Origin of the sequence: Pseudomonas sp. Gutcm_11s, from assembly GCF_028649395.1 — a bacterium.
Taxonomy (GTDB): Bacteria; Pseudomonadota; Gammaproteobacteria; order Pseudomonadales; family Pseudomonadaceae; genus Aquipseudomonas.
The window spans coordinates 114,061-168,847 of sequence record NZ_JAQSUW010000014.1 but is presented as its reverse complement, the minus strand read 5'-3'; the positions used below and the strand labels follow the sequence as shown (position 1 = coordinate 168,847).

General features: G+C 66.5%; 57 protein-coding genes and 2 pseudogenes (2 of these 59 running past the window's edge). 32 read left to right on the top strand and 27 right to left on the bottom strand.

What is annotated here, in order from left to right:
• On the top strand, positions 1-285 hold the final stretch of the coding sequence (locus tag PTT45_RS11810) for a hypothetical protein (RefSeq protein WP_273813488.1). The gene continues 330 nt to the left of window position 1, outside the view; 285 of the gene's 615 nt are visible here — the last part of the coding sequence; the start codon falls outside the window, past its left edge; its stop codon occupies positions 283-285.
• Here the strand turns inward: PTT45_RS11810 and PTT45_RS11805 are convergent.
• Positions 282-1,571 (bottom strand): sigma-54-dependent transcriptional regulator, encoded by a 1,290-nt coding sequence (locus PTT45_RS11805; protein WP_273813487.1) that lies wholly within the window; start codon positions 1,569-1,571, stop codon positions 282-284. The two genes, PTT45_RS11810 and PTT45_RS11805, sit on opposite strands and share 4 nt — an antisense overlap.
• Before the next feature lie 214 nt (positions 1,572-1,785).
• Here PTT45_RS11805 and PTT45_RS11800 point away from each other — a divergent pair, with 214 nt between their 5' ends.
• Complete coding sequence (locus PTT45_RS11800; RefSeq protein WP_273813486.1) at positions 1,786-3,666, top strand: di-heme-cytochrome C peroxidase; 1,881 nt, start codon at positions 1,786-1,788, stop codon at positions 3,664-3,666.
• 12 nt (positions 3,667-3,678) lie between these two features.
• Positions 3,679-4,824, top strand: a complete 1,146-nt coding sequence (locus PTT45_RS11795; protein ID WP_273813485.1) for a catalase family protein — start codon at positions 3,679-3,681, stop codon at positions 4,822-4,824.
• On the opposite strand, the gene PTT45_RS11790 is transcribed toward PTT45_RS11795, so the two are convergent.
• From PTT45_RS11790 to aroC, 6 genes are read right to left on the bottom strand one after another with little or no spacing between them, the layout of a single operon-like run.
• Complete coding sequence (locus PTT45_RS11790) at positions 4,821-5,039, bottom strand: PLDc N-terminal domain-containing protein (RefSeq protein WP_273813484.1); 219 nt, start codon at positions 5,037-5,039, stop codon at positions 4,821-4,823. The two genes, PTT45_RS11795 and PTT45_RS11790, sit on opposite strands and share 4 nt — an antisense overlap.
• 58 nt (positions 5,040-5,097) lie before the next feature.
• Entirely contained in the window at positions 5,098-5,781 is a 684-nt protein-coding gene (gene mtnC, locus PTT45_RS11785; RefSeq protein WP_273813483.1) for an acireductone synthase, read from the bottom strand.
• Positions 5,782-5,786: 5 nt separating this feature from the next.
• Positions 5,787-6,332, bottom strand: a complete 546-nt coding sequence (locus PTT45_RS11780) for a 1,2-dihydroxy-3-keto-5-methylthiopentene dioxygenase (RefSeq protein ID WP_273813482.1) — start codon at positions 6,330-6,332, stop codon at positions 5,787-5,789.
• 22 nt (positions 6,333-6,354) lie between these two features.
• Positions 6,355-6,966 carry a methylthioribulose 1-phosphate dehydratase gene (locus tag PTT45_RS11775; RefSeq protein WP_273813481.1) on the bottom strand — a complete coding sequence of 204 codons (612 nt, stop codon included), beginning with the start codon at positions 6,964-6,966 and terminating at the stop codon, positions 6,355-6,357.
• On the bottom strand, positions 6,963-8,117 hold the full coding sequence (locus PTT45_RS11770) for an MFS transporter (RefSeq protein WP_273813480.1): 1,155 nt from the start codon (positions 8,115-8,117) through the stop codon (positions 6,963-6,965). The genes PTT45_RS11775 and PTT45_RS11770 overlap by 4 nt, the downstream gene beginning before the upstream one ends.
• Positions 8,114-9,205 (bottom strand): chorismate synthase, encoded by a 1,092-nt coding sequence (gene aroC / locus PTT45_RS11765; protein ID WP_273813479.1) that lies wholly within the window; start codon positions 9,203-9,205, stop codon positions 8,114-8,116. Before aroC ends, PTT45_RS11770 begins: the two co-directional genes overlap by 4 nt.
• Before the next feature lie 131 nt (positions 9,206-9,336).
• Here aroC and PTT45_RS11760 point away from each other — a divergent pair, with 131 nt between their 5' ends.
• Both PTT45_RS11760 and PTT45_RS11755 read left to right on the top strand, forming a co-directional pair.
• Entirely contained in the window at positions 9,337-10,305 is a 969-nt protein-coding gene (locus PTT45_RS11760; RefSeq protein WP_273813478.1) for an alpha/beta hydrolase, read from the top strand.
• A 69-nt stretch (positions 10,306-10,374) separates the two neighbouring features.
• Positions 10,375-11,157: a hypothetical protein gene (locus PTT45_RS11755; protein ID WP_273813477.1), complete on the top strand. Its 783-nt coding sequence runs from the start codon at positions 10,375-10,377 to the stop codon at positions 11,155-11,157.
• Between the two features lie 42 nt (positions 11,158-11,199).
• On the opposite strand, the gene prmB is transcribed toward PTT45_RS11755, so the two are convergent.
• Complete coding sequence (prmB, locus tag PTT45_RS11750; protein WP_273813476.1) at positions 11,200-12,114, bottom strand: 50S ribosomal protein L3 N(5)-glutamine methyltransferase; 915 nt, start codon at positions 12,112-12,114, stop codon at positions 11,200-11,202.
• A gap of 236 nt (positions 12,115-12,350) precedes the next feature.
• Here prmB and PTT45_RS11745 point away from each other — a divergent pair, with 236 nt between their 5' ends.
• The 3 genes from PTT45_RS11745 (at position 12,351) to PTT45_RS11735 (ending at position 13,962) form a co-directional block, all read left to right on the top strand.
• Complete coding sequence (locus tag PTT45_RS11745; protein WP_273813475.1) at positions 12,351-12,944, top strand: cysteine hydrolase family protein; 594 nt, start codon at positions 12,351-12,353, stop codon at positions 12,942-12,944.
• Positions 12,945-13,037: 93 nt separating this feature from the next.
• A complete protein-coding gene (locus PTT45_RS11740) occupies positions 13,038-13,367 on the top strand; it encodes a hypothetical protein (RefSeq protein ID WP_273813474.1) in 330 nt (109 codons plus the stop codon).
• A 34-nt stretch (positions 13,368-13,401) separates the two neighbouring features.
• On the top strand, positions 13,402-13,962 hold the full coding sequence (locus PTT45_RS11735) for a Smr/MutS family protein (protein WP_273813473.1): 561 nt from the start codon (positions 13,402-13,404) through the stop codon (positions 13,960-13,962).
• Here PTT45_RS11735 and PTT45_RS11730 read toward each other — a convergent pair.
• Positions 13,959-14,510: a carboxymuconolactone decarboxylase family protein gene (locus PTT45_RS11730; protein ID WP_273813472.1), complete on the bottom strand. Its 552-nt coding sequence runs from the start codon at positions 14,508-14,510 to the stop codon at positions 13,959-13,961. The genes PTT45_RS11735 and PTT45_RS11730 overlap by 4 nt on opposite strands.
• A gap of 72 nt (positions 14,511-14,582) precedes the next feature.
• On the opposite strand from PTT45_RS11730, the gene PTT45_RS11725 reads away from it, so the two are divergent.
• Entirely contained in the window at positions 14,583-14,924 is a 342-nt protein-coding gene (locus PTT45_RS11725; protein ID WP_273813471.1) for a winged helix-turn-helix transcriptional regulator, read from the top strand.
• 83 nt (positions 14,925-15,007) lie between these two features.
• A complete protein-coding gene (gene folE / locus PTT45_RS11720; RefSeq protein ID WP_273813470.1) occupies positions 15,008-15,556 on the top strand; it encodes a GTP cyclohydrolase I FolE in 549 nt (182 codons plus the stop codon).
• Between the two features lie 65 nt (positions 15,557-15,621).
• On the opposite strand, the gene PTT45_RS11715 is transcribed toward folE, so the two are convergent.
• Positions 15,622-15,969: a GFA family protein gene (locus PTT45_RS11715; protein WP_273813469.1), complete on the bottom strand. Its 348-nt coding sequence runs from the start codon at positions 15,967-15,969 to the stop codon at positions 15,622-15,624.
• Between the two features lie 166 nt (positions 15,970-16,135).
• Between PTT45_RS11715 and PTT45_RS11710 the strand changes: the two genes are divergently transcribed.
• Positions 16,136-16,507: a glutaredoxin gene (locus PTT45_RS11710; RefSeq protein ID WP_273813468.1), complete on the top strand. Its 372-nt coding sequence runs from the start codon at positions 16,136-16,138 to the stop codon at positions 16,505-16,507.
• 37 nt (positions 16,508-16,544) lie between these two features.
• Here PTT45_RS11710 and PTT45_RS11705 read toward each other — a convergent pair whose 3' ends face one another.
• Together PTT45_RS11705 and PTT45_RS11700 are read right to left on the bottom strand one after the other, a co-directional pair.
• The gene (locus tag PTT45_RS11705; RefSeq protein WP_273813467.1) at positions 16,545-17,147 is read right to left on the bottom strand and encodes a glutathione S-transferase family protein; all 603 of its coding nucleotides are present in this window, start codon (positions 17,145-17,147) and stop codon (positions 16,545-16,547) included.
• 2 nt (positions 17,148-17,149) lie between these two features.
• Positions 17,150-18,328 (bottom strand): aminotransferase-like domain-containing protein, encoded by a 1,179-nt coding sequence (locus PTT45_RS11700; RefSeq protein WP_273813466.1) that lies wholly within the window; start codon positions 18,326-18,328, stop codon positions 17,150-17,152.
• An 82-nt stretch (positions 18,329-18,410) separates the two neighbouring features.
• On the opposite strand from PTT45_RS11700, the gene PTT45_RS11695 reads away from it, so the two are divergent.
• Positions 18,411-18,863 (top strand): MarR family winged helix-turn-helix transcriptional regulator, encoded by a 453-nt coding sequence (locus PTT45_RS11695; RefSeq protein ID WP_273813465.1) that lies wholly within the window; start codon positions 18,411-18,413, stop codon positions 18,861-18,863.
• Positions 18,864-18,867: 4 nt separating this feature from the next.
• Here PTT45_RS11695 and PTT45_RS11690 read toward each other — a convergent pair whose 3' ends face one another.
• On the bottom strand, positions 18,868-19,491 hold the full coding sequence (locus PTT45_RS11690; RefSeq protein ID WP_273813464.1) for a hypothetical protein: 624 nt from the start codon (positions 19,489-19,491) through the stop codon (positions 18,868-18,870).
• A 138-nt stretch (positions 19,492-19,629) separates the two neighbouring features.
• Between PTT45_RS11690 and PTT45_RS11685 the strand changes: the two genes are divergently transcribed.
• Positions 19,630-20,235, top strand: coding sequence for a LysE family translocator (locus PTT45_RS11685; RefSeq protein WP_273813463.1), 606 nt, complete (start codon positions 19,630-19,632; stop codon positions 20,233-20,235).
• Positions 20,236-20,249: 14 nt separating this feature from the next.
• The gene (locus tag PTT45_RS11680) at positions 20,250-21,434 is read left to right on the top strand and encodes a benzoate/H(+) symporter BenE family transporter (protein ID WP_443218190.1); all 1,185 of its coding nucleotides are present in this window, start codon (positions 20,250-20,252) and stop codon (positions 21,432-21,434) included.
• 60 nt (positions 21,435-21,494) lie between these two features.
• On the opposite strand, the gene PTT45_RS11675 is transcribed toward PTT45_RS11680, so the two are convergent.
• The 4 genes from PTT45_RS11675 to PTT45_RS11660 all read right to left on the bottom strand — a co-directional run bounded on the left by PTT45_RS11675 (position 21,495) and on the right by PTT45_RS11660 (position 24,916).
• Entirely contained in the window at positions 21,495-22,391 is an 897-nt protein-coding gene (locus PTT45_RS11675; protein ID WP_273813461.1) for a bile acid:sodium symporter family protein, read from the bottom strand.
• A gap of 142 nt (positions 22,392-22,533) precedes the next feature.
• Positions 22,534-23,295 (bottom strand): SDR family oxidoreductase, encoded by a 762-nt coding sequence (locus PTT45_RS11670; protein ID WP_273813460.1) that lies wholly within the window; start codon positions 23,293-23,295, stop codon positions 22,534-22,536.
• A 149-nt stretch (positions 23,296-23,444) separates the two neighbouring features.
• The gene (pyrF, locus tag PTT45_RS11665) at positions 23,445-24,140 is read right to left on the bottom strand and encodes an orotidine-5'-phosphate decarboxylase (protein ID WP_273813459.1); all 696 of its coding nucleotides are present in this window, start codon (positions 24,138-24,140) and stop codon (positions 23,445-23,447) included.
• A gap of 56 nt (positions 24,141-24,196) precedes the next feature.
• Positions 24,197-24,916, bottom strand: coding sequence for a ZIP family metal transporter (locus PTT45_RS11660; protein WP_273813458.1), 720 nt, complete (start codon positions 24,914-24,916; stop codon positions 24,197-24,199).
• Between the two features lie 86 nt (positions 24,917-25,002).
• Here PTT45_RS11660 and PTT45_RS11655 point away from each other — a divergent pair, with 86 nt between their 5' ends.
• The 10 genes and pseudogenes from PTT45_RS11655 (at position 25,003) to cobA (ending at position 37,505) form a co-directional block, all read left to right on the top strand.
• Positions 25,003-25,443, top strand: a complete 441-nt coding sequence (locus PTT45_RS11655; protein ID WP_273813457.1) for a thioesterase family protein — start codon at positions 25,003-25,005, stop codon at positions 25,441-25,443.
• A 433-nt stretch (positions 25,444-25,876) separates the two neighbouring features.
• Entirely contained in the window at positions 25,877-27,088 is a 1,212-nt protein-coding gene (locus PTT45_RS11650) for a nitrate/nitrite transporter (RefSeq protein WP_273813456.1), read from the top strand.
• A 199-nt stretch (positions 27,089-27,287) separates the two neighbouring features.
• Positions 27,288-28,955, top strand: a complete 1,668-nt coding sequence (locus PTT45_RS11645; protein ID WP_273813455.1) for a protein kinase domain-containing protein — start codon at positions 27,288-27,290, stop codon at positions 28,953-28,955.
• 108 nt (positions 28,956-29,063) lie between these two features.
• Positions 29,064-30,194: an MlaE family ABC transporter permease gene (locus PTT45_RS11640; RefSeq protein WP_443218189.1), complete on the top strand. Its 1,131-nt coding sequence runs from the start codon at positions 29,064-29,066 to the stop codon at positions 30,192-30,194.
• Entirely contained in the window at positions 30,191-30,970 is a 780-nt protein-coding gene (locus PTT45_RS11635; protein ID WP_443218178.1) for an ABC transporter ATP-binding protein, read from the top strand. Before PTT45_RS11640 ends, PTT45_RS11635 begins: the two co-directional genes overlap by 4 nt.
• Positions 30,970-31,905 (top strand): MlaD family protein, encoded by a 936-nt coding sequence (locus tag PTT45_RS11630; RefSeq protein ID WP_273813453.1) that lies wholly within the window; start codon positions 30,970-30,972, stop codon positions 31,903-31,905. Before PTT45_RS11635 ends, PTT45_RS11630 begins: the two co-directional genes overlap by 1 nt.
• On the top strand, positions 31,902-32,528 hold the full coding sequence (locus PTT45_RS11625; protein ID WP_273813452.1) for an ABC-type transport auxiliary lipoprotein family protein: 627 nt from the start codon (positions 31,902-31,904) through the stop codon (positions 32,526-32,528). The genes PTT45_RS11630 and PTT45_RS11625 overlap by 4 nt, the downstream gene beginning before the upstream one ends.
• A gap of 246 nt (positions 32,529-32,774) precedes the next feature.
• Positions 32,775-33,995 (top strand): annotated as a pseudogene (locus tag PTT45_RS22360) (NAD(P)/FAD-dependent oxidoreductase); the annotation flags it as partial.
• Between the two features lie 40 nt (positions 33,996-34,035).
• Positions 34,036-36,756, top strand: a complete 2,721-nt coding sequence (locus PTT45_RS11620) for a nitrate reductase (protein WP_443218188.1) — start codon at positions 34,036-34,038, stop codon at positions 36,754-36,756.
• Between the two features lie 11 nt (positions 36,757-36,767).
• Positions 36,768-37,505 carry a uroporphyrinogen-III C-methyltransferase gene (gene cobA / locus PTT45_RS11615; RefSeq protein ID WP_273813451.1) on the top strand — a complete coding sequence of 246 codons (738 nt, stop codon included), beginning with the start codon at positions 36,768-36,770 and terminating at the stop codon, positions 37,503-37,505.
• A 101-nt stretch (positions 37,506-37,606) separates the two neighbouring features.
• On the opposite strand, the gene PTT45_RS11610 is transcribed toward cobA, so the two are convergent.
• From PTT45_RS11610 to PTT45_RS11585, 6 genes are all read right to left on the bottom strand, one after another.
• Positions 37,607-37,879 (bottom strand): hypothetical protein, encoded by a 273-nt coding sequence (locus tag PTT45_RS11610; protein WP_273813450.1) that lies wholly within the window; start codon positions 37,877-37,879, stop codon positions 37,607-37,609.
• A gap of 167 nt (positions 37,880-38,046) precedes the next feature.
• Positions 38,047-38,205, bottom strand: a complete 159-nt coding sequence (locus PTT45_RS11605; RefSeq protein WP_273813449.1) for a DUF2986 domain-containing protein — start codon at positions 38,203-38,205, stop codon at positions 38,047-38,049.
• Between the two features lie 159 nt (positions 38,206-38,364).
• The gene (locus tag PTT45_RS11600) at positions 38,365-40,017 is read right to left on the bottom strand and encodes an AMP-binding protein (RefSeq protein WP_273813448.1); all 1,653 of its coding nucleotides are present in this window, start codon (positions 40,015-40,017) and stop codon (positions 38,365-38,367) included.
• Between the two features lie 118 nt (positions 40,018-40,135).
• Complete coding sequence (sixA, locus tag PTT45_RS11595) at positions 40,136-40,588, bottom strand: phosphohistidine phosphatase SixA (protein ID WP_273813447.1); 453 nt, start codon at positions 40,586-40,588, stop codon at positions 40,136-40,138.
• Positions 40,585-40,932: a DUF4389 domain-containing protein gene (locus tag PTT45_RS11590; protein ID WP_273813446.1), complete on the bottom strand. Its 348-nt coding sequence runs from the start codon at positions 40,930-40,932 to the stop codon at positions 40,585-40,587. Before PTT45_RS11590 ends, sixA begins: the two co-directional genes overlap by 4 nt.
• Positions 40,933-40,950: 18 nt before the next feature.
• Positions 40,951-41,973, bottom strand: coding sequence for an NAD(P)H-dependent glycerol-3-phosphate dehydrogenase (locus tag PTT45_RS11585; RefSeq protein ID WP_273813445.1), 1,023 nt, complete (start codon positions 41,971-41,973; stop codon positions 40,951-40,953).
• 225 nt (positions 41,974-42,198) lie between these two features.
• Between PTT45_RS11585 and PTT45_RS11580 the strand changes: the two genes are divergently transcribed.
• From PTT45_RS11580 to PTT45_RS11565, 4 genes are all read left to right on the top strand, one after another.
• Positions 42,199-44,076 carry an ATP-binding protein gene (locus tag PTT45_RS11580; RefSeq protein ID WP_273813444.1) on the top strand — a complete coding sequence of 626 codons (1,878 nt, stop codon included), beginning with the start codon at positions 42,199-42,201 and terminating at the stop codon, positions 44,074-44,076.
• 174 nt (positions 44,077-44,250) lie between these two features.
• The gene (fabA, locus tag PTT45_RS11575; RefSeq protein WP_043309820.1) at positions 44,251-44,766 is read left to right on the top strand and encodes a 3-hydroxyacyl-[acyl-carrier-protein] dehydratase FabA; all 516 of its coding nucleotides are present in this window, start codon (positions 44,251-44,253) and stop codon (positions 44,764-44,766) included.
• Positions 44,767-44,777: 11 nt separating this feature from the next.
• Positions 44,778-45,995 (top strand): beta-ketoacyl-ACP synthase I, encoded by a 1,218-nt coding sequence (fabB, locus tag PTT45_RS11570; RefSeq protein WP_273813443.1) that lies wholly within the window; start codon positions 44,778-44,780, stop codon positions 45,993-45,995.
• A 188-nt stretch (positions 45,996-46,183) separates the two neighbouring features.
• Positions 46,184-47,809: a methyl-accepting chemotaxis protein gene (locus PTT45_RS11565; RefSeq protein ID WP_273813442.1), complete on the top strand. Its 1,626-nt coding sequence runs from the start codon at positions 46,184-46,186 to the stop codon at positions 47,807-47,809.
• 83 nt (positions 47,810-47,892) lie between these two features.
• On the opposite strand, the gene PTT45_RS22355 is transcribed toward PTT45_RS11565, so the two are convergent.
• From PTT45_RS22355 to PTT45_RS11550, 4 genes and pseudogenes are all read right to left on the bottom strand, one after another.
• Complete coding sequence (locus PTT45_RS22355) at positions 47,893-48,756, bottom strand: methyl-accepting chemotaxis protein (RefSeq protein ID WP_443218187.1); 864 nt, start codon at positions 48,754-48,756, stop codon at positions 47,893-47,895.
• Positions 48,751-49,518: pseudogene (locus tag PTT45_RS22350) on the bottom strand (MCP four helix bundle domain-containing protein); the annotation flags it as partial. The pseudogene PTT45_RS22350 and the gene PTT45_RS22355, both read right to left, overlap by 6 nt.
• A 139-nt stretch (positions 49,519-49,657) precedes the next feature.
• A complete protein-coding gene (locus PTT45_RS11555) occupies positions 49,658-50,122 on the bottom strand; it encodes a DUF3859 domain-containing protein (RefSeq protein ID WP_273813440.1) in 465 nt (154 codons plus the stop codon).
• 62 nt (positions 50,123-50,184) lie between these two features.
• Complete coding sequence (locus tag PTT45_RS11550; protein ID WP_273813439.1) at positions 50,185-51,213, bottom strand: amidohydrolase family protein; 1,029 nt, start codon at positions 51,211-51,213, stop codon at positions 50,185-50,187.
• Between the two features lie 111 nt (positions 51,214-51,324).
• On the opposite strand from PTT45_RS11550, the gene PTT45_RS11545 reads away from it, so the two are divergent.
• The 4 genes from PTT45_RS11545 to PTT45_RS11530 form a co-directional block, all read left to right on the top strand.
• A complete protein-coding gene (locus tag PTT45_RS11545) occupies positions 51,325-52,185 on the top strand; it encodes a substrate-binding periplasmic protein (protein ID WP_273813438.1) in 861 nt (286 codons plus the stop codon).
• A gap of 127 nt (positions 52,186-52,312) precedes the next feature.
• Complete coding sequence (locus tag PTT45_RS11540) at positions 52,313-53,707, top strand: methyl-accepting chemotaxis protein (protein ID WP_273813437.1); 1,395 nt, start codon at positions 52,313-52,315, stop codon at positions 53,705-53,707.
• A 52-nt stretch (positions 53,708-53,759) separates the two neighbouring features.
• A complete protein-coding gene (locus tag PTT45_RS11535; protein ID WP_273813436.1) occupies positions 53,760-54,158 on the top strand; it encodes an OsmC family protein in 399 nt (132 codons plus the stop codon).
• A protein-coding gene (locus PTT45_RS11530; protein ID WP_273813435.1) for a pirin family protein crosses the window boundary here: on the top strand, positions 54,155-54,787 show its 5' portion. It continues 228 nt past the right edge of the window; only the first 633 of its 861 coding nucleotides appear in the window; it begins with the start codon at positions 54,155-54,157; the stop codon falls past the right edge of the window. The genes PTT45_RS11535 and PTT45_RS11530 overlap by 4 nt, the downstream gene beginning before the upstream one ends.

Here is a 54,787-nt window from a genome sequence, read left to right as displayed (position 1 = left end):
ACCACGCAGATCAAGGATGGTGGCCCCGCGCCCAAGACCATGCCGTTCAAGACGGCCCTGGCGCAGATCATCAGCAACCAGAAGAAGATCAACGACGTCTTCCTGCCGATCCTGATGAAGGGCGACCTGCGCGAATTCGACCAGAAGATGCCCTACATCCACCTGCACCGCTTGCAGGTGCAGCGCCTCACCCGCCTGTCATCGTTCGAGCGTGACGACATCCAGCAGACCATCACCCGCAAGCTGCTGATGCTCTATCGCCAGGCCGACACCCTCGACTGCTAGCGCATCTGGTGCTTATGCAACAGCCGGTAGAAGGTCGGCCGCGAGATGCCCAGCACCCTGGCCGCCTGAGTCATGTTGCCGGTGTAGCGCAGCAGCACGTCATGCAAGGCCTGGCGCTCGGCGCGATGCACGTAATCCTCCAGGCTGCCGAACGGCCCGCCGGAGCCAGCACCTGACGCCAACCCCAGGTCCTCTGCCTCGACCTGCCGCTGCTCGGACAGCACCGTCGCACGCCGCACCCGCGTCGCCAGCTCGCGCACGTTGCCGGGCCAGTCATGGTCGGCCAACGCGCGGATAGCTCCGTCACTGAAGCTGCGCGGCCGGCGCCCCACCTCGGCGGCGTAGCGTCGGGTGAAATAGCCGGCCAGGCTGGCAATGTCGTCGCGCCGCTCCCGCAGCGGCGTGGTACGGGCCTGCAGCGCCGCCAGCAGGTAGTAGAAGTCCTCGCGCAAGGCGCCGCTGGCCAGCTCGCTCTCCAGGTCCACGCGGCTGGTGGCCAGCAGGCGGACGTTGACCGGCGTCACCCGGCCGCCGCGCTCCACCCGCGCCTCCTGTAGGGTACGCAGCAGGCGTGCCTGGGCCCGGTGCGCCAGCTCCCCTACCTCGCCCAGCAGCAGGGTGCCGCCGTCGGCCTGCTCGATCAGCCCGGAGTAGTGCTCGTCGCCGAACAACTCCTTCTCGTCGAGCGCCGAGCAGCTGGCCGCCAACAAGGGCCCTGAGGCGCGTGGCGAGAGCCGATGCAGGATGCGCGCTGCCAGCTCACGACCGCTGCCGCTCTCACCGAGGATCAGCACCGGCGCATCCACTGGTGCCAACCGGGCCAGCAGGTGGCGCAACTCGGTAATGCTGCGGCTGCTGCCGAGCAATTCATGGGGCCTGTCGATCTCGCCGGTCGCCACCTTGCCCCGCAACCGGGCCATGCCGAATGCGCGGCCAAGGGCGATGCTGACCCGCTCCAGGTCGAACGGCAGGGTGTGATAGTCGAAGAACCACTCGCCGATGAAGCCGGGCGCCTCCGCCAGGGCCAGCGTTTCTGCACTGAGCACAGCGATCCATTCGGTGCCGCTCTGGCTGATCAGTTGCTTGAGTCGCTCCGGCTGCTGCAGATGACTGCGCCGCAGCCGCACCAGGCCCACATCGCAGGCCAGCTCCCCGGCAAGCTCCAGCCCACAGCTCTGCACCTGCCAGCCGGAGTCCTGCAGCCTCGGCAGCAGACGCTCGCATTGCTCACAGGGATCGACGACCAACAGGCGTCGGGCAGCAGCCAGGGCTTGCAATAGATCCATCCTTGGCGCCAATTTTTTGAAAAATCCAGATAAAACAATTGGTTGGCGCTGATACAAGAACCCTAGCAAGGCGCCGCTGCGCTTCTAGGAACTTTTCCTTATAAAAACGGCAAGGAATTGCACACCTTCCTAATTGTTATGGCCGCTTGCCATCCCCCCCGCGGATTGGCATAAACGTACCCCATAACAAAATAACCACAGGGATGTTGACCACATGCGATTCCTGCGCCGTGTCCTAGGCCTGATCCTGTTGCTCGTACTCGGCGCGCTAGCGGTGGTCATCTACTACATCGCCCGCCCCAACCTGCCGGTCTTCGACAAACCGCAGCAGGTCCATTACCTCGGCCAGTGGGACGAGCAGGCCCGCCAGACTTACTACTACACGCCCCAGGGCACCACAGTGAAGGGCCTGCACTACGACTGGTTCACCGCCCTGGAGATGCCCTTCTCCCGCGAGAAATTCGCCCGTCCCGAGTACCTGGCACGCTTCGGCTTCCTCACCGACCCGCAGCAGAAACCCAGCGAGCTGAACCCCGGCAACCTGCCGGTAGGCTTCGCCCGCCATCAGGACGACGAAACCGGCACCCAGTACCTCGACATCAGCTGCGCCGCCTGCCACACCGGCGAACTGCGCTACAAGGGCCAGGCCGTGCGCATCGACGGCGGTGCCGCCCTGCACTCCCTGGCCTCCACCGTACCCACGCTCAAGGGCGGCGGCTTCGGCCAGGCCATGGGCATGAGCATGGCGCTCACCTACTACAACCCGATCAAGTTCACCCGTTTCGCCCAGGAGGTACTGGGCGACAACTACGAACAGGACAAGGACCAGCTGCGCGAAGACTTCAAGGTCGTGCTCGATCGCCTGCTCGGCACCGCCTACAACGACTGGCATCGCGGCCTTTATCCGACCGAGGAAGGCTTCGGCCGCACCGACGCCTTCGGCCGCATTGCCAACAGCGTGTTTGGCGATGCTATCGACGACAGCAACTACCGCGTGGCCAACGCACCGGTCAGCTACCCGCAGGTGTGGGACATCTGGAAATTCGACTGGGTGCAGTGGAACGGCTCGGCCATGCAGCCGATGGCACGCAACATCGGCGAAGCACTCGGCGTGGGCGCCACCCTGCATCTGTTCGACGACGAGGGCAAGGCACTGACCCACGACGAGCGCTACCCCTCCAGCGTGCGCCTGCGCGACCTCTATACCCTGGAAGAGACCCTCAAGCAGCTCAAGCCGCCGACCTGGCCGGAGGCCGTGCTCGGCAAGGTCGACCTCAAGCTCGCCAGCCAGGGCCGCGCCCTGTTCGCCGAGAACTGCGCCTACTGCCACGCCCCGGTCGACGTACCGCGCGACCAGCGCCTGGCGCCGGCGCGCGATCCGGAATGGCACCTGCGCATCGTGCCGACCCGCATCATCGGCACCGACCCGACCACCGCCGACAACATCGCCGACCATCGCTTCGACATCCGCAAACTGGGCTGGAGCAAGGAGGAGCTGGGCAAGCTGGACGTCAAGCTGTTCGGTGCCAGCCTGGACGAGGTCGACTTCGCCAGCATCTCCAGCGCCAAGGGTCTGGCCTACGTCACCGCCTATGTGGAAGACCGCGCCTACCGTGACGCCGGCATCCAGCCACGCGAGCGCTGGCGCATGGACGGCTACGGCCTGGCCATCGGCGTGCAGGAGAAGCGCGGCTACAAGGCACGCCCACTCAATGGCATCTGGGCCACCCCGCCCTTCCTGCACAACGGCTCGGTGCCCAACCTGTTCCAGCTGCTGTCGCCAGTGGTCGAGCGTGATCGCCAGTTCTGGGTCGGCAACTTCGAGTACGACCCCAAGCGCGCCGGCTTCCTCACCGGCAAGTTCGACGGCGGCTTCCTCTATGACACCAGCATCACCGGCAACGGCAACCGCGGTCACGAGTTCCGCGACGGCTGCCGCAACGAGGGCGTGATCGGCCGCTATCTGGAGCCAGAGGAACGCTACGCGCTGATCGAGTATCTCAAGGTCATGGGCGACGCCAAGCTGGAGAGCCAGCTGCAAGCCACCGAGAGCCGCCCCTGGACCCCAGGTCCCAGCTGCCAGAACAATAATTAAGGAACAATCGCCATGCTCAAACGCTTCTGGCTCTGGCTCGGCCGTATCATCGGCCGCCTGTTGCTGACTCTCGTGATCGTCGGTGGCCTGGGCTGGGGCCTCGGCGCCGCCTACTACGCCTGGAAATTCTCCGGCCCGGTGTCGGCCGAGGAAGAGATTCCCAAGGACGAGGCAGCCCTGACCCAGGGCATCATCGAGGACGCCATCCGCATCGTCGAACAGCACCGCGACAACACCCGCGTCCTGCGCGATGCCCACGCCAAGGCGCATGGCTGCGTTAAGGCGGAGATGACTGTGCTGCAGAACCTGGCGCCGGAACTGCGCCACGGTGTACTGGCCGAGCCGGGCAAGACCTGGCAGGCGTGGATGCGCCTGTCCAACGGCAACGCCTACCCGCAGTTCGACAGCGCCCGCGACGCCCGCGGCATGGCGGTCAAACTGCTCGACGTCCCCGGAGAAAAACTGCTCAGCAGCAAGGCCACCGCCGCCAACCAGGACTTCGTGATGTTCAACCATCCGGTGTTCTTCGTGCGCGACGTCGCCGAGTACAAGCAGAACTTCGCCGCCCAGGCCAGCGGCCAGAAGGTACAGGCCTTCTTCCCCAGCCTGGACCCGCGCACCTGGGAAATCCGCCACCTGATCATCGCCCTGAAGACCCTGGCACCAGCCCCGGAGAGCCCGGTGGCCGCCACCTACAACTCCATCGCCCCCTTCAAGCTCGGCCCGCACAGCATCAAGTACCGGGTAGTGCCGGACCCGCAGAGCTGCCCGCCCTACGAGCTGCCGGAACAGAACACCGCGCTGCCCAATTTCCTGCGCAACGCCCTGTACCAGCAGCTGTCGCTGGACCGTGTCCCGGCCTGCTTCGCCCTGCAGGTACAACGGCAGAACCCGAACTACTACATGCCCATCGAGGACACCAGCGTGCAGTGGAGCGAGGACATCTCGCCATTCGAGACGGTCGCGACCATCCGCGTGCAGCCGCAGGACTTCGACACCCGCGAACAGAACCTGGCCTGCGACAACCTCTCCTTCAACCCCTGGCACGCCCTGCCGGAGCACCGCCCCATCGGCGGCATCAACCGCCTGCGCAAGGCGGTATACGAGGCCGTCAGCGTCTACCGCCACCAGCGCAACGACACTCCGCAGGCGCATTAATGATCATGGGGCCGAGTCCTGACGCGACGCGGCCCCATGATCAGCCAGTTGAACAGCCCCAGCAGCGGAAACAGTAGAAGCAAGGCCAGCCATAGCGTTTTCTGCTGTCGCCGCGCGGCGCTGCCCAGCACCTGCGCGACGGCCCAGGCGGTCAGCGACAGGTAGAGCAACGCGGGCAGGCCATAGAACAGCCAATCCGGCAGGGATGCGAGCATTGACCATCTCCCGGCAGTGGTTTCCCCTTAGGGCTCCGCCAGCCGGTCGAGGTTCAGCTCAGAAACGGCCCAGATCGATCACCGCGAAGCTGGCCACCGTGTCATGCCCCACCAGGCGTCCGCCTTCACGGGCCAGGCCGATGGTCTGCATGCCCGCCTGCTGGGCTGCGTCCAGCTCCTCGACGACATCGGAAAGGAACAGGATCTCGTCGCCCGGCACGCCGATGGCATCGGCGATGTTGAGATAGGAGCGGGCCTCGCGCTTGGGGCCGCTGGTGGTGTCGAAATAGCCGTCGAACAGCGAACGCAGGTCGCCGGCAACGGAGCAGCCGAAGAGCAACTGCTGGGCCTGTACCGAACCGGATGAGTACACGTACAGGGCATAACCCTCCTCGTGCCAGCGCCTGAGCGCCTCCACTGCGTCCGGGTAGACGTGGCCCTTGAGCAGGCCTGCCTCGTAGCCCTGTTGCCAGACCATGCCCTGCAGGGCCTTGAGCGGCGTGGCCTTGCGGTCTTCGACGATCCACTGCAGCAGTATTTCGATCCCCCTGATCAGGTCCGCCCCCGCCTCGCCGCTCTCGGCGCGCACTGCATCCAGTTGCGCGGCCACGGCCGGCTCCTGCGCATGCTCGATGACGAACTGCGGCAGGTTCTCGAAGGCATAGGGGAACAGCACCTCGAAGACGAAGCTCACCGCGCTGGTGGTGCCCTCGATGTCGGTGAGGATGGCCCTGATCGGCATGGGCTTCAGTCTTCCAGGCGTGGGAAGCGGCTGGCGATATCGTCACCGGTGAAGCTGGCGACCCAGCCTTCCGGGTTGTTGAACAGGCGGATGGCCACGAAGTGCGGGAACTCGCCCATGTCGAACCAGTGACGCGTGCCGGCCGGCACCGAGATCAGGTCGTTCTTCTCGCACAGCACGGCGTACACGTAGTCATCGATGTGCAGGGTGAACAGGCCGCGGCCGGCAACGAAGAAGCGCACCTCGTCCTCGCCATGGCGATGCTCGTCGAGGAACTTGGCGCGCAACTCATCCTTCTGCGGGTGCTTGCGGTCCAGGCTGATCACGTCGACGGTGGCGTAGCCACGCTCCGCCTTCAGCTGATCGATCTGCCCGCGGTAGGCGGCGATCACCTCGTCCTGGCTGGCGCCCGGCTGGATTGGCGCACTGGCCTGCCAGCGTTCGAAACGCACACCGACCTCGCCCAGGGTGGTGGCGATATCCTCGACATGGGTCAGCACCTTGTTCGGCACATCGGGGCTGGACTGGTGGTAAACGGTCAGGCTGCTCATGGACATTTCCTCTACGGGATTCTCAGCGCTGCAGGGCGCGGACTTTCAGTTCGCACTCGAACAGGAATTCGAAGGCCTCGACCTGGCGCAGGCAGTCGGCGATGGCCGCGCCCCAGGTGTACAGACCGTGGCCACGGATCAGGTAACCGACGCAATCGGAGCGTTCGTCCAGCCAGGGCTGCACCTTGGCAGCCAGGCGGGCGATGTCCTGATCATTGTCGAAGATGGGCACCAGCACCTGGCTCTCGTGGGTATCGATGCCGGCGAAGGCCTTCTGCAGTTCATAGTCGGCGAACACCAGCGAGTCAGCCAGGGTCAGGCGCGAGAGCACGGTGGCATTGACCGAGTGGGTGTGCAGCACGGCGCCGATCTCCGGCTTCCAGCGGTACAGCTGGGTATGCAGCAACGCTTCCGCCGAGGGCTTCTTGCCCGGCTCCAGGCTATTGCCGTCGAGGTCGGTGGCCAGCACGTCGTCCTCGCCCAGCTGGCCCTTGTGCCGGCCGGAGACGGTCAGCAGCGCCTGGTCGGCGCCCAGGCGAACCGAGTAGTTGCCACTGGTGGCCGGCGACCAGCCGCGCTCATGCAGGTAGCGCCCCGCCTCGATGATCTGCCGGGTCAGTTGTTCACGGCTCATGCCCGTTCCTCATGCAAACGGACGGCAATGATAATGGCCGCGGCCAGGGCGACCAAGCTGGCGATGGCGAAGGTCCAGCTCGGGCCGAGGTCGACCCAGCTGTAGCCGGCATACAGGGCTCCGAGGGCCCCGCCAGTACCGGCCAGCGCCGCGTACAGCGCCTGGCCCTGGCCCTGCTGGTTGGGGCCGAAGCTGCGCTGGACGAAGTGGATGGCAGCAGCATGGAAGCTGCCGAAGGTCGCGGCGTGCAGCATCTGGGCGAACAGCAGCACGCCCAGGTGATCGGCCAGGTTGCCCAGCAGCAGCCAGCGCAGCGATGCCAGCAGGAAGCTGGCCGCCAGTACCCAGCGCACCGAGAAGCGCGTGAGGATGCGTGCCATGAACAGGAACAGCATGATCTCCGCCACCACGCCCAGCGCCCACATCTGGCCGATAAAGCCGCGCTCGTAGCCGAGACTCTCCAGGTGCAAGGTCAGGAAGGTGTAGTACGGGCCATGTGACAGCTGCATCAGGCACACGCAGAGGAAGAACGCCGGCACGCCGGGCCGGCGCAACTGGGCGAGGAAGCCACCCTCGCCGCCCTGCCCGGCCCGCGCCTGCGGCACCGCGTTGGGTACCCACAGGGTGCCGACCAGGATGCCGGCGAGGATCAGCACCACCATGCTCGGAAACAGCGCCGGGCTGAAATGCTCGAACAGGGAGCCGAGGCCGATCACCGCAACGATGAAGCCGATCGAGCCCCACAGGCGGATCTGCGAGTAGCGCGCGGTCTGCTCCTGCAGGTGGGCCAGGGTGATCACCTCGAACTGCGGCAGCACCGCGTGCCAGAAGAACGCGTGCAGCGCCATCACCAGGGCCAGCCAGGCGTAGCTCTGTTCGACGAAGATCAGGGCGAAGCTGAGCAGCGTACACAGCGCGCCGAAGCGCACGATGCGCAAGCGCTGGCCACTGCGGTCTCCGAGCCAGCCCCACAGGTTGGGCGCCAGGCAGCGCATCAGCATGGGAATGGCCACCAGCTCGCCGATGCGCGCCGGTGAGAAGCCCAGGTGTTGGAAGTACAGCGGCAGGAAGGGCGCGGTGGCGCCCAGCATGGCGAAGTAGAAGAAGTAGAACGCGGACAGCCGCCAGTACGGCAGCGGCTGGCCGGTCACAGCTGCGGCAGTACCGGGGTGTTGACCCGCACGTCGGCGTTCTGTGCGCGGTGGCGCAGCAGGTGGTCGAGCAGCACGATGGCCATCATCGCCTCGGCGATCGGCGTGGCGCGGATGCCCACGCAGGGATCGTGGCGCCCCTTGGTGATCACATCTACCGGGTTGCCGTCGACATCGATGGAGCGGCCCGGAGTGGTGATGCTGGAGGTCGGCTTGAGTGCCAGGTGAGCGACGATCGGCTGGCCGCTGGAAATGCCGCCGAGGATGCCGCCAGCGTTGTTGCTCAGGAAGCCTTGCGGGGTCAGCTCGTCGCGGTGCTCGGTGCCGCGCTGGGCGACGCAGGCGAAGCCGGCGCCGATTTCCACGCCCTTGACCGCGTTGATGCTCATCAGCGCGTGGGCCAGGTCGGCGTCCAGACGGTCGAAGATCGGCTCGCCCAGGCCCGGCATCACGCCTTCGGCGACCACGGTGATCTTGGCGCCCACGGAATCCTGGTCACGGCGCAGCTGGTCCATGTAGGCCTCCAGCTCCGGCACTTTGTCCGGGTCGGGACTGAAGAAGGCGTTCTGCTCGACGCTGTCCCAGGTCTTGAACGGAATCTCGATCGGGCCGAGCTGGCTCATGTAGCCACGCACCTGGATGCCCAGGCCGGCCAGCACCTTCTTGGCCACGGCGCCAGCGGCGACGCGCATGGCTGTCTCGCGGGCCGAGCTGCGGCCGCCACCACGGTAGTCGCGGATGCCGTACTTGTGGTGGTAGGTGTAGTCGGCGTGGGCCGGGCGGAACAGGTCCTTGATCGCCGAGTAGTCCTTGGACTTCTGGTCGGTGTTGCGGATCAGCAAGCCGATCGGGCAACCGGTCGTCTTGCCCTCGAATACTCCGGAAAGGATTTCGACTTCGTCGTCTTCCTGGCGCTGGGTAGTATGGCGGCTGGTGCCCGGTTTGCGGCGGTCGAGGTCGCGCTGCAGGTCCTCTAGGGACAGCTCGATGCCCGGCGGGCAACCGTCGACGATGGCGACCAGAGCCGGGCCATGGCTCTCGCCAGCGGTGGTGACGGTGAACAGCTTGCCGTAGGTGTTGCCGGACATGTACAGCGCTCCGCAGAGATGGACCTCGATTTGAAGGTCGAGAAGTATACCCGCGGCCTTGCGCCAGTTCACCCCTTCGCGGCCATGCGCCAACGGCGCCCTGGCCGCACAACCAGGAACCCTGCCGACGCATGCTCCGACTGCTGCTGCTCGCCCTCCCCCTTATCAGCGGCCTGTGCCTGGCCAGCCCACAGGCCATCGTTCGCGCGCCCATCGAGCTGGACACCGGCAGCGGCGTGCTGCACGGCACCCTGTTGCGGCCCAAGACCGAACAGGCAGTACCCGTCGCGCTGATCATCGCCGGCTCCGGCCCCACCGATCGCGACGGCAACAACCCGATGGCCGGACGCAACGACAGCCTGAAGAAACTCGCCGAACTGCTGGCCGCCCAAGGGATCGCCAGCGTGCGCTACGACAAGCGCGGCATCGCCGCCAGCACGGCGGCCGGGCCGGACGAGCGGCAGCTCAGCCTCGAGGGCTATGCCGCCGACGCCACTTTGTGGGGCCAGCGCCTGCAGCGCGACCCACGCTTCTCCCGGCTGATCCTCATCGGGCATAGCGAAGGCTCTCTGGTCGCCGGCATGGCGGCGCAACAAGCCGGCGCAGATGCGCTGATCAGCATCGCCGGCAGCTCCCGGCCCGTCGATCAGGTGTTGCGCGAGCAACTGCACGAGCGCCTGCCTGGCGAACTGCTGGCCGACAGCGAACGCATTCTCGCCAGCCTCAAGCTGGGCATCCCTACGAGCAACGTACCCGAGCGCCTACAGGTGCTGTTCCGCCCGAGCGTGCAGCCCTACCTGATCTCGCTGTTCCGCCAGGACCCGGCCCAGGTGTTCGCCGGCCTGCGCATTCCCACTCTGATCGTCCAGGGCAGCCACGATATCCAGGTCAAGGTGGCCGACGCCGAGCGCCTGCAAGCAGCGGCGCCGAACGCGCGCCTGGCGGTCATCGAAGGCATGAACCACGTGATGCGCATCGTGCCCATGGACCTGCAGCGCCAGCTGGCTTCCTATGCTGATCCGCAGCTGCCACTGGCCAGCGAGCTAAGTGCCAGCATTCTCGCCTTCATCAACGATCTGCCAGACTCCAGAAAACCGTAGCGCGACCGATAGTATTTCAAACGAGCGTACCAATTGGCGCGCCACAGGCCCTTGCAAGGTATTCACTCGATGTCCGACAGCCCAGCCGAGCAACCCAGCACCGAAGAACCGGTGGAGGCCCAGCCCCATCCCTGGGAAGGCCTGGAGGCCGAGCACTTCCAGCTGCTGCGCCTGGCGCCATTGCCGACCGACCGCAACACCGGCCTGCGCCCCTTGCGCTTCGTCAAACTCGGCCGCGTCGAGCGCCATAACGATGAGCAGAGCCTGCTGCGCCTGACCGTGGAGTTGCCGGGGCAACGCCTGCGCCGCGAGCAGAACCTGCTGGAGGTGTGGGTCGACCACCGCAGCCGCGAAGTACGCTTCGGCGCCGACAAGGGCCTGCAGATCGAGCCGCCCAACCGTGGCCTGGGCCGTTTCCTGCTCGCCCAGGGCATCGCCTGGGTGCGCCAGCGCTGGGGCAGCTATACGGTCGAGGGTGGCTCCCTTGCGGTGAAGGACGTGCTCAGCGAGGACGCGCGCCTGCGCCGCGATCATTTCCTGCGCATCCAGGGCTTCGAGGTGGCCTACCAGGATCTGGCCCAGATCAAGGCCAGCTACAGCGCCAGTCGCGTCAGCGTGCTCAACCCCGAGTGGAACCAGGAGAAGGTGCAGGTACTCGACCTGCTCGACTGCGGCGCCATGCTGCAGCAGGCCGACCAGAACCTGCATGAACAGCAGCTCAAGATCACCAAGCTGGAGCGCCGCATCGAGGTGTTCAAGCGCGAGGACAGCGGCCTGCGCTTCACCATCGCCTGCCTGGTGGCACTGGCACTGTTCCAGGCCGGGCTGCTGATCTGGATCGCTACCCGCTGAACCTGCCGCAGGCTGTACCGCCTACGGCGAGTGCAGCGCGGCTCAGCCCTTGAGGCGTGAGCGGAACAGCTTCTGGTACTCGCGGCACTGGGAGGCCGCCAGCAGGAAGACGCCGTGGCCGCCCTGCTCGAACTCCAGCCAGGTGAAGTCCACTTCCGGGTAGATGGCCTCGACATGCACCTGGCTGTTGCCCACCTCGACGATCAGCAAGCCCTTCTCGCTCAGGTGGTCGGCGGCTTCGGCAAGCATCCGGCGCACCAGGTCCAGCCCGTCATCGCCGCAGGCCAGCCCCATTTCCGGCTCGTGCTGGTACTCGGCCGGCATGTCGGCGAAGTCCTCGGCATCCACGTAGGGCGGGTTGGAGACGATCAGGTCGAAACGCTGCCCCGGCAGGCCATCGAAACCATCGCCCTGCACGGTGTAGACGCGCTCCTCCAGACCATGTCGCTCGATATTGTGGTTGGCCACCTCGAGCGCATCGAAGGACAGATCGCCCAGCACCACCTCGGCGTCAGGGAAGGCATAGGCGCAGGCGATGCCGATGCAGCCTGAGCCCGTGCACAGGTCGAGGATGCGCGAGGGCATGGCCGGCAGCCAGGGTTCGAACTGGCTGCCGATCAGCTCGGCGATGGGCGAGCGCGGCACCAGCACACGCTCGTCGACCAGGAATGGCAGGCCGCAGAACCAGGCCTCGCCCAGCAGGTAGGCGGTCGGCACACGCTCCTCGACGCGGCGACGGATCAGCTCCAGCAGGTGCTGCTGCTCGTCCTCTTCCAGGCGGCAATCGAGGTAGGTGTCGGCGATCTCGAATGGCAGGTGCAGCGAGCCCAGCACCAGTTGGCGGGCGTCATCCCAGGCGTTGTCGGTGCCGTGGCCGAAGAACAGACCGGCCTCGTGGAAACGGCTGACAGCCCAGCGGATATGGTCGCGCACGGTGCGCAGGCGAGATGGGGACACGGCGGATACCTCGAAAAACGGTGCGCGATTCTAACAGGACGAAACACAACTACCCGAGCGGTTTGCCGAAACGATGGGCAACGTCGAATCCGCTACAGCCTCCACCCACAGTGCCACTCGAAGCCTCCTGATCGTGACGCCTGCATGCCTAGCGAGAATCGCTGCGACACACAAGAGGTTCACATATCGGCCTGGCGAGCAGAGAATAGACGCATCGTTGCCACAGGAGCCCTCCCATGTCCGATCCGAAAACGCTGTTCCAACTGCTCGGACGCGGTTATGCCCCAGCCACTCTCAGCAAGGCGACCCTGCTGGTCATCGACGCCCAGGAGGAATACCGCAGCGGCGCATTGCAGCTGCCCAATGTCGAGGCAGCCATCAGCGAGATCGCGACCCTGATGGACGCTGCGCGCAACATCGGCTCGCCGGTGGTGCATGTCCGCCATCTCGGCATCCCCGGCGGTTTTCTCGACCCCCAGGGCCCGCGTGGCCGCTTCATCGAGGGTCTGGCCCCGCTGCCCGGCGAGCCGATGGTGGAGAAGCGCCTGCCCAACGCCTTTGCCGGTACCGACCTGCACGAGCGCCTGCAGCAGAGCGGCCATCTGGACCTGATCATCTGCGGCTTCATGACCCACTCCAGCGTCAGCACCACGGTGCGCGCGGCCAAGGACTACGGTTATCGCTGCACCCTGGTAGCCACCGCCTGCGCCACCCGCGACCTGCCCTACCAGGACGAACTGATCCCCGCCCGGGATCTGCACCGCATGACCCTCGCGGCACTCTCCGACAACTATGCGATGGTCGTACCCCAGGCTCGCGCACTGCTCTAGGTTCGGCCGGCCAATAGGCTCGCTGGAACCCGGCGGCCGGAACCCAGGTGAACTGGGCCGGTCATAGCGCCGATAGCCCAAGAGGAGATCGGGATGAAGCTGTCCGATGATGGATTCGACGCACGCCGGCTGCGCCCCCGCGGCTCCGGCAACTGGCGCTGGCGTGCACTCGGCGCGCTCGCAGCGCTGTTCGCCGCTTGCGGCGTGATGCTCAGCATGGCCGGGGCCGCCACCCTGCTCGGCCGCCCGCCGGCACTCGGCCCACTGAATGACAGCGCCGGTGCAGCCATCGTCCTGCTGCTGTTCGGCCTGTTCCTGCTATGGGGCGGGGTCAATGTCTGGCGCCGTTGCCGCCGGCGCATGCGCAGGCAGTACGGCAACGACCTGAGCCTGTCACCACGACTGCTGAAAAAGCGCGGCTGAAGCCGGTAAACTGGCCTCTCTCGTGGAGGCCTTCATGCAAGACGACGATTTTTCCCTGTTCCAGTCCGCCGTGCGCGGCGTCAAGCCGATCAGCCATGATCGTGCCGAGACCGGCAAACCCAAGGCCGACCGCCAGCGCATCAACACCCTGCGCCAAGCCGCCACCGTGAAGACCGAGCAAACCAAGGTCGACGGTCTCTCCGACCAGTTCGTCATCGACGTCGGCGCCGAGGACGAGCTGTACTGGGCCCGCGACGGCGTGCAGGACGGCCAGATGCGCAAGCTCAAAGCCGGCCAGGTGCCCTTCGAGGGCAGCCTCGACCTGCACGGCATGACCGTGGAGAAGGCCCGCGAAATCCTCTGGGACTTCTTCGCCGAGGCCGCACGCATGGAAGTACGCTGCGTGCGCGTGACCCACGGCAAGGCCGTGCGCACGGATGGCAAGCGGCCAATGATCAAGAGCCACGTCAACACCTGGCTGCGCCAGCACCCGCAGGTGCTGGGCTTCACCTCCTGCATCGCCAAGCATGGCGGCACCGGCGCCGTGTACATCCTGCTCAAACGCACCATGCTCGACGGCCGCGACGAGTTCTAACGCGCCGGAAAACGCGGCGCGTACTCCTCCCGCTGCACCTGCAGGCCGTTCAGCAGGAACGATACCGTGTGATAGAAGCCGACCAGCGACAGGCACTCGATCAACTGCTCGTCGCTGAAGTGCTCACGTAGTCGTCCCCAGAGCACGTCATCCACCGTCGAACGGTCGTGCAGGCTGTCCGCCAGTGCCAACAGCGCGAGCTGTTCCGGGCGCCACAATTCGATGTCCGGCGTGGCCCGGCAGGTATCCGCCAGCTGCGCCTGGCTGAAGCCGGTCTTGGCGGTATAGAACGCCGCATGCACGCCCCACTCATACTCTGCGTCGCAGCGCGCGGTAGTCCGCAGGATCAATAGCTCGCGGTCCGCCAGGCTGATGCTGCCATGGTCCAGCAAACCTCCCGCGAAGAAGCGCTGCAGCACGCGCGGGTTGTGCGCCATGCTGGTGAACAGCTTCAGCGGCTCGACGCCCGGCGGCATGATGCGGGTGAAGGCCGCCTGTATATCCTCGGCATAAGGCGGTTGTACGGGTTCGACGCGTGCTTGTGTCATGATCACCTCCTGGCGCTACGTTTTACGTAGCAAGAATCTAGACCGCTACGAAATAAGTAGCAAGGAGCCTCGTTGAATCTTCCCCTGCCCGGCAATCCTGTACGCGGCTCTGACAGCGGCCGGCCAATCATGGCGTTGTTCGACCTGCTCGGCCGGCGCTGGAGCCTGCGCGTGCTCTGGGAGCTGTACCAGGCACCGGCCACTTTCCGTGAGTTGCAGACACGCTGCGAAGGCCTGTCGCCCTCGGTGCTCAACACTCGTCTCGGCGAGCTGCGGGAGGCACAGCTGGTGGAGAACGGCAGCTGCGGTTATCAGCTTTCAACCTTGGGCCAGGAACTGGCGCTGCAATGCCTGCCGCTGGCGCAGTGGGCCGAGGGCTGGGCTGCGCAACTGCCGCCGCGGCCGGAAAAGTAGGCCCGGCTGGCGTACTTCGCCCTTGCCAGCGCTCCGCCTGCGCCCTACCCTGCGCCCCTGAGCATCAACCCACAGGAAGACCCATGTCCCTGGAACAGCAATACACCGCGATTCTCGGCCAGCTCGGCGAGGACGTTTCCCGCGAAGGTCTGCTCGACACGCCGAAACGTGCGGCCAAAGCCATGCAGTACCTCTGCCGCGGCTACCAGCAGACCCTCGAGGAAGTCACCAACGGCGCCCTGTTCAGCTCCGACAACAGCGAAATGGTGCTGGTGAAGAACATCGAGCTGTACTCGCTGTGCGAACACCACCTGCTGCCCTTCATCGGCAAGACCCATGTGGCCTATATCCCGAGTGGCAAGGTACTGGGCCTGTCCAAGGTGGCCCGCATCGTCGACATGTATGCCCGCCGCCTGCAGATCCAGGAAAACCTCAGCCGGCAGATCGCCGAGGCCATTCAGCAGGTCACCGGTGCCCTCGGCGTGGCCGTGGTCATCGAGGCGCAGCACATGTGCATGATGATGCGCGGTGTGGAGAAGCAGAATTCCTCCATGGTCACCTCGGTGATGCTCGGCGAGTTCCGCGAGAACGCCGCCACCCGTAGCGAGTTCCTCAGCCTGATCAAGGACTGAGTCGTTACGCGGTAAAGAAAAGCCGGCCTCGCGCCGGCTTTTTCATGCCCGTGGCGCTCTCGCGATCAGTGATCGCGGCCGTTCCAGGGCACGACCTTGAAGGGCGACAGGTCGACGCCATCCAGGCAACGGGCATTCACCGCCGCCATCAGCTTGCCATCCGGCCCCGGGGCCTCGCTGAACGGTGCACAGCCGCAGACATCGCAGAAATGGTGGGCGATCTTCAGCGTGTTGAAGCGATAGGTAGGCAAGTCTGTTTCCGGTGACTTCAGCTGCAGCTGGTCGCGGCCGACGAACCACAGCAGGCCGCCGCGCTTGCTGCACAGCGAGCAGTTGCACTCGGTCAGGCTGTCGATCTCACCGCTCACGCTGAAGCTGATCTTGCCGCAATGGCAACTTCCCTGATGACTCATGGCAGGCACTCCTGTGCGGAAGGGACAGGACTGCAAGCTAGTTCGCCACTACCTGCCTCGCCAGCGGCGCCGGAGAAAATCGCCGGCGAAGCGATATCCGGCGCTGCCAAGTCGAGGTAACTCGGGTACCCTGCCGCCCCTTTCATCACTCCAGGAATGACCGGCGATGCTCATCAAGGCACTGCGGATCGGCCTCGGCCAGATCATCATCTTTCTCGACTTCATCACCCGCCCGCGCAAGCTCAAGCGCAGCCCGCAGGAGCAGGCCCAGGTCGAAAGCAGCGCGGCCGGCCTGGCGCTGTACCAGTTCCATGCCTGCCCGTTCTGCGTGAAGACCCGTCGCACCCTGCACCGCCTGAACGTGCCGGTGGCGCTGCGCGATGCGAAAAACGACGAGGCTCGCCGTCAGGAGCTGCTGGAACAGGGTGGCAAGGTGCAGGTGCCCTGCCTGCGTATCGAGGAACAGGGTGAAGTGCGCTGGCTGTACGAATCCAAGGCCATCGGCGCTTACCTGAACGAGCGCTTCGCCGCCCAGTGATGGTCCAGGCGGGCCGTTGCAGCCCGCCCGGTATTTCTCAAACGAACATGCCCACATGCCGCGGATGGCTGGCGACACGCACGAGCCAGGCATTGATCGCCGGGTAGGCGGCCAGGTCGAAACCGCCCTCGCCGGCCACATGGGTGTAGGCATACAGCGCGATGTCGGCCAGGGTGAACTGCTCGCCCACCAGGTACGGCGTGCGCTGCAGTTGCTGCTCCATCACCTTGAAGGCCTTGTGCCCGCCCTTGTGGCAGTTCTCGTATTCGGCGCGGCGCTCTTCCGGCAAACCCAGGTAGAGCTGGATAAAGCGCGCCACCGCCACGTAGGGCTCGTGGCTGTACTGCTCGAAGAACTGCCATTGCAGCATCTGCGTACGCAGGCGCGGCTCGCTCGGGATGAACTCGCTGCCATCGGCAAGGAAGTTGAGGATGGCGTTGGACTCCCAGAGGAAGGTGCCATCTTCCAGCTCCAGCACCGGAATCTTGCCATTGGGGTTCTTGGCCAGAAACTCGGCGGTCTGGGTCTCACCCTTGAGGATGTCGATCGGCAGCCACTGGTACTCGTGGCCAAGCAGATTGAGCATCAGCTTGACCTTGTAGCAGTTACCGGAACGGTAATCGCCGTAGACCTTGAGCATAACTACTGTCCTCCTTGCGCTTCGAGCGCGCCCTGCGCGTCACGAATGACTGCCGCCAGGCGGCGCAGGCCTTCGCCGAGCTTCTCCGGCGGCACGTGGCTGAAGTTCAGCCGCAGATGGCCCGGATTGGCATCCGGATCGACGAAGAACGGCTCGCCCGGCATGAACGCGACGTTCTGCGCCATGGCCGGTTGCAGCAGCGTGCGGGTATCCAGCTTCTTGTTCAGGGTCAGCCAGAAGAACAGGCCGCCTTGCGGCACCTGCCAGCTGGCCAGGTCACCGAAGTGCTCCTCCAGCGCCACCTGCATGGCGTCGCGGCGCACGCGGTAGAAGTCGCGCAGCTCGGCCAGGTGCGCGCTGTACTTCTCGGTGCCGAACCACTGCAGCGCCTGCCACTGGCCGATGCGATTGGTGTGCAGGTCGGCGGCCTGCTTCAGGCGCAGCAGGTGCGGGAACAGGTCCGGGCTGGCGATCAGGAAGCCGACGCGCAGGCCCGGCAGCAAGGTCTTGGATACGGTGCCGGTGTAGATCCAGCTGGTGCGTTTGAGGCGGCTGACGATGGGCGTGGCACTGCCGGCATCGAATACCAGCTCGCGGTACGGCTCGTCCTCGATCAGGGTAACGTTGAACTCGTCGAGCAGCGCCGCCACGGCGTCGCGCTTGGCCTCGCTGTAGCGCACGGCAGACGGGTTCTGGAAGGTCGGGATCAGGTAGGCGAAGGCCGGTTTGTGGTTCTGCAGGCGCTCGCGCAGGGCCTCCAGTTCCGGGCCGTCGGCCTCTTGCGGCACGGTGATGCAGTCGGCGCCGAACAGCTGGAAGGATTGCAGCGCTGCCAGGTAGGTCGGTGCCTCGACCAGGATCTCGGTGCCCGGATCGATGAACAGCTTGCTGGCCAGGTCCAGGGTCTGCTGCGAACCGCAGGTGATCAGCACCTGGCTGGCGTCGCACTTCACGCCCAGCTTGTTGGCCTCGGCAGCGATGGCCTCACGCAGCGCCGGCTCGCCCTCGCTCATGCCGTACTGGCCGATGGAGGCCGGCATCTCGCTCCAGTCCACCTTCGGCAGCATCGGCTCGGCCGGCAGGCCACCGGCGAAGGACATCACCTCCGGGCGCTGCGCCGCAGCAAGGATTTCGCGAATCAGGGAGCTTTTGAGGCGGGCAACGCGTTCGGAGAAGGCCATGAAATCACCGGGTAGCACAGGCAGGGAAAATTGGGTCAAACTGTTTGACCGAAACTACGACGCCGGGAATGGATACGTCAATATGCTTGACCTGAAAAAGCCAAGCTCGCAGCAAGCCGCCATGGAGGCCTTCTTCTTCGGCTACCAGGCCTTCACCGCCAAGCCCGACGAGATGCTGGCGCGCCGGGGCCTGTCGCGCGTACACCATCGCATCCTGTTCTTCATCGCCCGCTACCCCGGCCTCAGCGTCAAGGAGCTGCTCGGCTACCTGGGCGTAAGCAAGCAGGCGCTGAACACGCCCCTGCGCCAGCTGCAGGAAATGTCCATGGTGGAGAGCGTGGCCGCCAGCGACGACAAGCGCAAACGCCAGCTCGGCCTCACCGCCGAAGGCGCCAAGCTGGAACAAGCCCTGCGTCGCGAACAGTCGCGGCTGCTCGCTAGCGTCTTCAAGGAAGCCGGCGAGCCGGCGGTACAGGCCTGGCTGGCGATCAACCAGGCCCTGGGCAACGCTCGCCAGGCGGGCGGCGAAGGCTGAGCACTCAGGCCGCCTGGCGGCCCTGCAATTCGCTGGCACCACGGAAGAACACCAGCGCCGAGGCCACCATGGCCGCCAACATCGGCAGGATGCCGATCACCAGCAGAATCACCGAGGCAACCATCACGCCGCTGGCGACGTTCAACCAGGCCAGTGCACGCAGCGACGGATAGGGCTCGATCACCTTGAGCAGCACGATGCCCAGCCACAGGATGACCAGGCCGAGCACGGCCAGACCGCCGAAGTAGATGTACGACGGCACGCTGAACTCCGCCAGCTCGGCATCGCCCCAGTACAGCTGAGCCAGCTCCAGCGCCACACTGAGCACCACGCTCAGCCACACCGGCCAGTCCAGGCCACGCGCAGCGAAGCGCGCCTGTAAGAATGCCTTGAGGCGTAACGCCAGATAGCTGCCGAGCAGGGTCGCCGCGACACTCAGCCAATCCGCAACCGCAGCCAAGCTCTCGACGAAGGCCAGGCCAATGACCACCAGCGTGGCGACCAGGTAGGCCAGATTGAGCCAGCCGAGCAGCCGCAGCTGGCCAGGATTCCAGCCGTCCAGCGGGCGCGGCGCCTGGGCATCCACCAGCGCCACCTGGGGCGAGGCATAGGGATTGTTCGGGTCCATGGCAATTTCCTTATGTAATGAGAACAGTCCTTTTCGCCCGGGCCATCTCTGCAAACTGTACCGACGATTGTCGAGATTGCTGTATGGCGACGCCCGGGCGAGCTGCGCATAGGCTGCCAGCATCCACGGAGAACTGCCATGACCTCGGAATTGCTGATCGCTTTCGTCCTCTTCGCCTTCGTCACGTCGGTGACGCCCGGCCCCAACAACATGATGCTGCTGGCCTCCGGGGTGAACTTCGGCGTGCGCCGCAGCGTGCCGCACATGCTCGGCATCAGCCTGGGCTTCATGGTGCTGGTGGCCTCCGTGGGCCTGGGTCTTGGCCAGCTGTTCGAGCAGTTCCCACCGCTGTACACCGCGTTGCGCTACGGCGGCGCCGCCTACCTGCTGTACCTGGCCTGGAAGATCGCCGGCAGCGGCGCCCCGGATGCGGACGGCAAGAGTGCCAGCAAGCCCTTCACCTTCCTCCAGGCGGCCGCCTTCCAATGGGTCAACCCCAAGGCCTGGATCATGGCCATCGGCGCCATCACCACCTACACGCCGCAGGAAGGCTTCCTGGTCAACGTGCTGCTGATCGCCGCCCTGTTCGCCCTGGTCAACTGCCCCAGCGTCGGCCTGTGGACGGTCGCCGGCAGCTTGCTGCGCCGCTGGCTGGACAAGCCGCGCGTGCTGCGCGCCTTCAACATCGGCATGGCCCTGCTGCTGGTCGCCTCGCTCTACCCTATCCTCAAGGACAGCTTCTGATGACCGACAGCACCATGGATAGCGCCAACCGCCTGCGTCCCCTCGCCGACTCCTCGCCCTCCGCGGTGGTGGCTGGCTTCGTCGCCGCCCTCACCGGCTACACCAGCACGCTGGTGCTGATGTTCCAGGCCGGCCAGGCCGCCAGCCTGAGTGCCGAGCAGATTTCCTCCTGGCTATGGGCGCTGTCGATCGGCATGGCCATCTGCACCATCGGCCTGTCGCTGCGCTACCGCGCGCCCATCGTGGTGGCCTGGTCGACGCCCGGCGCGGTGCTGCTGATCAGCAGCATGCCCGGCGTGAGCTATCCGGAAGCGATCGGCGCCTTCGTGGTCTGCGCCATCCTGCTCGCCGTACTGGGCCTTTCCGGCGCCTTCGAGCGGGTCATGCGCCACCTGCCCGCTTCGCTCGCCGCAGCGCTGCTGGCCGGCATCCTGTTCCGCATCGGCAGCGAGATCTTCGTCGCAGCGCAGACCAGCACCCTGCTGGTGCTGGCGATGTTCTTCAGCTTCCTGATCTGCAAGCGGCTGCTGCCGCGCTATGCGGTGATGGTCGCGCTGCTGGTCGGCGGCGCGGTGGCCGGCATCCAGGGCATGCTCGACTTCAGCCAGTTCGAGCTACAGGTCGCGGTGCCGGTGTGGACCACGCCAAGCTTCTCGCTGAGCGCGGTGATCAGCATCGGCATCCCACTGTTCATTGTCGCCATGGCCTCGCAGAACATCCCCGGCATCGCTGTGCTGCGCGCTGACGGCTACGACGTGCCGCCATCGCCGCTGATCGCCAGCACCGGCATCGCCTCGCTGCTGCTGGCACCCTTCGGCTCCCACGGCATCAACCTGGCTGCCATCAGCGCCGCCATCTGCACCGGCCCCGAGGCCCACGAGGACAAGCGCAAGCGCTACACCGCCGCTCTCTGGTGCGGCCTGTTCTATGGCATCGCCGGCGTCTTCGCCGCCACCCTGGCCGCGCTGTTCGCCGCCCTGCCCAGCGCGCTGGTGCTGTCGATCGCCGCGTTGGCCCTGCTCGGCTCGATCGGCAACGGCCTGGCCCAGGCGATGAACGCCCCCGCCGAACGCGATGCGGCGCTGATCACCTTTATGGTCACCGCCTCGGGCATGACCCTGGTCGGCATCGGTTCGGCCTTCTGGGGCCTGGTTGCCGGCGGCCTGACCCTGCTGATCCTCGGCTGGAAGAAACGCTGAAACAGCGCCGCAATGAAAAAGCCCGGGACATGCCCGGGCTTTTTTTCGACCGCAAAGGACTCAGGTCGCCTGCGCCTCCTCGGCCGCCAGCGCCTTGCCGTGGGCGAAGTTGACCCACCAGCCGAAGGCCGCCGCGGTGAAGAACATGATGAAGCTGTAGATCGCCGCCGGCACCGCCATAGTGGCGTTGTTCAGCAGCATCGGGCTCAGCGCCAGGGCGATGGCCAGGGTGCCGTTGTGGATGCCGATTTCCATGCCGATGGCGATGGCCTGGCGGCGCGGCAGTTTCATCAGGATCGGTACGCCGTAGCCGACGCCCAGGCTGATAAGGTTGAACAGCAGCGCGGCCAGACCCACCACCGGTGCGTAGTCGATCACCGTCTGCCAGTCCTTGATGAAGGCCAGCACGATCACCAGGATCAGGAACAGCGCGGAGATGATCTTCACCGGCTTCTCCATGGCGTTGGCGAAGCCCGGCGCCAGCCTGCGGATGATCATGCCGATGGCCACCGGGCCGAGGACGATGGCGAACACCTGCACTACCTTGGCGAACTGCAGCGGGATGGCCTGGTCGCCCTCCATGAAGTAGGCCAGCGACAGGTTGACGATGAAGGGCATGGTGAGGATCGCCACCACCGAGTTCACCGCGGTCAGCGTCACGTTCAGCGCCACGTCGCCGTGGGCCAGGTGGCTATACAGGTTGGCGGAGGTACCGCCGGGCGAGGCCGCCAGCAGCATCATGCCGACCGCCAGGGCCGGCGCCAGGCCGAAGCCCTTGGCGATCAGGAAGCACACCAGCGGCAGCAGGAGCAGCTGGCAACCCAGGCCGATCAGCACCGGCTTGGGGAATTTCGCCACCCGGGCGAAATCCGCCAGGGTCAGCGACAACCCCAGGCCGAGCATGATGATGCCCAGGGCAATGGGGAGGAAGGTGGTGGTCAAGGCACTTGCAGTCATTGTTATTGTTCTCCGTAACGGTCTATCTCGCTATCTCGGCGATTCTTGACGAGTCGCGCAGCTCTTGTAACTGGCTTTCTGTGCCAACGGCCGGCGTACTCGTTACAGAATGCAAAAAGGGCGCCCCCAGGCGCCCTCTCTATCAGATCGCGGTGGCCCCGCCATCCACGGCCAGCGAGTGGCCCGTGGTGAAGGCGGCGGCATCGCTGCACAGATACAGCACCGCAGCGGCGATTTCCTCGACCTTGCCGATGCGCCCGACCGGATGCATGCCGGCGACGAACTCGGCCTTCTTCGGGTCGGACTCGGCGGCACGACGCCACATGTCGGTGTCGATCACCGCCGGGCACACGGCGTTGACGCGAATCTTCTTCTTGCCGTACTCGACGGCAGCAGACTTGGTCAGGCCGATCACCGCGTGCTTGGAAGCGGCATAGATGCTCATCTTCGGCGCTGCGCCGAGGCCGGCGATGGACGCGGTATTAACGATGGCACCACCGCCCTGGGCCTGCAGCAGCGGCAGCTGGTGCTTCATGCACAGCCACACGCCCTTGACGTTGACGCCCATGATCGCGTCGAACTCGGCCTCGCTGCCCTCGGCCAGCTTGCCCTTCTCGATCTCGATGCCGGCGTTGTTGAAGGCGTAGTCGAGGCGCCCGTAGGTGCTCACCACCTGCGCCATCAGCGCCTGGACTTCGGCATCACGGGTCACGTCACAGCGCACGAAGGTGGCATCGCCGCCCGCATCGAGAATCAGCTGGACGGTGCCTTCGCCGCCGCTCACGTCGACGTCGGACACCACCACCTGCAGCCCTTCGGCCGCAAAAGCCTGGGCGGTGGCGCGGCCGATGCCGGCGGCACCGCCGGTGACCAGGGCAACCTTGCCCGAGAAAGTCATGCTCATTTCTGCATCCTCGCAGGGAGTTGGAATTGAGCGGAGTCTAGCCAGCCGCGGCGCGGGCGAGCAGCACTATCAGGGGGCGATGTGCAGGATCATCCAAAGGAATGATGAAGGGCTCATACCTTCTATCACTCCTCTGGATACGAGGAGGGTCAGCCCAGCTCGGCGACGATGTCCGCCAGGGCCTTGGCCGGATCGGCGGCCTGGCTGATCGGGCGACCGATCACCAGGAAGTCGGAGCCTGCGGCCAGGGCCTTAGCCGGAGTGAGAATGCGGCGCTGGTCATCGGCAGCGCTGCCCGCCGGGCGGATACCCGGAGTGACCAGTTGCAGGCCCGGCTGGGCGATCTTCAGCGCCGGTGCTTCCTGGGCCGAGCACACCAGGCCATCCAGCTTGGCTTCGGCGGCCAGGGCCGCCAGACGCAGTACCTGCTCCTGCGGCACCACGTCCAGGCCAATGCCGGCCAGGTCCGATTGCTCCATGCTGGTCAGCACGGTCACGCCGATCAGCAGCGGCTTGGCGCCGGCCAGCTTGTCCAGCTCCTCGCGGCAGGCCGCCATCATGCGCAGGCCGCCGGAGCAGTGCACGTTGACCATCCACACGCCCATCTCAGCCGCGGCCTTGACCGCCATCGCCGTGGTGTTGGGGATGTCGTGGAATTTCAGGTCGAGGAATACCTCGAAGCCCTTGGCATGCAGGGCCTCGACCACCGCCGGACCGCTGCGGGTGAACAGCTCCTTACCGACCTTGACCCGGCACAGCTTGGGGTCCAGGCGCTCGGCCAGGGCCAGGGCGGCATCACGGGAAGGGAAGTCGAGGGCAACGATGATCGGGGTCTGGCAGGACATGGCGGGCTCGCAGGAATCGAAAACCGCGGCATTGTAGCGGAAGCTGCCCGCCGCGGTCAGATCACCTTGTCCAGCGCCAGCGCGGTCATGAAGCCGCTCAGGGTGATCAACCCGGTCAGCGCATGGGTCTCGGCGAAAGCCTCGGGAATCATGCTGTCGACCAGCATGCACAGCACGGCGCCAGCGGAGAAGCCGAGGACGAAGGCCAGCCCGGCATCCGGCAGCCCGGCGAACAGTCCCGGCCCGGCCATGGCCGCCAGCCCCGACAGCAGTACGATCAGCCCCCACAGGCCGAATACCCAGGCACGACTACGGCCCTCGTCGCGCAAGCCGGCGGCGCTGGCCAGGCCCTCCGGCAGGTTGGAAAGGAAGATCGCCACTAGCATCACCAGGCTCACCGAACCGCCATCGAGCAGACCCAGACCTAGGCCCAGCGACTCTGGAATGCCGTCGAGAAACGCCCCCGCCGCGATCAGCAGCCCGGCCATGGCGCCCTTCCCGCCTTGCAGGCGCTCCAGCCAGCGGCTGGCGAGGACGAATACCAGGCCACCGCAGAACATCCCGGCCAGGCTCGGCACATGCCCACCCAGGCGCAGCGCGTCCGGCAGCTGCTCGAAGCAGATCGCGGCGATCAGCACCCCGCTGCCGTAAGCCATGATCGAGGCCACCGCCTTGCGCGGCAGCCTGGCGAATACGCCGATGGCCGCCCCCAGCAACAGGCTGCTGGCCGCCAGCCAGCCCCACAGACCGGCCTGCAGGGTCATGTTCAACGCCATGGGCTCTCCTCATTCATGACGACAATGATTTCGTACCGCAGCGCCGAGGGTAGACTGTCGCCCCCATTTCCGACCAGGCAGCAGTCATGGCCCGTCTCCAGCTCGACTTTTCCCAGCAGCAGTTCTGCTACAGCACCCACATGACGGTACGCAGCACCGACATCAATGCCAGCAACCACCTGGGCAACGACGCCATGATCTCGATGATCTCCGAAGCCCGTGCGCGCTTCCTGTTCGACTTCGGCATCCGCGAGGCCGACCAGCAGCACGGCATCATCGTCACCGACCTGGCCACCATGTACCGCGCCGAGTCGCACTCGCGCGACCAGCTGCTGTTCGAGGTCGGCGTGATGGACTTCAACCGCTACGGCGGCGACATCATCTTCCGCATCACCCGCCCGGCGGACGGCACGCTGATCGCTCTGGCCAAATCCGGCTTCGTGTTCTTCGACTACCACATCGGCAAGGTGGTACAGATGCCGGACGCGTTCCGCGAGACCTTCCCGGACGTCAACTGGCTGGACTGATCGGCGCCGAACAGAGAACCATCGCCCCGACTCAGTGCGCGCCCCGCACCCCGCGCACCGTCTTGAATCGAATCACCCCGCACGCCAGCCGCTGAGCCGCCATTTTCCGGTGCCGGCGCAGTTTGGCCCAAGTATTGCTCAAGCCCTGTCACAGGCATCCAACGGCGGTTGCCCACGATACGACAAAGGCGTCGCACCTCCCCGCTCAGGCGGTCAGTGGTGCGGCGCCTTTTGCGTTTCCGCCCCAGCGCATGGGGCGGTCGGCGGACCGCGATCCGGACGTCGACCGGTAACTCTCTCAACCTGGCTGTGGCTTCGGCCACGGGGCCGGGCGCCACAAGCGCCGGGCTCATCCCTCCGGCGACGAGGCGGCGTGCCCACGATCACGCCACCTCGCCGCCGGCGGGACTCTAACTCGATGATGAGGTGTTGGATGAATACAAGTTTCTGGAAAGCCGGCCACGCACCGACGCTGTTCGCCGCGTTCCTCTATTTCGACCTGAGCTTCATGGTCTGGTACGTGCTCGGCCCGCTGGGCGTGCAGATCGCCACCGATCTGGGCCTGACCACCCAGCAGCGCGCCATGATGGTCGCCACGCCGATCCTGGCCGGCGCCGTGCTGCGCCTGTTCATGGGCGCCCTGGCCGACCGTACCTCGCCGAAGACCGCCGGCCTGCTGGGCCAGAGCATCGTCATCGGCGCCCTGGCCGTGGCCTGGCTGCACGGCATCCACAGCTATGAGCAGGCGCTGCTGCTCGGCCTGTTCCTCGGTTTCGCCGGTGCATCCTTCGCCGTGGCTCTGCCGCTGGCCTCCCAGTGGTACCCGCCGCAACACCAGGGCAAGGCCATGGGCATCGCCGGCGCCGGCAACTCCGGCACCGTGCTGGCCGCGCTGTTCGCGCCGGGCCTGGCCGCCATCTTCGGCTGGGGCAACGTGTTCGGCCTGGCGCTGATTCCGCTGGTGCTGACCCTGGTGATCTTCGCCGGCGTCGCCAAGAACGCCCCCGAGCGCCCTGCTCCCAAGGCGATGGCCGACTACCTCAAGGCTCTCGGTGACCGCGACAGCTGGTGGTTCATGTTCTTCTACAGCATCACCTTCGGCGGCTTCCTAGGCCTGGCCAGCACCCTGCCCGGCTACTTCCACGACCAGTACGGCTTCGACCCGGTCAAGGCCGGTCTGTACACCGCCGCCTGCGTGTTCGCCGGCAGCATGATGCGTCCGCTGGGCGGCGCCCTGGCTGACCGCATCGGCGGCATCCGCTCGCTGCTGGTGATGTACACCTGCGCCTCCATCTGCATCGCCGCGGTCGGCTTCAACCTGCCCAGCGCCTACGCTGCACTGGGCCTGTTCGTGGCCGCCATGCTCGCCCTGGGCGCCGGCAACGGTGCGGTGTTCCAGCTGGTGCCGCAGCGCTTCCGCAAGGAAATCGGCGTGATGACCGGCCTGGTCGGCATGGCCGGCGGCATCGGCGGCTTCTGCCTGACCGCCGGCCTGGGCGCGATCAAGCAGGCCACTGGCGACTACCAGCTGGGCCTGTGGCTGTTCGCCAGCCTCGGCGTGCTGGCCTGGTTCGGCCTGCACGGCGTCAAGCTGCGCTGGCGTACCACCTGGGGCAGCGCGGCAGTGACCGCCGCCCGCGTCTGATCCAGCCAGCCGGGCGCCACGTGCGCCCGGCCTCGTGGCAGGACGGTTGCGACAAAGGCCGGGCCGAACGAGGCTCGATGCACTGGTCAGGAAAGGTGGAGTGGCGACACTCCTTGGAGCCAAGCCGGCCCGGCCTTTGTCTCAACCGACTTGAATACTCACGGGCGCCTCACGGCGCCCTTCGCACAAGAGAGCCCGCATGGCCCTGCAACTGAGCTTCGGCGAAGCCACCGCCACCGGCCCGCGCACGGAAAACCAGGACGCCATCCGCGTGGTCACCCCGGCGCCGACACTGGCGGCCAGCAAGGGCTTCCTGTTCGCCCTGGCCGATGGCGTCAGCCAGTGCGCCGACGGCGGCCTGGCCGCCCGCGCCACCTTGCAGGCCCTTGCCCTGGACTACTACTCGACGCCGGAGACCTGGGCCGTGCCGCAGGCGCTGGATCGTCTGCTGGTCGCCCATAACCGCTGGCTGCAGGCCAATGGCGGCGGCCAGCCGCTGCTCACTACCCTCTCCGCCCTGGTCCTGCGCGGGCGCCGTTTCACCCTGGCGCATGTCGGCGACTGCCGCGCCTATCGCCTGCATGCCGGCCAGCTGGAGCGCCTCAGCGAGGACCACGTGTGGGAGCAGCCTGGCATGCAGCACGTGCTCAAGCGTGCCATGGGGCTGGATCAACATCTGGTGGTGGATTACCTGGAGGGCGAGCTGCGCGAGGACGAACGCTACCTGCTGGTCAGCGACGGCGTGTGGTCGACCCTCGGCGACTCCGGCATCCGCAGCCTGCTGCTGGACGAGAACGACCCGGCCGCCGCCTGCCAGGCGCTGGTCGCCGCCGCCCACCTGGCCGGCAGCCAGGACAACGCCAGCGCCGTGCTGGTGCAGGTCGACACGCTGCCGGACAACGACCTGGCCGACACCCTGGCGCAGCTGCAGCAATGGCCGCTGCCGCCCAAGCTGCGCGAGGGCCAGGAGTTCGAGGGCTGGCAGATCGAGCGGGTACTGGCCGAGTCGCGCCAGTCGCTGGTGTACCGGGTGCGCGATGCCCAGGCTCGGCGCTGGCTGCTCAAGACCCTGCCAGCCAGCCGCCACGACGAGGCCCAGGCCGGCCCTGCGCTGCTGCTCGAGGAATGGTTCCTGCGTCGCGTAGCCGGGCGCCACTTCCCCGAGGCGCACCCGCTGCCGCAGCGCCAGCACCTCTACTACGTGCAGCGCGAGTACGCCGGCCAGACCCTGGCCGAGCACCTGCGCCTGTCCGGGCAACTGGGCCTGCCGGAGTGGCTGGACCTGGCCCCCCGCCTGCTCAAGGCCCTCGGCCTGCTGCACCGGCGCAACATCCTGCACCGCGACATCAAGCCGGAGAACCTGCTGTGGTGCGACGACGGCGAACTGCGCCTGCTCGACTTCGGCCTGGCCTATTGCCCCGGCCTGTCCCGTGACGAGCAGCACGCCCTGCCCGGCACGCCCAGCTACATCGCCCCGGAGGCCTTCGCCGGCGCCGCCCCGGATCGCCAGCAGGACCTCTATGCAGCCGGCGTCACGCTGTACCGCCTGCTCACCGGGCACTACCCCTATGGCGAGATCGAGGCGTTTCAGCATCCGCGCTTCGGCAAGCCTGCCGCGCCCAGCCGCTACCGCCCGGACATCCCCGCCTGGCTCGACGACTGCCTGCTGCGCGCCGTCGCCGCCAGCCCCGGCGAGCGCTTCGAGACCGCCGAGGAATGGCTGCTGGTGGTCGAACAGGGCGAGCGCCAGGCGCTCAACGTGCGCCCGCGCCCGCTGCTGGAGCGCGAGCCGCTGAAGGTCTGGCGTGGCGTCGCCCTCGTCTCGCTGCTGGTCAACCTGGCGCTGCTGATCGGCCTGCTGCAGTAGCGGCGGCCATCCGCGAAAACTGACCAGGTCGCCAGCCGGCGGCGCCTCCTTTACACTGCCCGGAACCCATGGCGACTCTCTGCCATGCCCGTTCCAGCCGCATTCAGGATGATCATGGCGCAGGCCGGCAGCATCGAACTGGACACCACTTCCGGCACGCCCCGCACGCTGTTGCGCGGCGACTGGACCCTGGCCCACTACCTCGTGCTGCGCGAGCGACTCGCCAACCAACCCAAGCCGGAGCGCGTCGACCTGAGCCAACTCGGCCAGCTCGATACCGCCGGCGCCTCGCTGCTCAGCGACTGGCTGGGAGCCGAGCGCCTGGGCCTGCTGGTCGACCAGGCCAGCGACCTGCCCGCCGAACGCCTGGCCCTATTGCGCACCGTGAGCAGCGCCCTGCGCGACGTGCCGGTGGTCTGCCCGCCACCGCCGCCGTCCACCACCCGTGAAGTGCTCGAACACATCGGCACCACCGTCAGCGGCCAGTTCCTCCAGCTGCGCGCCCTGCTCGGCTTCCTCGGCCTGACCCTGGCCAGCCTGGTGCAGAGCCTGTGGCGCCCGCGGCGCTGGCGCATCACCTCGCTGGCCGCGCATATCGAGCAGATCGGCCTCAACGCCATCCCGATCATCGCCCTACTGACCTTCATGGTCGGCGCGGTGGTGGCGTTCCTCGGCGCCACCGTGCTCGAGCAGTTCGGCGCCACCATCTACACCGTGCACCTGGTGGCGTTCTCCTTCCTGCGCGAGTTCGGCGTGCTGCTCACCGCCATCCTCATGGCCGGGCGCACCGCCAGCGCCTTCACCGCGCAGATCGGCGCGATGAAGGCCAACGAGGAGATCGACGCGATCCGCGCCCTCGGCCTCGATCCCATGGAGCTGCTGGTGCTGCCGCGCGTACTGGCGATGCTGATCTGCCTGCCGATCCTGACCTTCATCGCCATGCTCTGCGGCATCGTCGGCGGTGGCGTGGTCAGTACCCTGCTGCTGGACGTCTCACCGACCCTGTTCCTCAACATCCTGCAAACCGACATTCCGGTGCAGCACTTCTATATCGGCCTGGTGAAGGCGCCGTTCTTCGCCATGCTGATCGCCATCATCGGCTGCCTGGAAGGCTTCAAGGCCAGCGGCAGCGCCAAGTCGGTGGGCGACCACACCACCAGCAGCGTGGTGCAGTCGATCTTCGTGGTGATCCTGCTCGACGCCCTCGCCGCGCTGTTCTTCATGGAGATGGGCTGGTGAGCGCGCTGGTCGAGGTCCGCGGCCTGCGCAACCAGTTCGGCGCGCAGGTGGTGCACGACAAACTCGACCTGGATATCCGCCATGGCGAGATCCTCGGCGTGGTCGGCGGCTCCGGCACCGGCAAGTCGGTGCTGCTGCGCAGCATCGTCGGCCTGCTGCGCCCGGCCGCCGGCCGCGTCACAGTATTCGGCGAAGACCTGCTGAGCCTGCCAGCCGAGCGCCGCTCGCAGGTGGAACGGCGCTTCGGCGTGCTGTTCCAGCGCGGCGCCCTGTTCTCCTCGCTGAGCGTGGTGGAGAACATCGCCCTGCCGCTGATCGAGCACGCCGGCCTGCCGCGCAGCGATGCCGAGCACCTGGCGCGCCTCAAGGTGGCCCTGGCCGGCCTGCCGGTAGGCGCCGGCGACAAGTACCCGGACGAATTGTCCGGCGGCATGGTCAAGCGCGCCGCCCTGGCCCGCGCCCTGGCTCTGGATCCGGAGATTCTGTTCCTCGACGAGCCCACCGCCGGCCTCGACCCGATCGGCGCCGCCGCCTTCGACCAATTGATCCGCACCCTGCGCGACGCCCTCGGGCTCAGCGTGTTCCTGATTACCCACGACCTGGACACCCTCTACAGCATCTGCGACCGCGTCGCCGTGCTGTCACGCAAGCGCGTGCTGGTGGCCGACCGCCTCGATGTGGTCGCCGCCACCGACGACGCCTGGGTCCGGGACTACTTCCACGGCCCACGCGGCCGCGCCGCCGCCCAGGCGATCCTGCGTTCGGAGACACCCTGATGGAAACCCGCGCCCACCACGTATTGATCGGCCTGTTCACCGTGCTGGCCCTGGGCAGCGCGCTGCTGTTCGCCCTCTGGCTGGGCAAATCCAGCGTCGACAAGGAATTCCGCCTGTATGACGTGGTGTTCAACGAGGCGGTGACCGGCCTGTCGCTGGGCAGCGCCGTGCAGTACAGCGGCATCAAGGTCGGCGACGTCAGCCACCTCAGCCTCGACCCGCAGGACCCGCGCAAGGTCCGCGTGCGCATCCGCGTCGGCCCGGAAACCCCGATCAAGCAGAACACCCATGCGCGCCTGGCCATCACCGGCGTCACCGGCAACGCCATCATCCAGCTCTACGGCGGCACCCCCGCCAGCCCGCGCCTGGAAACCCGCAACGACAAGCCCAGCGAGATTCCCGCCGATCCGTCACCTCTGGCACGCCTGCTGGCCAACGGCGAGGACCTGGTCGGCAACATCAACAACTTGCTGATCAACGCCAACCGGCTGTTCTCCGACGAGAACCTGGCCCACGTCGGCAACACACTCAAGCAACTGGACCAGACCACGGCAGTGATCGCCGAGCAGCGTGACGGCATCCGCCAGACCCTGGCGCAACTCGGCGAGGCCAGCCACCAGGCCAACCTGACCCTGCAGCGCAGCGCGGCGCTGGCGCAGAAGGCCAACTCACTGGTCGACGAACAGGGCAGCGCGATCTTCCAGCGCACCGAGCAGGCCGTGGCCGCGCTGGAGCGCAGCAGCCGCAGCCTGGAACGCCTGCTGGCCGACAACCAGAACGCCCTCACCAGCGGCCTGCAAGGCGTCGGCGAGATCGGCCCGGCCATTGCCGAACTGCGCGCCACCCTGGCCGTGCTGCGCCAGTCCAGCCGGCGCCTGGCGGACAACCCCGGCGCGCTGCTCGAACGCGAACAGAATCAGGAGTTCGAACCATGATCCACACCCTGCGCGCCCTCTCCGTCCTGGCCCTGAGCAGCCTGCTCGGCGCCTGTTCGCTGCTGCCCGAGGCACAGGTGATCGACACCTACCTGCTGCCACCCTCCACCCTGGCCCGCCAGGCCAGCGCCGCGCAGCTTACCCGCACCCTGAGCATCGTGCGCCCGCAGGCCAGCCAGGCGCTCGACAGCACGCGCATCGCCGTGCTGCCGGAAGGCAATCGCATCAGCAGCTACAAGGGCGCGCGCTGGGCAGACCCGGCGCCGTTGCTGCTACGCGATCGGCTGGTCAGCGTGCTGCGCAGTGACGGCCGCTTCCAGGCGCTGGTCAGCGACGACCAGCAGCTGCACAGCGACCTGGAACTGCTCGGCAGCCTGCTGAGCTTCCAGAGCGAGTACCGCGACGGCCAGCCCTACGCGGTGATCCGCCTGGATGCGCAGCTGGTCGACAGCAGCAGCCGGAGGGTGCTCGCCAGCCATCGCTTCGATGTCAGCCAGGGCAGCAGCGATGCCCAGGTCGTCTCCCTGGTCGCCGCGTTCGGCACGGCCAGCGACACGCTGGCGAGCGAGTTGATCGACTGGTTGCTGGCAACGGCCGCCACGCCCGGCAAATCCGCACCATGAGCGCGCAAAACGCCCCATGACTGTGCGCCATCTAGCCGAGAAACCCGGCAAAAACGCCTAGAAACGCCTCATCGAGGGGTTGGCACACTCCCTGCTTCAGCACAGGCAACAGACATAGAGTCCGCCCTTCAATGGCGAAGTGCGACTCGCCCCGACCGATCGGGATCAGGACAAAGGCGTCCTCGCTAGGCAGCTAGCGGGACGCCTTTTTTGTTTGCCACGATTTTTACCTGGGAGATGGCCGGCATGAACAAACTCAAGCTGGTGATGGTAGGCAACGGTATGGCCGGGGTCAGAACGCTGGAGGAGCTGCTCCGGCTCGCCCCCGACCTGTACGAGATCACCGTGTTCGGCGCCGAGCCGCACCCCAACTACAACCGCATCCTCCTGTCCCCCGTGCTGGCCGGCGAACAGAGCTTCGAGGAAATCGTGCTCAACGGCGTCGACTGGTATGAGCAGCATGGCATCGACCTGCGCCTGGGCCGCAAGGTGGTCGCCATCGACCGCAAGAAGCGCCTGGTGATCGCCGACGACGGCAGCAGCGCCCAGTACGACCGCCTGATCCTCGCCACCGGCTCCAACCCCTTCATCCTGCCTGTGCCGGGCAACCGCCTGGAGGGCGTGATCGCCTACCGCGACATTGCCGACACCCGCCAGATGATGGACACCGCCCAGACCCACAGCCACGCCGTGGTCATCGGCGGCGGTCTGCTCGGTCTGGAGGCGGCCAACGGCCTGCGCCAGCGCGGCATGGACGTGACCGTGGTGCACCTGGCCGACTGGCTGCTGGAGCGCCAGCTGGACCGCACCGCCGGCGAACTGCTCAAGCAGGCGCTGGAAGCCCGAGGTATCCGCTTCCGCCTCAGCGAACAGACCGAGGAGCTGCTCGACTACGGCACCGGCCGGGTCTGCGCCGTGCAGTTCAAGAGTGGCGACACCATTCCCGCCGACCTGGTGGTGATGGCTGCCGGCGTGCGCCCCAACACCGAACTGGCCGAGAAGGCCGGCATCCCCTGCAACCGTGGCATCCAGGTGGACGACTGCCTGCAGACCTACGACCCGCGCATCTACGCGGTCGGCGAATGCGCCAACCATCGCGGCATCGCCTACGGCCTGGTGGCCCCGCTGTTCGAGCAGGCCAAGGTCTGCGCCAACCACCTGGCCATGCTCGGCACCGCGCGCTACCAGGGCTCGGTGACCTCGACCAAGCTCAAGGTCACCGGCATCGACCTGTTCTCCGCTGGCGACTTCATGGGCGGCGACGGCACTGAGAGCATCATCCTCTCCGACCCCATCGGCAGCGTGTACAAGAAGCTGGTGATCAAGGACGACGTGCTGGTCGGCGGCTGCCTGTACGGCGACACCCTGGATGGCAGCTGGTACTTCCAGCAGATCTGCGGCGGTGCCGACATCAGCGGCGTGCGCGATCACTTGATGTTCGGCCAGGCCAGCATCGATGCGGCCGGCCTGGGCGCGAGCGAAGGTGTCGTCCGTGCCTGAAGCCGCCCTGCAACCCGCCAGCCAGACCACCGCTGCCACCTGCTGCTACTGCGGCGTGGGCTGCGGTGTGCTGATCGAGCACGACGGCGAGAAGATCCTCGGCGTGAGCGGCGATCCCTCGCACCCGGCCAACTTCGGCCGCCTGTGCAGCAAGGGCTCGTCCCTGCACCTGACCGGCGACCTCGACGCCCGCGCCCTGTACCCCGAGCTGCGCCTGGGCAAAGGCCTGGCCCGTACCCGCAGCGGCTGGAACAGCGCCCTGGATCACGCCGCCAATGTGTTCGCCGAAACCATCCGTGAGCACGGCCCGGACAGCGTGGCCTTCTACATCTCCGGCCAGTTGCTGACCGAGGACTACTACGCCTTCAACAAGCTGGCGCGCGCCCTGGTCGGCACCAACAACATCGATAGCAACTCGCGCCTGTGCATGAGCTCGGCGGTGGTCGGCTACAAGCGCAGCCTAGGCGCCGACGCGCCGCCGTGCAATTACGAGGACATCGAACTGGCCGATTGCCTGCTGATCGCCGGCAGCAACATGGCCTACGCCCACCCGATCCTGTTCCGTCGTCTGGAAGCGGCCAAGGCCGCGCGACCGGAGATGAAGGTCATAGTGGTCGACCCACGGCGCACCGACACCTGCGAGCTGGCCGACCTGCACCTGGCCATCGCTCCCGGCACCGACGTGGCGCTGTTCCACGGCCTGCTGCACCTGCTGCTAGCCTACGGCAACTATGACTTCGCCTATATCGAGGCCCACACCGAAGGCTTCGACGCCCTGCGCGAACTGGCCGCCGACTACCCGCCGAGCGAAGTGGCGCGCCTGTGCTGCATCGACGAAGCCGACCTGCGCCGCGCCGCCGAGATGATTGGCCGTTCGCCGGCCTTCCTCTCGCTGTGGTGCATGGGCCTCAACCAGTCCACCGCCGGTAGCGCCAAGAACAGCGCGCTGATCAACCTGCACCTGGCCACCGGCCAGATCGGCAAGGTCGGCGCCGGCCCCTTCTCCCTCACCGGCCAGCCCAATGCCATGGGCGGCCGCGAGACCGGCAGCCTGAGCAACCTGCTGCCCGGCCACCGCGAGGCCGGCAATGCCGAGCACCGCGCCGAAGTCGCCCACTACTGGGGCGTGGACGGCCTGCCGGAGAACACCGGCCTGTCCGCCATCGAACTGTTCGAGGCGGTGCGCGAGGGCAAGATCAAGGCCCTGTGGATCGCCTGCACCAATCCGGCCCAGTCCCTGCCGGACCAACAGAAGGTCCACGAGGCCCTGGCTGGCTGCCCCTTCGTGGTGGTGCAGGAAGCCTTCTTCACCACCGAAACCTGCCACTACGCCGACCTTCTGCTCCCAGCCGCCAGCTGGGGAGAAAAAGAGGGCAGCGTGACCAACTCCGAGCGGCGCGTGACCCACGTGCGCCGCGCCGTGCCAGCGCCCGCAGAGGCGCGGCCGGATTGGTATATCGCCTGTGACTTCGCCCGTCGCCTGGAACAACAGCTCCGCCCCGGCCTGCCAAGCCTGTTCGACTTCGCCAGCGCGCAGGCGCTGTTCGAGGAATACAAGCACCTGACCCAGGGCCGCGACCTGGACCTCTCCGGTCTCAGCTACGCGATCCTGGACGACCAAGGTCCACAACAATGGCCTTTCCCGGCCGGCGCCCAACAAGGCACCGCGCGGCTGTACGGGAACGGCATCTTCCCCACCGCAAGCGGCCGAGCGCGCTTCGTCGCCGATCCGTTCGTACCAGCCAGGGAGCGCCAGGAAAGCGAATTCCCGCTGCTGCTCAACACCGGGCGCCTGCGCGACCAGTGGCACGGCATGAGCCGCACCGGTACCGCCGCACGGCTGTTCGGCCACGCCCCCGAGGCGGTGCTGAGCCTGCACCCGGACGAGCTGCGCCAGCGTGGCCTGCAGCCAGGCGAGCTGATTCACCTGCGCAGCCGCCGCGGCGGGCTGATCCTGCCGGTGCAGGCCGACGATGCGCTGCGTCCTGGCCAGGCCTACCTGCCGATGCACTGGGGCAACCGCTTCCTCAAGGGCCTGGGCACCAACGTGCTGACCCAGCCGGCCTTCGACCCGCTGTCCAAGCAGCCGGAACTGAAGATCAGCAGTGTGGACGTCGAGCGTGCCGAGCTGCCCTGGCAGTTCTTCGCCCTGATCGAAGGAGAGGTGCAGAGCCGCTTCGAGGCCCTGCGCCCGCTGTTCGAACGCTTCGCCTACGCCAGCCTGACGCCGACCGGCCGCGAGCAACGCCCGGCCCTGCTGATCAAGGCTGCTGCCGAAGCGGCGCCGGATGCCGACCTGCTGGCCGAGATCGACAGCCTGATCGGCGTCGACCAGGGTCCAGTGCTGGCCTATGACGACGCGCAGCGCCGCGTGGGCAAGCGCGTGCGCATCGAGGACGGACGCATCGTCGCCGTGCGCCTGGCCGGCGAAACCGCCGCCCGCGACTGGCTCAAGGGCCTGTGGGAACAGGGCAGCACCGATGCCGACCTGCGCCGCTGGCTGCTCGCCCCGCTGGCCACCCCGCCGGGTGGCGGCATGAAGGCCAGCAAGGTGCTGTGCAACTGCATGAACGTCAGCCAGGACGCGGTGTGCGCCGGTATCGAGCGCGGCCTGGACCTGGACGGGCTCAAGCGCGAACTGAAGTGCGGCACCAGCTGCGGCTCGTGCGTGCCGGAAATCAAACGACTGCTGGTCACCCATGTGGCCGCCGTCGCCGTGGAAGCCTGAGGAGTAGAACCATGAATGCAAAAGTCTGGCTGGTGGGCGCAGGCCCTGGCGATCCGGAATTGCTGACCCTCAAGGCGGTGAAGGCCCTGCAACAGGCCGATATCGTGATGATCGACGACCTGGTCAACCCCTCCGTGCTAGAGCACTGCCCGGATGCCCGCGTCGTGCCGGTGGGCAAGCGCGGCGGCTGCCGCTCCACTCCGCAAGAATTCATCCACCGCTTGATGCTGCGCTATGTGCGCCAGGGCAAGTGCGTGGTGCGCCTGAAAGGCGGCGACCCGTGCATCTTCGGTCGCGGCAGCGAGGAGGCCGACTGGCTGGCCGAGCACGGAGTGGAAGTGGAGATGGTCAACGGCATTACCGCCGGCCTGGCCGGTGCCACCAACTGCGGCATCCCCCTGACCCTACGCGGCGTGGCCCGCGGCGTGACCCTGGTCACCGCCCACACCCAGGACGACAGCAGCCTCAACTGGCAGGCCCTGGCCCAGGGTGGCACCACCCTGGTGGTGTACATGGGCGTGGCCAAGCTCCCCGAGGTGCGCGACAGCCTGCTGGCCGGTGGCATGCGCGGCGACATGCCGGTGGCGATGATCGAGAACGCCTCGCTGCCGCAGCAGCGCGAGTGCCGCAGCACCCTGGCCGGCATGCAGCAGGCGGCTATCGATTTTGCCCTGAAGAGCCCGGCGATCCTGGTGATCGGCGAAGTGGCTGCGCAGCAACAGATTCAAGCTTTGGCAGAGATTGCCTGATCCCCTTCGCTCCTGCGGAGTAGTGCCTCGCCCGGCCGCATGGCCGGGCTTTTTTTATCTGATGGTTTAACCACGCAGCGTTGAATAGCCAGGCAGAAGGCTCACATCAATGCGGGGTCGGGAAACGGCAGCTGGTCTTGCGAACTGCTGGGCTGCGCCTGCCAGGTAGAGCCACTGCGGTAGAAGTCTGCCTGGGTCTCCGAGGTGCCCGCGCCGATGCTGATGGCCACGGTGCAGGCCACCTGCCCGGCGTGCTCTGCCTCCACCGCCGCGATACATGTGCCCAGCTTGGTCGTGACCTGATCCTGCATCTCACCCAGGTCGAGCATCTTGACGATGGCCTCGGTCGCTTCCTGCTGATTGGGCAACGTCAACTGGGCTGGCGCTGACGTTTCTGCGTGGGAAGCACCAGCAGCCAGGCAGAGCAGAAGAAGAGTCGAATGAAGTCGCATATCCATAGCCTCAGAACCAATGTGTGAATGAATGGTTAGACCGCCGTCCTAGCAGTGAAGGAAGAGAGGTTAATCGCGGGGTAAACGGGTCAGTCTTCGGCAGGCGTGCCCAGGCCTTGCTCGGCATCCAGCTTCAGGCGATCCGCCTTGCTGATGTACTTGGGCTTGTTGCTTTTGGGCGCCAGCTTGGCGCTGGCCTTCTTGGCGTGGGCCTTCAACAACTGATTAATCTTCTTGCGCCGATTCATGCTCTTCCAACCGATCTGTAGGCCGCGCGAACAATAGCAGATCGGCCGCACACCTTTGGCGCAGAGCACGCTCGAACCCACCAGAGCAGGTTCGTCGAGCGAAAGGATGGAGCGGGACTATCAGCCCGCGCGAGCGCGGGCTTTAGCGACCAGCGGAACCTAGTGCCACACCACCCCTTCGCGCTTCTGGCCCCAGGTATCGAAGTGAGGGCTGTAGGCCGTCTCCACCGAGGCGCGCTTGATCTTCAGGGTCGGCGTGAGGAAGCCGTTGTCCACCGCCCAGACCTCGGGCACCAGCACCAGGCCGTTGAGCTGCTCGTGCTTGTCCAGCACCTGGTTGGTCTCCTCCAGCAGGCGCTTGAGGCTGCCTTCCAGCTGCTCGCGCGGCTCCTTGCGGCCGGCCTCGGACAACACGCACAGGGCCAGCGGCTGCGGCAGGCCGTCACCGACCACGCAGACCTGCTCGATGTGGTTGTGCACGGCCAGGCGGTTTTCGATCGGCGCCGGGGCCACGTACTTGCCCTTGCTGGTCTTGAAGATTTCCTTGATGCGCCCGGTCAGGCGCAGGTTGCCGTCGGTATCCTGCTCGCCCTTGTCGCCGGTGCGCAGGTAGCCTTCCTCGGTCAGCGCCTCGGCGGTCTTGCCAGGCTCCTTGTAGTAGCCCTGCATGGTCGAGCCGCTGCGCACCAGCACCTCGCCCTCCTCGCTGATGCGCACCTCGACACCCGGGTTGTTCTGGCCGATCCAGCCCTTCTTGAACAGGCCGGGGCGGCATACGTGCGAGTAGCCACAGTTCTCGGTCATGCCGTAGACCTCCTGCAACTCGAGGCCCATGCGGCGATACCAGCCGAGTAGCGCGTCCGGCACCGGCGCGGCGCCGGATAGCGCGTAGCGCACCGCGTCCAGGCCCAGCCCACGCAATACCTTCTTGCCGACCAGGCGCCCGACCAGGGGAATCGAAAGCAGCCGATCGAGCTTCTTGGCCGGCATCTTGGAGTAGACGCCCATCTGGAACTTGGTCCAGATGCGCGGCACGCCGAAGAACACGGTCGGCCGGGCGCGACGCAGGTCGTCGACGAAGGTGTCCAGGCTCTCGGCGAAGAACACGGTCATGCCGCTGTACAACGAGTTGAGCTCGATGAACATGCGCTCGGCCACATGACACAGCGGCAGGTAGGACAGCCCCCGGTCATCCTCGCCGACGCCGAACAGTGAAGTGGCCTGGCTGGCGGTGAAGCCGAAATTGCCGAAATTGTGCATCACGCCCTTGGGCATGCCGGTGGTGCCGGAGGTGTAGATGATGGTGGCGAGCTGCTCAGGCTGGTTGCGCGGCTTGTCCTGAATCGGCGCGCAGGCCTGCAGGTCCTGCCAGGCGAGGTCGAAGCGGTCATCCGGATGCAGCGGCAGCGATACCGTGGTCACGCCCTCCGGTACGCCCGGGGCCATGGCCGACCAGTCGTCCAGCTTGCCGACGAAGGCAACCCTGGCTTCGGCGTGCTCGAGCACCTGGCGCACCGACTCGGCGGTGAGGTTGGGATACAGCGGCACCGAGACGTGCCCGGCCATCCAGATCGCCAGGTCGGTGACGATCCAGTGGGCGCAGTTCTTCGAGATGATCGCGATCTTGCTGCCCTGCTCCAGCTCCAGGCTGCGCAACCAGGCGGCTGCGCGCCGCGCCTGTTCGCCGACCTCGGCCCAGGTGAGCTGTTCTACGCGCCCACCACCCAGCGGCTGGATCAGGTAGGTCTTGTTCGGATGACGCGACTCCCGCTCGAAGAACGCTTCGAGCGGCAAACGGACTGCACTGGCCACGGGGCCTCCTTGTTTATTGTTTTTGTCACAGGGAGCAACCAAGCACTTGCTTGGTTGAATATTCCATGCGTCAGGAGGTGTCGCAAGTGAAGAAATGTTACAGGGCGATTGAGCGGCTCTAGCGCGGGTGATACAGCGCAGCGAGGGTCATCAGGCCGGGCACCGGCTCACCTTCCAGGACCACCAGACTGGCGGTATGCAGTCCCAGCGGCTGTTGCAGGTGGCCGTGGATCAACAGGCCGGAGAGATTGCCGAGCAGGGGGTTGTGGCTGACCAGCAGGCAGTCGCCGGGATAGTCGTCCAGCCGGTTGGCGGCCTCGCGCGCGGAGTCATCCGGGGTGGCCCACTCCACCGTGGTCAGAGGCAGCGCCAGGCCGAGCACCTCGCGGACGATCTGCGCCGTCTGCTGTGCACGCAGATAGGGGCTGACCAGGATGTGCGAGAGCGGCCGGCCGCGCAGATGCTCGGCACTCCTGCGCACCTCCTTGCGACCGTGGTCGGTCAGCGGCCGCTCGGCGTCGCTACGCGCGCGCGGCTCCGCCTCGCCATGGCGCAGCAGCCAGAGGGTCACAGCTTGGGTTCTTCGTCACGTACCGGGTGCGGTGCAGGCGGGACGCTGTGCGGCTCGTTGTCTTCTGGGGCACGGGCGCTCGGCCAATCGGCGAAGGGCCAGGGCTTCTCTTCACTGTTGAAGGTGCCGAAGCGACCGATCTGCTGCAGATACTGGCTGAGGCTGTCGCCAAAACCCTGCAGGCCACCGTTGGGTGCGCCGTAGAACAGGCGATAGCCCAGCTGCAGCAGGACCACGCCAGCCAGGACGATCTCGGCCAGTTGCCAGACGATGGCGAAGATCAACATCCACAGGATGCGCAGGGCGATGGACTCGCGCTCCAGTTCCTTGCTCGGTTCGCTCATGGTGCTCTCCTTGGGGGATCAGAAACCGCTGGGGGAAATGAAATCTACATCTGTCTTAGGTTCGCCGCGCATCAGCGCCTGGATCACCTGTTCCAGGGTGCGTCCTTCGAACAGGATGGCATGCAGGCCGGCGACCAGAGGCATGTAGACCTGCAGCTCCTCGGCCTTGCTCTTGAGTACCTTGAGGGTGTTGACGCCCTCGGCCACCTCGCCCAGGCGCGCTACCGCGTCCTCCAGCGAAAGGCCTTCGCCGAGGGCGTGGCCCACTTGGTAGTTGCGGCTCTTCGGCGAAGAACAGGTAACGATCAGATCGCCCACGCCGGCCAGGCCGAGGAAGGTCATGGGGTTGGCGCCCAGGGTGACCGCGAAGCGGGTCATCTCGGCCAGCGCGCGGGTGATCAGCATGCTCTTGGTGTTCTCGCCCATGCCCAGTGCGGCGGCCATGCCGGCGATGATGGCGTAGACGTTCTTCAGCGCACCGCCCAGCTCCACGCCGAAGCTGTCGCGGCTGGCATAAACACGGAAGGTGCGGCCGTGCAGCGCGGACTGCACGCGTTGGCAGAGTTCTTCGTCCTCGCTGGCGATCACCGTGGCGGTCAGCGCGTGGTCGGCGATTTCACGGGCCAGGTTGGGCCCGGACAGCACGCCGATACGCGCCTGCGGCGCCACTTCGGCGAGGATCTGACTCATCAGCTTGAAGCTCTCGGCCTCGATGCCCTTGGTGGTGCTGACCAGCAGCTTGCCCACCAGACCGTCGGCCACCGGCTGCAGGACCTTGCGCAGGGCCGACGAGGGGATGGCGACGAACACCAGCTCGCAGGCGGCCAGGGTCGCCGGCAGGTCGGTCACCGGCTCGACGCCCGGCAACAGCTTGATGCCCTTGAGATAGCGCGGGTTCTCGCGCTGGGTACGCATGGCCTCGGCCTGCTCGGGATCACGCATCCACTGCAGGACACGCTGGCCGTTGGCGGCCAGGAGGTTGGCGATGGCGGTGCCGAAGCTGCCGCCGCCCAGTACTGCAACGGGTTGTTGCTCGGTCATAGTAAATCCAGACAAGCCATCCGAATGGCGAATTCCCTCATTATCACGAACCCTCGGCCGACCGGCCAGTCCCACGCATGACCCGCGCTGGCAAAGCCGGGCATCTCGGTTAACATGCGCCTGTCATGCCAGAGAACAAGGCCGTTCCGTGCACGCTCTTCCCATCTCGCCGCTTCTCGTTCAGCCGCCCACCACTTTCCGGTGCGTGACGGAGGATGGCGCGCCATGATCTTCGGCCGCAATTGGGACATCCATACCCGCACCCAGCTGATCAGTGTCGGCCCGGCGCTGCTGCTGACCCTGCTGCTGACCGGCTTCTTCACCCACACCCGCCTGGAAGACCTGCGCTACGAGATCAGCCAGGCCGGGCAACTGATGGCCAACCAGCTGGCGCCAGCTGCCGCGCATGGCGTGGCCATCGGTGACACGCAAGTGCTGGAAGGCCTGCTGCGCGCCACCCTGCAGACCCCCAACGTGCGCTTCCTCGAGATCCGCGACCGGGCCGAAAACATTCTGGTCTATGTCGAGCGCCACCGGGATCAGGCGACCTCGCAGGTAGAGGTCTTCCGCACGCCGATTCGCCGCGAGAACGGCGCCACCGACGATTACCTGGGCCAGGTAGTGGTCGGCATGTCGGACGAATCCTTCTCCAGTCGCCAGCAGGCCATCCTGCTCAAGGCCACCGTGCTGGCGCTGATCGCCCTGGTGCTGACCTTCTTTGTCGCCCGCCAACTGGCACGACGCCTGGCCCAGCCCCTGAGCGCCATGGGCCGTGCCCTGGAAGCGATCAAGGCTGGCGACTATCGCAGCAACCTGGCGGAGACCGACACCGGCGAGCTGGGCGACCTGGCGCGGCACATCAATACCCTGGCCTCCGAGCTGGAGCGAGCCGAGCGCGAGCAGCGCGAGGCCATGCAGCAGCTGATCCAGACCCGCGAGGAGGCCGAACAGGCCAACCGCGCCAAGTCCGACTTCCTGGCGATGATGAGCCACGAGCTGCGCACGCCGATGAATGGCGTGCTGGGCATGCTGCAGCTGCTGGAAACCACCGAGATGACCCAGGAGCAGGAGGAATACACGGCGCTGGCCACCGAATCCACCGAGCACCTGCTCAAGGTGATCAACGACATCCTCGACTTCTCGCGCATCGAGCGCGGTGCCCTGGAGCTGGAGCGCATTCCCTTCAGCCTGCTGGAGCTGCTGCAGGGCTCGATCCAGGTGTTCCAGCACAGCGCCCAGCAGCGCGGCCTGTATCTGCGCCTGGAGAACCAGGCCGGCCTGGAAGACTTCGAGGTACAGGGCGACCCGACCCGTATCCGCCAGATCCTGGTCAACCTGCTGGGCAACGCCCTGAAGTTCACCGAGGAAGGTGGCATCCGTATCGAGACCCACTGGCAGCCGCTGGACAACGAGGTGCTGTGGTTCACCTGCTCGGTACGCGACAGCGGCATCGGCATTGCGGCGCCGCGCCTGGAGCACATGTTCGACGCCTTCCAGCAGGCCGACAACTCCATCTCCCGCCGTTACGGTGGCACCGGCCTGGGCCTGCCCATCGCCCGCACCCTGGCCGAGCGCATGGGTGGCACTCTGCATGCCAGCAGCGAGGAAGGCGCCGGCTCGGTGTTCACCCTGGAGATTCCCCTGCCCTTCAGCCCGCGCAGCAGCGCCGACGACGCCCAGGAGAACCAGCAGAGCCTCGGCGGCGAGAACCAGGAGGTGCTGCTGGTAGAGGACAACCCGGTCAACCAGACCGTCATAGAGGCCATGCTGCGCAGCCTCGGCTATCGCGTGGCACTGGTGGGCGACGGTGCCCAGGCGGTGCAGACATTCGATGCCCAGCGCTTCGCCGCGGTGCTGATGGACTGCCGGCTACCGGTAATGGATGGTTACGAAGCAACCCGACAAATCCGTGAACTGGCGCCACAATGCGCTACGCCGATCATCGCGCTGACCGCCAACGCGCTGCAGGGCGACCGCGAAGCCTGCCTGCAGGCCGGCATGAACGACTATCTGGCCAAGCCGTTCAAACGCGCCGATCTGGAACGAGTATTGCTGCGTTGGGTGGGCAAGCGCAGCCACGGCGCGGAACGCCAGGAATACTAGACTCGCAGGGGGTCGGAGCTCGGCAATGACCTGCGACAAGGAAGTCCGGTATACAAGTGTTCACACTGATCTGTGACTTTCACTAGGACGCAACAGTCTATGACTAGTCTGCCGCTACACAAGAAAACCCGCGGCGCAGCTTAGCCCCGCCAAGGGGACCATTGAGGAGTTCGCATGACCAAGCAAAACGCCTATACCCGGGAAGAACTGCTCGCCTGCAGCCGCGGCGAACTGTTTGGCCCAGGTAACGCGCAGTTGCCCGCCCCAAACATGCTGATGATGGATCGCATCGTCCATATCAGTGAAACCGGCGGTAAATACGGCAAGGGCGAAATCGTCGCCGAACTCGACATCAATCCGGATCTCTGGTTCTTCGCCTGCCACTTCGAGGGCGACCCGGTAATGCCAGGCTGCCTGGGCCTCGACGCCATGTGGCAGCTGGTTGGCTTCTATCTCGGCTGGCAGGGCAACCCCGGCCGCGGCCGTGCCCTGGGTTCGGGCGAAGTGAAATTCTTCGGCCAGATCCTGCCGACTGCGAAAAAGATCACCTACAACATCCAGATCAAGCGCACCATCAACCGCTCGCTGATCCTCGGCATCGCCGATGGTACCGTCAGCGTCGATGGCCGCGAGATCTACAGCGCCGAAGGCCTCCGCGTCGGCCTGTTCACTTCCACTGACAGCTTTTAAGGGTTATCCGCATGCGTCGCGTCGTGATCACTGGCCTGGGCATCGTTTCCTGCCTGGGCAATGACAAGGAAACCGTTTCCGCCAACCTGCGTGCAGGCCGGGCCGGCATCCGCCACAACCCGTCCTATGCCGAAATGGGCCTGCGTAGCCATGTTTCCGGCTCGGTCGACCTGAACCTCGAAGAACTGATCGATCGCAAGCTCTTCCGCTTCATGGGCGATGCCGCCGCCTACGCCTACCTGGCGATGGAACAGGCAATCAAGGACTCCGGCCTCAGCCAAGAGCAGATATCCAACCCGCGTACCGGCCTGATCGCCGGCTCCGGTGGCGCCTCTACCGTCAACCAGATGGAAGCCATCGACACCCTGCGCGAGAAGGGCGTCAAGCGCATCGGCCCATACCGCGTGACCCGCACCATGGGCAGCACCGTATCCGCGTGCCTGGCCACTCCCTTCCAGATCAAGGGCGTGAACTTCTCCATCTCCTCCGCCTGCGCCACCAGCGCCCACTGCATCGGCCAGGCCATGGAGCAGATCCAGCTCGGCAAGCAGGACGTGGTCTTCGCCGGCGGCGGTGAGGAAGAACACTGGAGCCAGAGCTGCTTGTTCGACGCCATGGGCGCCCTCTCCACCCAGTACAACGACACCCCGGAGAAGGCCTCCCGCGCCTACGACGCCAAGCGTGACGGCTTCGTCATCGCCGGCGGCGGCGGCATGGTGGTGGTCGAGGAACTGGAACACGCCCTCAAGCGCGGCGCCAAGATCTACGCGGAAATCGTCGGCTACGGCGCCACTTCCGACGGCTACGACATGGTCGCTCCGAGCGGCGAAGGCGCGATCCGCTGCATGCAGCAGGCGCTGTCCACCGTCGACACCCCGATCGACTACCTGAACACCCACGGCACCTCCACCCCGGTCGGCGACGTCGCCGAGATCCGCGGCGTACGTGAAGTGTTCGGCGACAAGGCTCCGGCCATCAGCTCGACCAAGAGCCTGTCCGGCCACAGCCTGGGCGCCGCCGGCGTGCACGAGGCGATCTACTGCCTGCTGATGATGGAAGGCAACTTCATCGCCGGCTCGGCCAACATCGACGAGCTGGACCCGGAAGTGGCCGACCTGCCGATCCTGCGCGAGACCCGCGAGAACGCCAAGCTGGACACCATCATGTCCAACAGCTTCGGCTTCGGCGGCACCAACGCCACCCTGGTGCTCAAGCGCTACTCGGCCTGACGCCAACGCCCTCGCAACACCCTCCCCTCCATGCCCGTATCCTCGATACGGGCATGGTCGTTTCTGCAGCCCGGAAATTGCACACCCGCCGTGCTCAGCGACACGCTGACAGTCAGCGCAACGCGTAGGGCTTCCTATACTTTTCCTGAGCCGCCCCGACTCATATCGCCGCCCCGGAGAAGTACCCCATGATCCTGCGCCAGTTTCCCATCGCGCCACGCGCGGCCTTCGGCTTCGCCATCATCACCCTCCTACTGATATTCACCGGCCTGTTCTCCCTCAACCGCATGTCGGTGATCAACGACGCCTCCACCGAGATCAGCCAGAGCTGGCTGCCCAGCGTGCGCAACATCGCCCAGATGAACCTCGCCGTGACCGAGGTACGCCAGCTCCAGCTCGGCCATGTGCTGGCCGCGGACGCGTCCGACAAACAATTCCTCGAAACGCGCCTGCGCGAGATCATCGGCAACCTGGAAAAGGCTGAACGCAGCTACGAAGCAGACATGGACAAAGGCCGCGACCAGGAACTGTTCCAGCGCTACCAGCAGGAGAAAAAGGGCCTCATCGCCGGTGTCGAGCAATTGCTGAAGCTCTCCAACGCCAACGAGACCGCGACCGCCACCGAACTGGTGCAGGGGCCGCTGCTGGATAACTACAAGGCCACCTTCGGCGCCCTAACCGAACTCGCCGAGTTCAACACCCAAGGCGCTAACGCCGCCAACACCAAGGCCGACGAGGACTATGCCAGCGCCACCAACGCGGTCATCGCCGTGCTGGTGATTGCCGCACTGGTCACCGTCGCCCTCGCCTGGCTGCTGACCCGCAGCATCACCCAGCCGCTGAGCGAGGCCGTGCAGGTCGCCGGCGTGGTGGCCAGCGGCAACCTTACCGGGCGCATCGACGCCAGCGGCAAGGACGAACCTGCGCAACTGCTGGCAGCACTGCAACGCATGCAGCAGCAGTTGCGCGGCACCATCCAGCAGATCGGCAACTCCGCCACCCAATTGGCCTCCGCCGCCGAGGAGCTCAATGCGGTGACCGAGGAAGGCAACCGCGCGATCACCCGCCAGCACGACGAAATCGAGATGGCCGCCACCGCGGTGAACGAGATGACCAGCGCAGTCGAGGAAGTGGCGCGCAACGCCAGCTCCACCTCCGATGCCTCGCGCGCCTCCGAGGAGTCGGCGCAGTCCGGCCGCGACCGCGTGCAGCAAACGGTGCAGGCAATCCGCAGCATGAGCCAGGACGTCGCCCACACCTCAGCGCTGGTGGAGGGGCTGGCCGAGCGCGCACAGAGCATCAGCAAGGTGCTCGACGTGATTCGCGCCATCGCCGAACAGACCAACTTGCTAGCCCTCAACGCGGCCATCGAGGCCGCTCGCGCGGGCGAGCAAGGCCGGGGCTTTGCCGTGGTGGCCGACGAAGTACGGGCCCTGGCCCATCGCACCCAGGAGTCCACCCGCGAGATCGAGCAGATGATCGGCAGTATCCAGAGCGGCACAGGCGAAGCCGTGGGCGCGATGAACCAGAACGATCAGCGCGCCCGGCAGATGCTGGAGATCGCCGAAGCCGCCGGCCAGGCCCTGGTGGAGATCACCGAGCAGGTCGGGCAGATCAACGAGCGCACCCTGGTGATTGCCAGCGCGGCCGAAGAGCAAGCCCAGGTGGCACGCGAGGTGGACCGAAACCTGGTCAACATCCGTGATATCTCGGTACAGACCGCCACCGGCGCCAACCAGACGGCCGCGGCCAGCCACGAGCTGTCGCGTCTGGCCGTGGAACTCAACGGCATGGTCGCGCGCTTCACCGTGTAGGTTGCACGAGCCCCGAATGGCCAGACTGGCCGATATGCAAGAACGTGATGATGAAAACGGCGCCCTTGGGCGCCGTTTTCATGTCACAGGCGGAAACGGGCCACCAGCCCGTTGAGGTCGACCGCCAGACGCGACAGCTCCTGGCTCGCCGCACTGGTCTGGTTGGCCCCGGCCGAGGTCTGCATGGACAGATCGCGGATATTCACCAGATTGCGATCCACCTCGCGCGCCACCTGGGCCTGCTCCTCCGAGGCACTGGCGATGACCAGGTTGCGCTCGTTGATCGCGGTGATGGCCACGGCGATCTCGTCCAGCGCATGCCCCGCCGCCTGTGCCAGCGCCAGGGTCGAGCCGGTGCGCTGATTGCTGTGCTGCATGGAGCTGACCGCACGCTCGGTACCCTGCTGGATGCCGCCGATCATCTGCTCGATTTCCTGGGTGCTCTGCTGGGTGCGATGGGCCAGGGCACGAACCTCGTCGGCCACCACGGCAAAGCCGCGCCCCGCCTCGCCGGCCCGTGCTGCCTCGATGGCCGCGTTGAGGGCCAGCAGGTTGGTCTGCTCGGCGATGGCGCGGATCACATCCAGCACCTGGCTGATGCTGCGCACCTGGTCAGCCAGACGGCCGATCTGGGTCGAGGTCTCGTCCACGTCGCTGGCCAGCAGGCCAATGGAGTCCACCGTCAGGCGCACCTGCTCGCGGCCGTGCTGGGTGGTGCGATCCGAGTCACGCGAAGCCTCCGAGGTACTCACGGCGTTGCGCGCCACTTCCTCCACCGCCGAGGTCATCTCGTTCACCGCCGTGGCAGCCTGCTCGATCTCGGCATTCTGCAGGTGCAGACCGCGGGTCGCGTCCTCGGTCACCGCATGCAACTCCTCCGAAGCCGAGGCCAGTTGGTTGGAGGAATCGGAGATGCTCTGGATGGTGCTGCGCAGGCTGCCCTGCATGCGTTTCAGGGCTTGCAGCAGCTGCGCCGGCTCATCGGTACCACGATCCTCGAAGTCTCGGCTCAGGTCGCCACCCGCCACCACCTGAGCGACCTCCACCGCCTCGACCAGCGGCCGCACGATGCTGCGGGTAAACAACACGGCCAGCAGCACGGTGAGCACCACGGCCACCAGCATCAGGGTCATGGCCAGGCTGAAGGCGCTCTCATAGGCCGCCTGGTTCTCCCGCGCCGCTGCTGCGGCGCCCTCGCTGTTGAGCCGGGTCAGCTCGACCAGGGCCTTGGAGAGGTTGTCGGCATGGGTGTTGAGCACCCCATTGGCCACTGCACTAGCCTGGTCGACCTGATCCTCGGCCGAATGCCGCATGATCTTCTCCTGCTCCACCATGTAGGCCTCTTCGGCCGCCCTGAAGCGCTCGTAGAGCTGCTTCTCCTCGGGCGAGGAAATCAGCTGCTCATAGCGCCCCTGGGCTTCGTCCAGTGCGGCCTTGAGCTCGCCGAGGCGTTGCACGTTCTGTTGCACGATGGTCGGATCGCGCACCACGATCAGGCGCAGGGTGCCGGCGCGGATACGCAGGATGCTCTGGCTCATGTCACCCAGGGCCAGGATGCTCGGCAGCCAGTTCTCGTCCACCTCCTTGGACTCCTCGTTCATGTGCTTCATCTGCAGCAGCGAAAAACAGCCAACCAGCAGAACCAGGAACGCCAGAGTGGCGAAGCCCAGGGCGGAACGGGGGGCGATACGCAGTTTTCTCAACAGCATGATGGTTACCTTCCCTGCAGACGTGACGCTGCCGTTAAGGCTAGAGCGCTCTGGCCCGAATGCCAGCATCGCGCTATCACGGGCCCTGGAACGACAAAGCCCGGCACTGGGCCGGGCTTTGGGTGACGCCTGACAGCTATCAGCGCACGGTGAAGCGCTGTTCCAGCAGCTTGCGGTCGCCCTGGAAGACCATGAACTGCCATTCGCCCGGTACCACTTCGTGATGCTCGGTGAACTCGAAGGCCATCACGTCCTGCGGTGCACCGACCACCAGCTTCTGCTGCAGCTCGATCTTGTCCTGGCGCTTGCCGTCCGGGCCGACCAGGCCGGGAGTGAAGTACATCAGGGTCAGCGGCTGCTCGCTTTCGCTCTTGCCGACCAGCTTGTAGCGCACGCCGAACTTGGTGCCCAGGCGCGCCGGCACCACCTCGGTCTGCTCGATCGGCTGGCCGGCGCGGCTGAGAATCCGCTCGCCCGGCTGAGGGTCTTTGATCGCCGCGCTGGCGAATACGCCGTACTCGATCGGCCCTTCGACACGTACGTCGGCCATGGCCAGGTTGGAAAGCAGGGACAGTGCCAGGACGGACAGGCTGAACAGTTTCATCTCGCGCTCCTTGAGGAAAGTTGGCGCGAGGCTATGACGCCGCGGTTACAGGTTGATGACAATCAGTCGCGCAATTGCGCCTGGCGTTTGCGCGGCAACACAGACAGGAAGTTGTCGCGCGCCACCTTGCGCGCCACGTCCTCGGGCAGAGCATCGAGGAAGGGCGTGAAATCCGTCATGTAGCTGCCCAGGTTGTCGAAGCGGCCGACCACATCAGAGCCAAGCATGAAGCGCGCGGGATAGCTGCTCACCAGTTTCACCCAGCGTGCATCCGGCTTGCCGTCCGCATCCAGCAGGTACGGGCGCAGCACGCTCCAGGACAGGTCGATGTACAGGTTCGGGTATTCGCCAAGCATCCGTTCCAGGGTGGACAGGAGGAAATCCAGCCTCTCCTGGTGGCGATGGATCTCCATGCTGGTGCCGGCATGGGCCCAGATGAAGCGCACGTGCGGGTGGTTGCGTAGCGGCTCCTCGATCTCCTCCAGGTACAGCGGGTTGCGCTCGCGCTTGGAGGTGATGTTGCTGTGCACCAGCACCGGCAGGTCGTACTCGGCGGCCAGGTGGTAGACGCGGGTCATGGCCTCGTTGTTGGCGCGCGGCGTGTCGCCGTAGGTCAGCGCGGTAAGGTCATCGTGCCGGGTGAACACCTCGCCGAGGCCCTGCCACAGGCCGGGATAGAGCTCGAGCATGCGGCGGATATGCGCATCGGCGTTCTTGTCCACCGGGTTGAAGCCACTGAGGAACGGATGGAAGCGTTCGCGCTGCTCCGCCGGCAGGCGGCGCACGGCTTCGGCGACGAACACGTCGGTGGCGCTGTACCAGTAGGCCCCGGCATCGTCACCGGCGTAGTAGCGCGGGCGCTTGGGCTCGTCCTCGTGCCATTTCTTGGCCACCGGAATGCCGCTGATCATCACGTGGTCGATGCGCCCGGCGGCCATGGCCTCCAGCAGCGGGGTCATGCCCTCGCTCTCCTGGAAGAAGTCCACGTAGTGCAGATGGGCATCGCTGTAGCGATAGTCGCGGGCTCCGGCTTGCAGAGCGAACAGGCCGCAGAACGCGGCTAACAACAGGCGGCTGGCGGGCAACGGCATCACTCCCTGAGGTATCGAGCAAGGGTAGACCGCAACCGCTTCGCTGCCGTTCACTGGCGATGCGGCGAGGCAAAGGCCATCATGTGTCTCATCGCCTGACGAACCCTGCGCATGTCCTTCGCCCGCCTCGTTGCCCTGACTGCCCTGCTCTGCTCCGCGCCACTGGCTGCGGAACCCCTGACCTATCCGCTGCATTCGCAAGGCGACGACCCGGAAGCCTATGTGGTCGAGCTGCTGCGCCAGGCCCTGGCCCGCAGCGGCGGCGACTATCAGCTGCAGCCGTCGCCCCGGCCCATGGCGCAGAGCCGCGCCGAGCAGGGGCTCGAGCAGAACGACGGTACGGTGCAGGTGATGTGGACCATGACCACCCGCGAGCGGGAAGAAAGCCTGCTGCCTATCCGCATCCCCATCTACAAGGGCCTGATCGGCTGGCGCATCCCGCTGGTACGGCGCGAGGACAAGGACTGGCTGCGCAAGGTGCAGAGCCTGGAAGACCTCAAGTCCATGCGCTTCGGCCAGCGTGCCGACTGGCCGGACACCCGCATCCTGCGTGACAACGGCCTGCAGGTGATCACCAGCCAGAGCTACGACAGCCTGTTCCGCATGCTCGACGCCGGCCGCTTCGACCTGTTCCCACGTGAAGCGGTGGTGGCCTGGAACGAGCAGGCCCGTTCCACCCAGGAGGGCCTGGCCCTGGAGGTCGACGAGCACATCGTCATCCACTACCCCTCCGCCTTCTACTTCTTCACCTCGCGCGCCCGCGCCGACCTTGCCGGCGCCATCGAGCGCGGCCTGGAGGCGATGATCGCCGACGGCAGCTTTGATGCGCTGTTCCAGCAGCACCATGGCGCCACCCTGCAGCGCGCAGCCCTGCACAAGCGCAAGGTGATCGAGCTGCAGAACCCCGACCTGCCGGCCCAGACGCCCTTCCAGCGCAAGGAGCTGTGGTACCAACCCGACGCACCGCAATAGCGCTCGACGAACCGCATTGGCGCAGCAATACCGGCGACTCACCGGCGCCAGCCTTGTGACGCGCCGCACACAAGATGATGGCACCGTGCTTGCACCACTCCCGGCAGAACCATCAGGGAGATGCACCATGCTGCAGTTGCTGCGCAAACCCTCGCGACGCGAGCTGGACGAAGAAGCCTTCGCCGCCCTCTTCACCCGCCATGACCTCACCACCCGCCTGCCCGAGCAGCAGCCCTGGATGGGCCGCCTCAACCGCTTCAGCGACGGCCTGCACCAGCGCATCCGCACCAGCCTGGGCGCCGCCGTCGGCATCGCCGCCCACGCCCCGCAGCTGGCCAGCATCGCCAGCGCCAACCAGGCCAGCGGGCAGAGCCTGGCGCAGTCCTCGGAGCTGATCGCCAGCGCCAGCGAGCAGGTCACCACCACCCTGGATGCCGAGCTGGTGCCCGGCGCCGCCGAGGTCGCGCGGCTTTCCGGCGAGGTCTCGGCCACCCTGCGCCAGTGCCAGCAGAGCGGCCAGACCGTGCTGCGCCAGGTCGATGCCATCGGCGACTGCGAGACGCAGTTGGCCGAGGTGATCGGCAACCTCACCGCGCAGCTGGAGGAGGTCAGCAAGGTGATCGGCGTGATCGCCAGCATTTCCCAGCAGACCAACCTCTTGGCATTGAATGCCGCCATCGAGGCCGCCCGCGCCGGCGAGCATGGCCGTGGCTTCGCCGTGGTCGCCGAGGAAGTGCGGCGCCTGGCCGGCCACACCACCGACGCCACCGGCCAGGTCGGGCAGATCATCGAGCGTTTTCGCGACGGTATGAACCAGCTCGGCGGCGCCGGCGAGCGTATGCACCAGGCCGTCGAGGACGGCCGTAGCGGCATGTTGCAGGTCGGCAACGGCCTGGACAGCACGCGCCAGGCCATGGACCGCCTCGACGAGCGCGTCGGCCATATCGCCACCGGCACCGAGCAGATCGGCCAGGCCGTGCGCTCGATCAACGGCGACGTGCAGCAGATCGCCCAGGTCGCCGGCGACCTGCTCGGCAAGGCTGGCCAGGTGCTGCGCCACAGCCAGGCGGTGCGCGAGGATGGCGACCGCCTGCTGCAGGGCCTGGGCGACTTCCGCCTGGAGCTGCACCGCTCGGTGCAGAGCGGCGTCGAGCAGATCGCCGCCGATACGCGCCTGAGCAGCGACATCGGCGCCGCCGAACGCCTGCTGGAGGAGACGCTGAAGCGCGACGCGCGCTTCGAACTGTTCTACCTGGTCGACGCCAGCGGCCGGCAGCTCTCGGAAAACATCTTCGCCGCGGATGTGCCACACCAGGATGCACCCAGCTGCCGAGGCCGCGACTGGAGCCAGCGCCCGTGGTTCCGCAGCGTGGCGGACGACCTGCGCAGCCACATCACGCCGGTCTACCGCTCCTCGGCCACCGACGACTTCTGCTTCACCGTCTCGGTGCCCATCCTCGGCGCCGATGGCCGTCTGCTGCGCGTGCTTGGCGCCGATGTGCGCCTCTCCGTGCTGGTCTGACGATCGTTGCCTGGGCTAGGCTGGAGCCATCCAACCTAGCCTGGGAGCCACCATGATCCGCATCAGCACCGAGTCCGGCCTGCGCCACAGCATCGAGATCGGCGAACACCTGCTGCACACCGACGTGCCGGAATCCTTCGGCGGCAGCGCCTCCGGTCCCGAACCGCATGACCTGTTCGACGCCGCCCTCGGCGCCTGCAAGGCCCTGACCCTGATGCTCTACGCCAAGCAGCGCGGCCTGCCGCTGGAAAGCCTGGACGTACGCGTGGCGCGCGATGACAGCCAGGAGCGCCAAGGCACCTACCGCCTGGCCGTGGAGCTGGACCTGCACGGCGAACTGGATGACGAGCAGCGCCAGCAGCTGCTGCGCATCGCCGACAAGTGCCCGATCCACAAGCTGATGACCAGCGTCGAGGTGCAGGTGGAAACCCGCCTGGGCGACGGCGCATGAGCGAGCCGCTGCTGATCCGCCCGAAGGCCGAAGACATCTCCGGGCAACCGATCCTGCGCCCGCTGCCTTCGGCCAAGTGCCGCAGCGTGGGGCCCTTCGTGTTCTTCGACCACATGCTGGAAAAGGCCTATGCGCCCGGCAGCGGCATGAACATCAACCAGCACCCGCATATCGGCCTGTCCACCCTCACCTACCTGTTCGAGGGCGAGCTGCAACACAAGGACAGCCTGGGTTCGGACCAACTGGTGCAGCCCGGCGACGTCAGCTGGATGACCGCCGGCCGCGCCGTCGCCCATGTCGAGCGCACCCCGCAACACCTGTGGCAAGGCGGTTCGCGCCTGCACGGCCTGCAGGTGTGGCTGGCCCTGCCGCAGGCGCTGGAGGAAGGCGAGCCGAGCTACAGCCACCACCCGGCCGCCAGCCTGCCGCGCAGCGAGGCCATGGGCGTGCAGATCACCCTGATCGCCGGCAGCGGCTTCTGCCTGGAGTCGCCGGTACCCATGCACTCGCCGACCCTGTACGCCGAGCTGAAGCTCGCCGCCGGCGCCAGCCTGCTGATCCCCGCCGAACATCGCGAGCGCGCGCTGTACCTGATCGAGGGCGAAGCCAAGCTGGAAGACGGCGAGTTG

Coding starts and splice junctions, on each gene's coding strand:
- PTT45_RS11805 (WP_273813487.1), bottom strand. CDS start 1,571: ATGGATCTATTGCAAGCCCTGGCTGCTGCCCGACGCCTGTTGGTCGTC.
- PTT45_RS11800 (WP_273813486.1), top strand. CDS start 1,786: ATGCGATTCCTGCGCCGTGTCCTAGGCCTGATCCTGTTGCTCGTACTC.
- PTT45_RS11795 (WP_273813485.1), top strand. CDS start 3,679: ATGCTCAAACGCTTCTGGCTCTGGCTCGGCCGTATCATCGGCCGCCTG.
- PTT45_RS11790 (WP_273813484.1), bottom strand. CDS start 5,039: ATGCTCGCATCCCTGCCGGATTGGCTGTTCTATGGCCTGCCCGCGTTG.
- mtnC (WP_273813483.1), bottom strand. CDS start 5,781: ATGCCGATCAGGGCCATCCTCACCGACATCGAGGGCACCACCAGCGCG.
- PTT45_RS11780 (WP_273813482.1), bottom strand. CDS start 6,332: ATGAGCAGCCTGACCGTTTACCACCAGTCCAGCCCCGATGTGCCGAAC.
- PTT45_RS11775 (WP_273813481.1), bottom strand. CDS start 6,966: ATGAGCCGTGAACAACTGACCCGGCAGATCATCGAGGCGGGGCGCTAC.
- aroC (WP_273813479.1), bottom strand. CDS start 9,205: ATGTCCGGCAACACCTACGGCAAGCTGTTCACCGTCACCACCGCTGGC.
- PTT45_RS11760 (WP_273813478.1), top strand. CDS start 9,337: ATGCTCCGACTGCTGCTGCTCGCCCTCCCCCTTATCAGCGGCCTGTGC.
- PTT45_RS11755 (WP_273813477.1), top strand. CDS start 10,375: ATGTCCGACAGCCCAGCCGAGCAACCCAGCACCGAAGAACCGGTGGAG.
- PTT45_RS11745 (WP_273813475.1), top strand. CDS start 12,351: ATGTCCGATCCGAAAACGCTGTTCCAACTGCTCGGACGCGGTTATGCC.
- PTT45_RS11740 (WP_273813474.1), top strand. CDS start 13,038: ATGAAGCTGTCCGATGATGGATTCGACGCACGCCGGCTGCGCCCCCGC.
- PTT45_RS11735 (WP_273813473.1), top strand. CDS start 13,402: ATGCAAGACGACGATTTTTCCCTGTTCCAGTCCGCCGTGCGCGGCGTC.
- PTT45_RS11730 (WP_273813472.1), bottom strand. CDS start 14,510: ATGACACAAGCACGCGTCGAACCCGTACAACCGCCTTATGCCGAGGAT.
- folE (WP_273813470.1), top strand. CDS start 15,008: ATGTCCCTGGAACAGCAATACACCGCGATTCTCGGCCAGCTCGGCGAG.
- PTT45_RS11715 (WP_273813469.1), bottom strand. CDS start 15,969: ATGAGTCATCAGGGAAGTTGCCATTGCGGCAAGATCAGCTTCAGCGTG.
- PTT45_RS11710 (WP_273813468.1), top strand. CDS start 16,136: ATGCTCATCAAGGCACTGCGGATCGGCCTCGGCCAGATCATCATCTTT.
- PTT45_RS11705 (WP_273813467.1), bottom strand. CDS start 17,147: ATGCTCAAGGTCTACGGCGATTACCGTTCCGGTAACTGCTACAAGGTC.
- PTT45_RS11700 (WP_273813466.1), bottom strand. CDS start 18,328: ATGGCCTTCTCCGAACGCGTTGCCCGCCTCAAAAGCTCCCTGATTCGC.
- PTT45_RS11695 (WP_273813465.1), top strand. CDS start 18,411: ATGCTTGACCTGAAAAAGCCAAGCTCGCAGCAAGCCGCCATGGAGGCC.
- PTT45_RS11690 (WP_273813464.1), bottom strand. CDS start 19,491: ATGGACCCGAACAATCCCTATGCCTCGCCCCAGGTGGCGCTGGTGGAT.
- PTT45_RS11685 (WP_273813463.1), top strand. CDS start 19,630: ATGACCTCGGAATTGCTGATCGCTTTCGTCCTCTTCGCCTTCGTCACG.
- PTT45_RS11680 (WP_443218190.1), top strand. CDS start 20,250: ATGGATAGCGCCAACCGCCTGCGTCCCCTCGCCGACTCCTCGCCCTCC.
- PTT45_RS11675 (WP_273813461.1), bottom strand. CDS start 22,391: ATGACTGCAAGTGCCTTGACCACCACCTTCCTCCCCATTGCCCTGGGC.
- PTT45_RS11670 (WP_273813460.1), bottom strand. CDS start 23,295: ATGAGCATGACTTTCTCGGGCAAGGTTGCCCTGGTCACCGGCGGTGCC.
- pyrF (WP_273813459.1), bottom strand. CDS start 24,140: ATGTCCTGCCAGACCCCGATCATCGTTGCCCTCGACTTCCCTTCCCGT.
- PTT45_RS11660 (WP_273813458.1), bottom strand. CDS start 24,916: ATGGCGTTGAACATGACCCTGCAGGCCGGTCTGTGGGGCTGGCTGGCG.
- PTT45_RS11655 (WP_273813457.1), top strand. CDS start 25,003: ATGGCCCGTCTCCAGCTCGACTTTTCCCAGCAGCAGTTCTGCTACAGC.
- PTT45_RS11650 (WP_273813456.1), top strand. CDS start 25,877: ATGAATACAAGTTTCTGGAAAGCCGGCCACGCACCGACGCTGTTCGCC.
- PTT45_RS11645 (WP_273813455.1), top strand. CDS start 27,288: ATGGCCCTGCAACTGAGCTTCGGCGAAGCCACCGCCACCGGCCCGCGC.
- PTT45_RS11640 (WP_443218189.1), top strand. CDS start 29,064: ATGATCATGGCGCAGGCCGGCAGCATCGAACTGGACACCACTTCCGGC.
- PTT45_RS11630 (WP_273813453.1), top strand. CDS start 30,970: ATGGAAACCCGCGCCCACCACGTATTGATCGGCCTGTTCACCGTGCTG.
- PTT45_RS11625 (WP_273813452.1), top strand. CDS start 31,902: ATGATCCACACCCTGCGCGCCCTCTCCGTCCTGGCCCTGAGCAGCCTG.
- cobA (WP_273813451.1), top strand. CDS start 36,768: ATGAATGCAAAAGTCTGGCTGGTGGGCGCAGGCCCTGGCGATCCGGAA.
- PTT45_RS11605 (WP_273813449.1), bottom strand. CDS start 38,205: ATGAATCGGCGCAAGAAGATTAATCAGTTGTTGAAGGCCCACGCCAAG.
- PTT45_RS11590 (WP_273813446.1), bottom strand. CDS start 40,932: ATGAGCGAACCGAGCAAGGAACTGGAGCGCGAGTCCATCGCCCTGCGC.
- PTT45_RS11585 (WP_273813445.1), bottom strand. CDS start 41,973: ATGACCGAGCAACAACCCGTTGCAGTACTGGGCGGCGGCAGCTTCGGC.
- PTT45_RS11580 (WP_273813444.1), top strand. CDS start 42,199: ATGATCTTCGGCCGCAATTGGGACATCCATACCCGCACCCAGCTGATC.
- fabA (WP_043309820.1), top strand. CDS start 44,251: ATGACCAAGCAAAACGCCTATACCCGGGAAGAACTGCTCGCCTGCAGC.
- fabB (WP_273813443.1), top strand. CDS start 44,778: ATGCGTCGCGTCGTGATCACTGGCCTGGGCATCGTTTCCTGCCTGGGC.
- PTT45_RS11565 (WP_273813442.1), top strand. CDS start 46,184: ATGATCCTGCGCCAGTTTCCCATCGCGCCACGCGCGGCCTTCGGCTTC.
- PTT45_RS22355 (WP_443218187.1), bottom strand. CDS start 48,756: ATGCAGGGCAGCCTGCGCAGCACCATCCAGAGCATCTCCGATTCCTCC.
- PTT45_RS11555 (WP_273813440.1), bottom strand. CDS start 50,122: ATGAAACTGTTCAGCCTGTCCGTCCTGGCACTGTCCCTGCTTTCCAAC.
- PTT45_RS11550 (WP_273813439.1), bottom strand. CDS start 51,213: ATGCCGTTGCCCGCCAGCCGCCTGTTGTTAGCCGCGTTCTGCGGCCTG.
- PTT45_RS11545 (WP_273813438.1), top strand. CDS start 51,325: ATGTCCTTCGCCCGCCTCGTTGCCCTGACTGCCCTGCTCTGCTCCGCG.
- PTT45_RS11540 (WP_273813437.1), top strand. CDS start 52,313: ATGCTGCAGTTGCTGCGCAAACCCTCGCGACGCGAGCTGGACGAAGAA.
- PTT45_RS11535 (WP_273813436.1), top strand. CDS start 53,760: ATGATCCGCATCAGCACCGAGTCCGGCCTGCGCCACAGCATCGAGATC.